This is a genomic window from Flammeovirga agarivorans (assembly GCF_012641475.1).
GTDB lineage: Bacteria > Bacteroidota > Bacteroidia > Cytophagales > Flammeovirgaceae > Flammeovirga > Flammeovirga agarivorans.
In genome coordinates, this window is record NZ_JABAIL010000003.1 from 173014 (window position 1) to 230684 (window position 57671).

33 protein-coding genes (2 of these 33 only partly in view) are annotated in these 57671 nt (G+C 35.2%); 9 read left to right on the forward strand and 24 right to left on the reverse strand.

From position 1 onward, the window contains the following. From HGP29_RS09950 to HGP29_RS09970, 5 genes are all read left to right on the forward strand, one after another. Window positions 1–1855 carry the 3' portion of a SusC/RagA family TonB-linked outer membrane protein gene (locus HGP29_RS09950; protein WP_168882248.1) on the forward strand. It extends 1277 nt beyond the left edge of the window, so 1855 of the gene's 3132 nt are visible here — the last part of the coding sequence; the start codon falls outside the window, past its left edge; the stop codon is at window positions 1853–1855. A 14-nt stretch (window positions 1856–1869) separates the two neighbouring features. Next, complete coding sequence (locus HGP29_RS09955; RefSeq protein ID WP_168882249.1) at window positions 1870–3729, forward strand: SusD/RagB family nutrient-binding outer membrane lipoprotein; 1860 nt, start codon at window positions 1870–1872, stop codon at window positions 3727–3729. A gap of 315 nt (window positions 3730–4044) precedes the next feature. Then, entirely contained in the window at window positions 4045–7353 is a 3309-nt protein-coding gene (locus tag HGP29_RS09960; protein ID WP_211093256.1) for an FG-GAP-like repeat-containing protein, read from the forward strand. Between the two features lie 105 nt (window positions 7354–7458). Further along, window positions 7459–8532, forward strand: a complete 1074-nt coding sequence (locus tag HGP29_RS09965; protein WP_168882251.1) for a helix-turn-helix transcriptional regulator — start codon at window positions 7459–7461, stop codon at window positions 8530–8532. A gap of 1 nt (window position 8533) precedes the next feature. Next, window positions 8534–9592, forward strand: coding sequence for a TIGR03032 family protein (locus tag HGP29_RS09970; protein ID WP_168882252.1), 1059 nt, complete (start codon window positions 8534–8536; stop codon window positions 9590–9592). Window positions 9593–9681: 89 nt separating this feature from the next. On the opposite strand, the gene HGP29_RS09975 is transcribed toward HGP29_RS09970, so the two are convergent. From HGP29_RS09975 to HGP29_RS10005, 7 genes are all read right to left on the reverse strand, one after another. Beyond that, the gene (locus tag HGP29_RS09975) at window positions 9682–14679 is read right to left on the reverse strand and encodes a pullulanase X25 domain-containing protein (RefSeq protein WP_168882253.1); all 4998 of its coding nucleotides are present in this window, start codon (window positions 14677–14679) and stop codon (window positions 9682–9684) included. 2 nt (window positions 14680–14681) lie between these two features. Further along, on the reverse strand, window positions 14682–16541 hold the full coding sequence (locus HGP29_RS09980) for a tail fiber domain-containing protein (RefSeq protein WP_168882254.1): 1860 nt from the start codon (window positions 16539–16541) through the stop codon (window positions 14682–14684). A 183-nt stretch (window positions 16542–16724) separates the two neighbouring features. Further along, window positions 16725–17234 carry a GNAT family N-acetyltransferase gene (locus tag HGP29_RS09985; RefSeq protein WP_168882255.1) on the reverse strand — a complete coding sequence of 170 codons (510 nt, stop codon included), beginning with the start codon at window positions 17232–17234 and terminating at the stop codon, window positions 16725–16727. Between the two features lie 4 nt (window positions 17235–17238). Further along, window positions 17239–18255, reverse strand: coding sequence for a macro domain-containing protein (locus HGP29_RS09990; protein WP_168882256.1), 1017 nt, complete (start codon window positions 18253–18255; stop codon window positions 17239–17241). Beyond that, window positions 18252–19583, reverse strand: a complete 1332-nt coding sequence (locus HGP29_RS09995) for a caspase family protein (RefSeq protein ID WP_211093257.1) — start codon at window positions 19581–19583, stop codon at window positions 18252–18254. Before HGP29_RS09995 ends, HGP29_RS09990 begins: the two co-directional genes overlap by 4 nt. 300 nt (window positions 19584–19883) lie before the next feature. Next, complete coding sequence (locus tag HGP29_RS10000) at window positions 19884–20867, reverse strand: helix-turn-helix domain-containing protein (RefSeq protein ID WP_168882258.1); 984 nt, start codon at window positions 20865–20867, stop codon at window positions 19884–19886. Then, window positions 20864–21841 carry a helix-turn-helix domain-containing protein gene (locus HGP29_RS10005; protein WP_168882259.1) on the reverse strand — a complete coding sequence of 326 codons (978 nt, stop codon included), beginning with the start codon at window positions 21839–21841 and terminating at the stop codon, window positions 20864–20866. Before HGP29_RS10005 ends, HGP29_RS10000 begins: the two co-directional genes overlap by 4 nt. Window positions 21842–22175: 334 nt before the next feature. On the opposite strand from HGP29_RS10005, the gene wecB reads away from it, so the two are divergent. From wecB to HGP29_RS10020, 3 genes are all read left to right on the forward strand, one after another. Continuing rightward, the gene (wecB, locus tag HGP29_RS10010) at window positions 22176–23258 is read left to right on the forward strand and encodes a non-hydrolyzing UDP-N-acetylglucosamine 2-epimerase (protein WP_168882260.1); all 1083 of its coding nucleotides are present in this window, start codon (window positions 22176–22178) and stop codon (window positions 23256–23258) included. 160 nt (window positions 23259–23418) lie between these two features. Beyond that, window positions 23419–24297, forward strand: coding sequence for a DUF302 domain-containing protein (locus HGP29_RS10015; RefSeq protein WP_168882261.1), 879 nt, complete (start codon window positions 23419–23421; stop codon window positions 24295–24297). 135 nt (window positions 24298–24432) lie between these two features. Next, window positions 24433–26475 (forward strand): M48 family metalloprotease, encoded by a 2043-nt coding sequence (locus tag HGP29_RS10020; protein WP_168882262.1) that lies wholly within the window; start codon window positions 24433–24435, stop codon window positions 26473–26475. 64 nt (window positions 26476–26539) lie between these two features. Here the strand turns inward: HGP29_RS10020 and HGP29_RS10025 are convergent, their stop codons facing one another. The 17 genes from HGP29_RS10025 to HGP29_RS10105 all read right to left on the reverse strand — a co-directional run bounded on the left by HGP29_RS10025 (window position 26540) and on the right by HGP29_RS10105 (window position 56625). Then, on the reverse strand, window positions 26540–27019 hold the full coding sequence (locus HGP29_RS10025) for a hypothetical protein (protein ID WP_168882263.1): 480 nt from the start codon (window positions 27017–27019) through the stop codon (window positions 26540–26542). Window positions 27020–27038: 19 nt separating this feature from the next. Then, complete coding sequence (locus HGP29_RS10030) at window positions 27039–27383, reverse strand: DUF2147 domain-containing protein (RefSeq protein ID WP_168882264.1); 345 nt, start codon at window positions 27381–27383, stop codon at window positions 27039–27041. Window positions 27384–27585: 202 nt separating this feature from the next. Further along, on the reverse strand, window positions 27586–28236 hold the full coding sequence (locus tag HGP29_RS10035; RefSeq protein ID WP_168882265.1) for a bifunctional 4-hydroxy-2-oxoglutarate aldolase/2-dehydro-3-deoxy-phosphogluconate aldolase: 651 nt from the start codon (window positions 28234–28236) through the stop codon (window positions 27586–27588). Next, entirely contained in the window at window positions 28226–29179 is a 954-nt protein-coding gene (locus tag HGP29_RS10040) for a 2-dehydro-3-deoxygalactonokinase (protein WP_168882266.1), read from the reverse strand. The genes HGP29_RS10035 and HGP29_RS10040 overlap by 11 nt, the downstream gene beginning before the upstream one ends. Before the next feature lie 4 nt (window positions 29180–29183). Continuing rightward, on the reverse strand, window positions 29184–30629 hold the full coding sequence (locus HGP29_RS10045) for an aldehyde dehydrogenase family protein (protein ID WP_168882267.1): 1446 nt from the start codon (window positions 30627–30629) through the stop codon (window positions 29184–29186). Further along, window positions 30601–31761: a mandelate racemase/muconate lactonizing enzyme family protein gene (locus HGP29_RS10050; RefSeq protein WP_168882268.1), complete on the reverse strand. Its 1161-nt coding sequence runs from the start codon at window positions 31759–31761 to the stop codon at window positions 30601–30603. Before HGP29_RS10050 ends, HGP29_RS10045 begins: the two co-directional genes overlap by 29 nt. A 37-nt stretch (window positions 31762–31798) precedes the next feature. Continuing rightward, the gene (locus HGP29_RS10055) at window positions 31799–32857 is read right to left on the reverse strand and encodes an L-rhamnose/proton symporter RhaT (RefSeq protein ID WP_168882269.1); all 1059 of its coding nucleotides are present in this window, start codon (window positions 32855–32857) and stop codon (window positions 31799–31801) included. A 76-nt stretch (window positions 32858–32933) separates the two neighbouring features. Further along, window positions 32934–34961 (reverse strand): glycoside hydrolase family 127 protein, encoded by a 2028-nt coding sequence (locus HGP29_RS10060; protein ID WP_168882270.1) that lies wholly within the window; start codon window positions 34959–34961, stop codon window positions 32934–32936. A gap of 182 nt (window positions 34962–35143) precedes the next feature. Further along, a complete protein-coding gene (locus HGP29_RS10065; protein ID WP_168882271.1) occupies window positions 35144–38134 on the reverse strand; it encodes an Ig-like domain-containing protein in 2991 nt (996 codons plus the stop codon). 241 nt (window positions 38135–38375) lie between these two features. After that, a complete protein-coding gene (locus HGP29_RS10070; protein ID WP_168882272.1) occupies window positions 38376–39989 on the reverse strand; it encodes a hypothetical protein in 1614 nt (537 codons plus the stop codon). A gap of 11 nt (window positions 39990–40000) precedes the next feature. Next, window positions 40001–41695, reverse strand: coding sequence for a RagB/SusD family nutrient uptake outer membrane protein (locus tag HGP29_RS10075; RefSeq protein WP_168882273.1), 1695 nt, complete (start codon window positions 41693–41695; stop codon window positions 40001–40003). Between the two features lie 19 nt (window positions 41696–41714). Then, entirely contained in the window at window positions 41715–44798 is a 3084-nt protein-coding gene (locus tag HGP29_RS10080) for a SusC/RagA family TonB-linked outer membrane protein (RefSeq protein ID WP_168882274.1), read from the reverse strand. A gap of 302 nt (window positions 44799–45100) precedes the next feature. Next, entirely contained in the window at window positions 45101–48328 is a 3228-nt protein-coding gene (locus HGP29_RS10085) for a glycoside hydrolase family 2 TIM barrel-domain containing protein (RefSeq protein ID WP_211093258.1), read from the reverse strand. A gap of 10 nt (window positions 48329–48338) precedes the next feature. Then, window positions 48339–49850, reverse strand: coding sequence for a family 16 glycosylhydrolase (locus HGP29_RS10090; protein WP_168882275.1), 1512 nt, complete (start codon window positions 49848–49850; stop codon window positions 48339–48341). 4 nt (window positions 49851–49854) lie between these two features. After that, window positions 49855–51237, reverse strand: coding sequence for a sulfatase (locus HGP29_RS10095; RefSeq protein WP_168882276.1), 1383 nt, complete (start codon window positions 51235–51237; stop codon window positions 49855–49857). 94 nt (window positions 51238–51331) lie between these two features. Next, window positions 51332–52171, reverse strand: coding sequence for an AraC family transcriptional regulator (locus tag HGP29_RS10100; RefSeq protein ID WP_168882277.1), 840 nt, complete (start codon window positions 52169–52171; stop codon window positions 51332–51334). 407 nt (window positions 52172–52578) lie between these two features. Further along, window positions 52579–56625, reverse strand: coding sequence for a hybrid sensor histidine kinase/response regulator transcription factor (locus HGP29_RS10105; RefSeq protein ID WP_168882278.1), 4047 nt, complete (start codon window positions 56623–56625; stop codon window positions 52579–52581). Between the two features lie 306 nt (window positions 56626–56931). On the opposite strand from HGP29_RS10105, the gene HGP29_RS10110 reads away from it, so the two are divergent. Continuing rightward, a protein-coding gene (locus tag HGP29_RS10110) for a family 16 glycosylhydrolase (protein ID WP_168882279.1) crosses the window boundary here: on the forward strand, window positions 56932–57671 show its 5' portion. Its footprint extends 136 nt past the window's final position; 740 of the gene's 876 nt are visible here — the first part of the coding sequence; the start codon lies at window positions 56932–56934; its stop codon lies off the right edge, out of view.

A 57671-nucleotide genomic window follows, 5' to 3' on the forward strand; every position in this document is an offset into this window, starting at 1 on the left:
TACAACAGTGGATCAAAACTGGTTAAAAGATTATACTTACCCAGAAGGTCACCCAAGAGCAGGTCAGCCTCACGGTTACAATGACAAAGAAACGAACCCTTACTGGAACATGAACAGAGTGGTTAACGAAGATGTTCTTAACCGTGTAATTGGTATGGCTTCAGTGACTTATGATATCACTGATGATTTAAAAATCTTAGGTAGAGCTGGTACTGACTACAATGCAATGCGTCAGGATGTTCTTCAACCATTATACACTCCTTGGTTCGAACAAGGTAGAGCTTACCAAAGAACAAATCTTGATTTCGAATCAAATGCTGACTTCCTATTAAGCTACCATAAACAAGTGGGTAACTTTGATATCAGTGCCAATGCAGGTGGTGCGTATATGCATCAATTACGTCAGATGACTGACGTTGGATCTTCAAGATTCTCTTCAGAAGACTTCCAAAACCCAGCTGCAGGTTCGGATATGTTCCAAAACTTCTCTACTTACGACAAATCAATTGCTTCTTTATATGCAACAGCTTCAGTAGGTTATAAAGGGTTTTTATTCTTAGATGCATCTATCCGTAATGACTGGTCTTCAACATTACCAGAAGACAATAATTCTTACTTCTATCCATCAGTTAGTGGTACTTGGGTATTCTCTGATATGGATTGGGATACTCCAGACTGGTTATCATTTGGTAAGTTAAGAGCATCATGGGCACAAGTAGGTTCTGATACTGACCCGTATTCTTTGGCTTTACAATATGAGTTAGACAACTGGGACCATAACGGAATGAACATTGGTGGTATCAGAGGTAATAGAATTCCAAACAAAGCGTTACTTCCTTCTATCCAGACATCTTATGAATTCGGTATCGACATTCGTTTCTTAAACGACAGATTTGGTTTAGATGTAGCTCGTTATTCTGCTATCGCAAACAATCAAATTCTTCCAGTAGATATTTCTAGAACTTCTGGTTATGAGAGTGCGATTATCAATGCGGGTGAGATTCTTAACGAAGGTTGGGAAATGAGCTTAAACTACCAACCAATTATGAACAAAGCATTTAATTGGTCTATCGACTTCAATGCAGCCTACAATTACAATGAAGTAATTTCATTAACAGAAGGTGTTGATTATTACAGCATCGGTGGAGTTGGTGGAGTAAATATCCAAGCGATTCCTGGTAGACCATACGGTGAAATTGTTGCAAAACAAGCATTACGTGATGATAATGGCAACTTTGTAGTAGACTCAGAAGGACGTATTCAAGTAGAAGATGAGCCTTCAACAATTGGTAATGGTGTTCAACCATGGATGGCTGGTATTAGAAATACATTTAGCTATAAAAACTTTACTTTATCGGTATTGATTGATGGTAAATTTGGTGGTGACATCTACTCTTCTACTGAAGCTTCTATGTATGCTTCTGGTAAACATGAAGGTACAGTTGGACCAAGAAACGAATTTATCGATGGTGGATTCTGGAACCCAGGAAACTTAGTAACCGCTCATAACGATGCTGATGGTAATGTTTCTTATGAGCCATTCACTCAATCTGTAGATCCTCAACAATACTTCGATAGATATGCTGGAATTCCTGAATTCCACTTATACGATGCATCATTTATCAAGTTAAGAGAAGTATCTGTTTCTTATATGTTCCCTAAAACAGTATTAGCCAATACACCAATTAAAAACATTGGTCTTACAGCTTCTGCTTTCAACGTAGGTTACTTATGGAGAAATACGGACAATATCGATCCAGAAGCGTCATTCACTTCTAGAAACGTTCAAGGTATTGAGTATTCCAACTTAGCTATTCCAAGAACATTTACTTTCAAGTTAAACGCTAACTTCTAATCTGAAACATCACAATGAAACTAAGAAATATATTAATTGGAGCTGCACTTTCAGCAACTGCATTAACAGGATGTAATTTTGGTGATCAAAATGTAGACCCATGGACATCCAATGATTTAGACTTAAAACATGTATTCACTTACACTCAAAGTAAGATGTTTACATCAGGACATGAAGGCTTTAGAGGAAACCTTATCATGGCTGGACCGATGGCACAAAATACTGCTTGTTTATATTCGACAGGTATTGGCTTTGGTACTAATGATGGTTATACTGAAGCAACTTGGTCAAATATCTATGGTAATGTTTTAAAGAACATCGAAGATGCCAAAGGTAAGTTAGTAAAACAGGGCGGACATGACTATATGATTGGTCAGTTTAACGTAGTGAAAGTGGTAAACATGCTTCGTTTAACTGAGCTTTATGGAGATATTCCTTACGCTCAAGCTGGTTTAGGTTACGAGAACTTAACTTTCTACCCTAAATATGATGCTCAGAAAGATGTCTTAAATATGATGGTAGACGATCTTCTAGATTCAAGAGCAAAAATCGAAGGGGCTAACGATACAGATATCAGTAATTACGATATGTATGATGCTGACATCTCTCGAAAAGCACAATACCAAAAGTTAATCAACTCTTTACTGATTAAGATTGGTGTAATGATGTCAGAGGCGGATCCATCTAGAGGTGCAGAAATCTTTAAAATGGGGTATAATAATACGCATGGTTATATCACTGATTGGTCTGAAACATCTTATGTAAGACACGTTGAAGCAGGTGGCCCATGGGGACAACATGTCAATGGTTCGGGTATTGCTGTTGAAGGTCAAGTTGGTGGTATGTCTTATGCATATATCTCTGAGGTAGCGTTGAAATTTATGCAAAATCATCATGATCCTCGTTTATTCAGAGTGGCTTCTCACTTCGACTATTCTGGAGGTGTAAATAAAGCTGTGATGAATACTGCCTTGTACCATGATTTTGACCCATTTGCTGTTGCAGGTGATGAAGGAGAATTCAAAAAAGTACACTACAGAGGTGTTCGTCTAGGTGACAACGGTGATGGTAACAGAGGTTTATTCTGGAGAAACTCGGGCGATGTAGCACAGCAAGCTGCTTATTGGATGGATCAAAATGCACAAGTGGGTGATGAATATGCTTTCGCTCAAGAAGGTCAGTTTATTACACTTACAGGTTTGAACCCTGCCACTTTCAACAGACTTACACCAAGTATTATTATCGGTGCTGATGAAGTTGCTTTCCTGATTGCCGAAGCTAGCTTAATTCCAACATATGGTGTTAACGATGCCCAAGCATTTAGAAGAGGTGTTGAATTAGCCTTAGCAAAATATGATGCGGTTAACTTCCCTGGTGCTGATTTTGAATCTTCATTTGTTGAATTATATAAGTCACAAAAAGATCCATCTTACTCTCAAGAGCAAAATAAAACGCAATATGTCAACGACGCAGTTTCAAGATATAATGCTGCAGCAGACAAAAGAGATGTTGTGATTACTGAACACTGGATTGCATTAATGGGTAACGGATATAAATCATTCGCATTGGTAACTAGAACTGGTGGTCCATCATTTATCCCAGAGGTAATTCCTACAAATGAACGTAACTACAACTTACCTTCATACGATATCGACCCTGTTATCGATAATGATGCTGCGAAGGTAGGCACACACCAAGTAGTTAAACATAGAGGTGGCGTTACTGATTTTGTTAGACCTAAACGTTTCCCTTATCCTAACAGAGAGCTTAATGTAAATGCTTCAAACGTTGAAGAAGCAATTACAAGACAAAGAGGAAATGTAGGTGCTGCAACTCACTTTATTGCCATTCCACAATGGTATAGTAAGAAATAGATTAGATTGATTGTAATACCAAAGGCCGCCTCATAATTATTTGAGATGGCCTTTTTCTTATCAAAATATACCTGAAAAATTACGCTCAGAATTATGCTTAATGCCACAAAAGAGAAAATTCAGTATTAGAAACCTCTCTGTAATAGGTTACATTTACAAAAACAGCCATAAAAGTATCAAAAACGACATTTCACAGTTATACATGTAATATAAATTGTTCTAAATAATAGTAAAATGTAAGATATTGTAATAACCAAACTACCTCTCTAAGCGCCCCTTTCAGAGTAATATTGAAGAAACAAAACGCATGTTATTATGTATCGCACAACTATTACTCCACGCTACTTGAATAAATTATTAAAGAAGTTTATTAGACTAAAAGCATCTATTCATCTAGACAAAATCCCTTCTTATCGTAAACATAATATTAACCGGAAATTAGAATTGATAAAGAAGAGGCTCCAACACCACAAATTTCAATTTGGTTTATCAGTATCTCTACTTCTATTTACCCACTCTACTAAATCCTTAGGACAAAATATATTTAATGCTTCAACCGATCTAAACCCTAACTCAGGCTACAATATCCAAGGAGTCTATTATTATGGTCGAATGGGTAGATCTATGGATGGTATTGGTGACTTTAACGGCGATGGTTACAATGATTTTGTGATGAGTGGATTGGTTGGAGATCCAGATATTAGAGATACAGCAGATGAATTAAGCTATTTTATTATCCTTGGATCACCAGAGAAAAGAGATCAAAATTTACAGCAAAATGAACTTCCAGACGATATGCTTTTCGAGATAAAAAGTCATATCAGCAGATTTTATGAGGTGTATGGTATTGGAGATATCAATGGAGATCATAAAGATGATATCATGGTACGTACAGGCAGAAGTACCTATAATGTCATTTATGGAAAATCCGTCGACGAAAATGATCAGCCATTGGAATTAGCTTCTTTCACTCCCGAAGATGGTTTTGTGGTAGAATCAAATACCGAAATTTCTGCGGCTGGTCAAGCGGGGTTATACAATAAAGATGAATTAAATGATATGGTATTTGCAACACCAAAACATGCTTACATATTAATGGGTAATAATTACTTCAGTGATACCCTTCACCTGAATGAACTCAACCTTGGAGTGGAAGCTACTCGAATTAATGTAAACTGGGGTACCTATGAATGGATTGATGGTGTAAATACTATCGGTGATATAAATCACGATGGCTTTGATGATATAGGCATTAATAAATTTACTGGTAGCTGGTCTTCTGCTGACACTTTATATGTTATTTATGGAAAGGAAAATATCAGTGAGAGTATTGCTTATAGTGATGTCAAAGATGAAAATGGTTTCAAAATTACTGCTTTAACAGATGGCTTTGGAAGCAAAGCACCATCAACAAGCAGTGTTTTCGAAAGTATAGGAGACATAAACGGAGATGGTTTCAATGATTTAGCTATTGGTCGTAGTTATTATTATGAATATAACGAACATGCACATATTATTTTTGGCAATGATTCTTCATTCAATGACCTATTATTTCTAGATAGTCTCGATGGTTCTGATGGATTTGATTTAGGAACTTTTGAGGGAGGATACTATAGCATGTTCATTGGAGGAAAAGGCGATGTAGATGGAGATGGTATCGACGATATTGCAGTAAGTATTGGAAATGATGAAACCTACATTCTTTTTGGAGAAGATAAAACATATACCGATCAAATTAACTTCGATGATTTAAAATCACATCAAAAACTAAAAATAGATACTGAAGGCAGACATAGAGATGATGATCATGATTGGATTGAATTGTTGGATGTAAATAACGATGGGATTGATGATATTATCATTGCTAAAACAGGTATCGCCTTTCAAAAGGATGATGTTGAAAATGGAGAAGTAAATATCATCTACGGCTCACCCGAACTAAGACCTCTTGAGAGTCAAAAAGAAAAAGTGGAACTCTCTGAGAAAATTGCTGATTCAGGTGATTTTAATGGAGACGGTCATGAAGATTTACTACTTTTTAATAGAAATACGGCTTATATCGTTTTTGGCGATGGAACTTCAATACCTTCTACCGAAATCTCAGAAGTAAACAATAAACTTACAATCAAGAATGATATTGGGTTTAGTATTCTAAAAGCAGTTGACCTGAATAATGATGGGATTGATGATATCATTGCCAAAGATTACCTAACACTTGAAGTCATGTGGGGAAAGCAGAACTTTGATACTGATACTATCAATTGGGGTGACTTCACTCAGGAGGATGGAATGAAAATCACTTCAGAAAGTGCGTACCATCTAGGGAATACTATTATGCCTATGGACGACTTTAATGGTGATGGTATCAATGATGTTGCTATTTTCGATTATTACAGAGAATATGACTCAAAACACTCTTCATATATTCTTTTTGGATCCGATGAAGCCTTCCCTCAAGAAATCGCCATTGACCACCTCGAAGCTGGAGATGGATTAGAATTTACTGCCAGCGGAAATTATTGGTCAGCAAAATTAATGACTGGTGATTTTAATGGTGATGGTATCTCCGATTTAGCAAGTGGACTTTACCCAGAAAATACTTTAGAAGTAGTTTATGGTAAAAAAGAAGGTTTCTCTGAACAGAAAATGCATTGGAACAATCTATTTGATGGCGTCAACGGATTCAAAATTGACAATACTGCTGAGGAAGGTTTTTCTATGACCGACTTTACCCTTTCCGGAGATATTAACCATGATGGCAAATCTGATATCATTATGGTCGGTGGTTTAGACTGGTATAGCGAAAGAGACCAGAAAACACAAGTCATTGTTTATTACGGCACAGACTCTACTGATGCTTTAGTAAAAACAGATTCTATTAATGGTCAAAATGGCTTTATCATTCCTATTGACAATGAGAATATTAACGTTTGTTCTGGAGTAGATTTTAATGGAGACGGAGTCGATGACTTTTTTATTGGAGCTACGGGAAATGGTAATCAACAAGGCAGTTATGTGATCTATGGTGATTGTGAACTACCGGAAAGTAACAGCATAAGTTTATCTGAATTAGTGGTCGGTAATCGTGGTGAGTATTTTCAGTCGAAGTATAATTTTGGAGACGTACTCTTTGATATAAATGCTGATAACTTAATTGACCTTCAATATAACAATGCTAGCTTTTTGATTTCATCTGCATCTGAGCTTCATGATTGTTTAGAAAGCCAAGAAGAAGAACATCAAGAAAGTAATGATGAGGAAGACGACAATACTACAACAGAAGAGGATAATTCAGAAGAAGAAAATAATAATGATGGTCAGAATGAAGAGGACAATGATAAGGAAGAAGACAATAATGATGAGGAAATTACAGACCCCGACGATGACCCTATTAGTGCCTCTTCTCTTGATCATCAGAATATTATTTTTTACCCCAACCCTACAACAAATCGCCTGTATTTTTCAGGAGTTTATAGAAAAGATACTATTCGTATTTTCGATGGTTTAGGTAAGCTTATTACAGTCCAATCAGGAGAAAGTCCTTTTATTGATACTTCCAATTGGAGAAAAGGCATATATCTTGTAGCGGTTAAAAACAAACGGTACAAGATTGTAAAGCAATAATGTATCGTTTTAGGTCCTGTTTCTACTCTTATAACAGGACCTAATACAACTCTTATTGTAACTTTTTAATCACGACATCACTTGAAACCGACATCTTTACTATACATGCAATTAACGAAAAGTAGTCATTGGAATGCTTTATCCGACGAAGAACAGTTAGAAAGTATTTATAACATTAGACAAGCATCTTTTGGGGTTATTTTATGTCCCATTGCTATTGCTGTGATGTTCCATATACAGCTTCCTATTTTTGGATACTCACTTTTTGCTGGTTTAGCCATCTGTATTTTCAATATATTCTTAGGGTTTAGAGGTAAAAATGATTTAGCAACAGCACTTGCTATTATTACTTTTACCTGTATTTATTCACTCTCAAAATGGTTTTATCCAAGTTTAGCTTTTGAGTTTTTAATGTTTCCATTTTGTGGAATTTCTGTGCTTGTTTTAAAAGATAAAACAAAAAAGATAGTTCTCCCTTTTGTAATACTCTCCTCTATTTTCGTTTTGATTGCGGAGTTCATCACTCCTTTAAAATTTGAACCCACTTTTTTACAAGAGAAACTTGTGTATTATAGTGGTATGCTTATCTCGATCATTATTCTGAGTAAGTTACTCTTTGAGTTCGGCAAACATCAATCTATTCTCAAAGAAAAATTAAAAACTAAAAATAGCTTACTGGTTGATCAGCAAGAAGAGATTAGATTACAGCACGATGCTATTTTGAAATACGAAAAAGAAAAATACAATAATGATCTAACAATTAAACAGAAAGATTTAGAATTCCTCCAGGAGATCAATAAGATGAAGGTGAAATTTAGGCTTCAAACAATTGAAAAGCTTAGAGCCATTATGAAGGGAGGGGAATATCAAAAGGATGTACGATCCTTGGTCTTTGATTTGGAACAGCAAAGTAGAGATGAACAAAGAAATGATCGCCTACAAGAAAATTTGGATGTTGTGAATTCCGATTTTTATATCAAGTTGGACCAAAACTTCCCTAGTTTATCTATGACAGAGAGAGAAATTTGCTCTTACATCAAGCTTGGGCTTTCTTCTAAAGAAATGGCCGTATTAAGAAATACTTCCGTCAATGCGATCAATGTTACAAAAACAAGAATTAAGAAAAAGGTCGGATTTGATGACACTACAGAATTTGCTAAATATTTAATGGCATTGTAAAATGAATACATTACAACACATCAAGTCAGATGGAAATTCTTTAGAAGTAATTGCTACCGAAGGTTTTGGCAACTTCTTGAAAGAACAACAACTAAGTATCGCCTTTACTACTTATCAGGTCGGTAAGATATTTATGATCGGATTAGATGATACTCAAAAAATCAGTATTTCTGAACGTACTTTCCCTAGGTGTATGGGATTGGCTCTAAAAGATAATTCTATTTGGATGAGTTCATTGTTCCAAGTGTGGCGCTTTGAAAATTCTGTTCCCAAAAATCAAAAATATAAAGGTTACGATAAAATATATATTCCCCAGATAGCTTATACTACAGGCGATATTGATATCCATGATATGATTATCACACCGAAAAACAGGACTGTATTTGTCAATACAAGATTTAATTGTCTTGCGACTATTTCTGATACACATAGTTTTAAGCCACTCTGGAAACCTCCATTTATTTCAAAACTAGTTGCAGAAGATCGCTGTCACCTCAATGGGTTAGCAGGTGAAAATGGGTTGCCTAAATATGTGAGTATGGTCTCACGAACAGACACTGAACAAGGCTGGAGAGATCACCGTAAAAATGGAGGAATAGTAATGGACGTTCAGACTAATGAAGTAGTCTGCAAAAACCTTTCTATGCCACATTCTCCCCGTCTTCATAACGGTAAATTGTATCTTCTAGATGCCGGTAGTGGATACTTTGGGTATGTTGATATTTCTCAGAAGAAATTTATTCCTATGACCTTTTGTAATGGTTTTATTCGAGGTATGAATTTCATTGGTGACTATGCAATTGTAGGTTTATCAAAGCATAGAGAAAACAAAGCCTTTGAAGGTTTACAATTAGAGGAAAACCTCAAAAAACACCAACAAGATGCTGAATGTGGTCTCAATATTATTTCCTTAAAAACAGGAGAAGTCGTTGAACAACTCAGATTAAATGGCATTGTAAGAGAACTTTATGATGTTATGAGCATGCCAAACATTCAGAAACCACTTGTAATTGGCACTATGAAAGACGATATCCAAAGAATGATTACTGTTGAAAATTAAGCAACATAAACATCATTTTTATAATAAAAAAAGAGCCATGAAACATCATGGCTCTTTAAGACTAATACTATGTAAACTAACTTTTAATGTTACTTTTTGATAATCTTTCTTGTGATATACTGATCGTTCACATGAAGTCTCATAATGTATAGTCCTGCTGGGTATTTACCCATATCCAATTTCATCGATCCTTTTATTTCAATCTGATCGATCTTCACACCTGCTGCATTAGAAATGATTAGGTCTGTGATTTCTACCGAATTTGGAACTTCAACTAAAGTAAATTGATTGACCAAGTTCGGGTAAACTTTCACTTGGTTCAATAAATCGTCTTCTAATGAATTTGGACCTTCTGGATCTTCAGTGTCAGTAATATCAGAGATAATTTCCTCTGTAGGCAGTGTTACTTCTACCGCTACAGATTTTCCCTCTTCGTCGTTGGCTAAGATGATAATATCTAAATCACTGATGGCATCTTGAACTCTTGTACCACTAGGTAATTTTGAAGGATCTATAGTGAATGTTAATGTTTCAGGGTCAAAGATCACCCAATCTGGAAGTGGGTCACCATTGGCTAACATCACCTGGTAAGTTACCTCACCTTCTAAATCTTCGAATGCTTCTACTGCTACTTCGATCACTACAGTACCAGAATCTGTCTCTACTGCTTCAATAGCATCATCAGCCACTTGTTGTACTTCTTCGAAGTTAAATATTACATCAATAACGGTATTCCCATCTTGTAAGTGGTGTGATCTGTTATCACTATTGTCTTGAGCAACAAAAGCCTCCGCAACACCATTAACGAATAACTGATAGTAGATGATACTTTCCGGAAGAGAAATAGATGTTGTAAATACATTCGATGTATCATTTTTCGATAATGTGATCTCCTCGTCCCAATTATCAAAACTACCTTTCATGGTTAATACATCATTGTTAGGATCGAAATCACCAAATGTAATGGCAGACTGCATATTCACTAACCATACTGCATCAAATCGTTGTTCTGGCAACTCATCATTGAACCACAATGAAATGGTTTGCTGACTTTCTTCTTTGACGAAAGAACGGTTAATATCTTCTGTAGTTACATCCCAACCATCACCATCAGGATATTGATAGATCAATTGGTAGCTGTATTCTTCATTATCTGTAAATTTCTGGAAGAAGAAGCTATACAATCCATTATCATCCTGGGTTAATGGGTATGATGAGAATAACTCACCGTCAAAAATTCTAACTCTTACTTCATTGCCTTCAACGGTAGGATCAAAGTTACCCAACTCTACTTGACGACTCATATTCACTTTGAATATTACTGCAGTATTATCCGCATTTTCATCGTCGAAGTAGAAAGCAGAGTTGATTGTTTCACCTGGAGAGGTAGTGACTGATCTTGTAATTCCACCTCCTGGGTATTCATGTAGTAGATCATCCCAAGATGCATTAATTCGTGTTTTGAAATTATATGTCGCCACCTCGTGGTTATCTATAGAAAGTTCATAAGTATAAACTCCATCGTTATTACTGTCTAACATTTCGTAAACAGCATCGCCTCCCCAGCCATTGAAATCTCCGGCTAGATCTACCTTATCAACATCTGGATTAAACCTTCCTTGATCAATTAAGGCATTCATATCTACTTCAAAAGTTAAACCGGTATAATAGTCTATATTATTGAAGCTGTGATAGATTTCAAACGGTGAACTCACAGTAACATTGGTCTTGGCCGTTTCCTCTACAATTGTTTGGGTTGGGTCAACATAGAATAATTTGAATGAAATATCCTCTCCTGCTGCATATACTTGTGATGGTGTACTGTATACAAAGCCATCGTCATGTGTCAGCGTGTAACTTTTTAAGACATCATTACCTTCAAATACTTGTAAGAATAGCATTGTTGTATCCGTAAATGTTCCTTCGATACGTTCCTTAGCCATATCAACATAGATCATAGTTTCAGGGTGGTCTACGTCTTCATAACCGTATACAACATCTATCGTATTTGCTCCCTTATTTAGTGTAATTGCTCTATTAACACCATCATGTTCTACAAAATCCCAAGAGTTATTTAACCTCAACTTATACTCAAAAGTTAATGACGGGATACTATCTACAAAAAGTGTATAAATAGAATCTGCCTCTGGATCACTTAATAATTGGTCATCGTAGTCAATACCCCAATTGGCCAATTCGCTCACAAAACCTAGATCATCTGTTGATGGATCAAATTGGTCATTTCGTAACATCCAACGCATATCTACATTAATCGCCAATGAAGTAACCAATGTTTCATTATTGAAGCTGAATGAGAATACATTTGCAGTATCTGACACATTGAATACATGCAATACGTCTTCACTAATAACAATCTCATCATTTTCTTTTTCTGCAACTACTGCTTGAACATAATATGTCTCATTTACAGCCTTTAATTTAGAAGTCGCTGTAAATGTCACTTCATCATCTTTCGGATCCAGAAGATATACATGCTGTAGTTCTTGATTGCCATTATAAACCATTAAACCAAGATGCTGCGTAGAAAAGTCTATACTATCCTGATGAATAAGTTTTTCAAAGTCCACTTCAAAAGTAGCTAATGGATGTTCGATTAACTCATCATTGTATGTAAATTCAATCACATTGTTTTTACCTGGGGTAACCATCGCCTCTCTAGTGTTATCATCTCCCATTTTCTCAAAGTCACCAGACGCCCAAGACTCATTCTTTCTGGCCTTAAATTCTAGATCTTTACCACCTCTGAAATATAACATACCAGTATAGATACCGTCTGCATCATCATCTGATAAGACTAAGCTACCTTCATCTCCCCATAAGTTGAAATCACCAACGATATCCACCTCATCAATTGATGCATTAAATCGGTTCTGTTCAATTTCAGAATTCATATCTACTGCAAATGTTACAGTCGTTTCAAATGCTGAATCATTAAATAGATCATTGATTACATTGGCTTGACTTGATACTGTATCCATTCTATAGTCCAACTCTTCAAATACCATACGGCTACTATCGCCAATCTCAGTGATGCGGTATTTGTAAAGGAACTGTTCGTTTAACTCTTTGAAATAATAACTTCCTGTAAAGATATTGTCATCACTTTCTGCTAATCTAAACTGATGCGTTAACATTACCTCTCCGCTATCTGAAGGGTTATAAATCATTACGTCCACATTTCGAGGAGAGAACATATTCCCATCTTCTACTTGCTTTGTTAGATCTACATTAAACGTTGTAAGAGGATTCGTTATCACTTCGTCGTTATAAGCAAAACGAATTGTAGCTGTATCATTTTGTATGGAAATTTTACGGTTAGGACCTTCTCCTAACTCATGTTCTCCTTGCTCCCATGACTGATTAATTCTAGCTTTAAATTCATGTTCTCCAAATGGGAAACCAGCAGCAGTATATACATAGATAGAATCATCTTCATAATCTAAAAGTGTCCACACTGAATCTACACCCCAATTATTAAAAGTACCTGCAATATCAACTTCATCTTCATTAGGATTAAATTCACCTTTCATCATAGGTGCTCTCATGTCCACATAAAAAGTAAATGTATTGATATCATAGTTAAACCAACGGCGTTCGAAGTTATCTTCAGCAGTAACGATGTGATATGAGTTAAAGCCTTCAATAAAACGTTCATGTGACGTATCAATATTTTTGATGTAATTGAAGCGATGCATATATTCCTCTCCTTCATCAAAAACTTGAGATTGTGCCATATACACGCCTTCTTCTTCGGTTGGGTGCATGATGTACTCATTCAGAATTAAATCATTTCTAAAGATTTGAAGTGTAGGTACATCAGCTTCAGGATCAAAGTTTCCATCCTGAATTTGTTTTCTCATATCACTGTAGAAATATGTGATAGGATACGCTCCATTTTCATCATTATAGGCAATACTTATCGCTAATGAATCTTCTTCGCCCATTGTGTAGAACCTACTAGTATCACCTCTAAACTCATGTGATCCCAGCTCCCAACTTCCATTGATTCTAGCTTTCATAAAGAAAGTACTATCACCAAAGAATGACTTTTCTAAAGTGTAGATACCATCCATATCATCGTCTGACAATTCATCTCCTTGCCAGTCGTTGAAATCCCCAGCGATATCTACAAAATCTTCGTCAGGGTTAAATCGTCCATTCTCAATCTCAACATTCATATCAAGACTTAAGAAAAGCGTTTTTAAGGATAATTCAGTGAAATCGAAAGTATCATCAAACTGATTGGCTTGAGGGAAAGCTCTTTCTCTAAGGTAAAATTCTTGAGTGCTTCCCGCTTTATAGTAATACCAAACATCATCATCCGCTGTGAGTTGATACGAAGTCGCAGTGTATTGACTATCTCCTAGATCAGTCATATGATATTGTACCCTCCCTTCCATCGTTTCTAAGATTACTAAAGGAGTAGCACCATCTTCCAATAAACCTAACTCAACAAGTAAAGTTCCGTCTAGATTGAACGTTAATGCCGGATTGGTTAAATCTTCGTTATCATAATAAATATAGACTGCATTGTCTCCTTCTTCCAAGCTAACAAAACGGTTGTTTCTCTGGCCTAACTCTGAGGTATCCCAAGATTGATTAATTCTAATTTTGTATTCATAATACGTATCAGGTAGTCCCATAAATGCTACAGTGTAAGTACTGTCACCATTATCGGAAAGTAGATCTCCGCCGGCCCATTCATTCATGGAACCTGCAATATCTAACGTGTCTGAACTTGGGTCAAAAATACCTTGAGCAATTGCCCAACGCATATCAATAGTCACTTCTAAATTAATAGGTTGAGGTAGGTTCGTAGTATCTCCAGATGTAGCCATTACATCCATAAATACATCACCATTTGTATAACCATTACCTTGTGTTGCCAGATTATTTCCGCCAACAGAAGAGGTATTCTGATAATCACCATTAATACTTGTCTGACCACCCATTAAATTACCTGAAGGGGTGTAATTTGTGTACTGAGCGGAAAGTAGAAAAGGGATAAATAGTATGGAAAGAGAAAGAATCCACCTCTTCCATCTAATTGAATAAGTATGTTCCATGATTATTTAGATGAAGAAGTGATGATTTTTGATAATACCTCTAATTGAAGTTTCATTGCTTTTAAATCTGCTTCATTTTGGTTTGCCTTTTCAACAGATGCTTTTAGTGATTGGTTTTCTGCTTCCAAAGTTTCCACCTTCTGATTAAGCTCCTTTAATGCTTCAATAAGAACAGCCACTGTTTGTGCATAATGCACAGATTTGTAGCCTTTATCATCCGTTTCTACTAACTCAGGGAATACTTGCTCTACCTCCTGAGCAATCAAACCGATTTGAACATCTTTATCAAATCCTTTTTTAGGGAATTCGTCTGCTTTATATAAATAAGAAACTCCTTGCAATTTCATTACATTCTCCAACGAAGAAGTAAGAGGAGTAATATTTGATTTGTATCTTCTATCTGATGAAACTAAAGAGAAATCAGTATATACATCTAAAGCCAATTCAGCACCATTGGTATGTCTCAACACTAATTGTCCATAGCTGTTTGTACTATCATTGACTGTGCCCAACCAAGCTATATCACCGTAAGATTCCTTACCAATAATAAAATCGTTGTAACCAATCCCTGTAAAATATCCATTTTGGTGGTTGTTGATGGATAACGACCTATGGTTAAAAGTTGAAGAATAATTCGAATCAACATCTCTAATATGAAGATTACCTGCTTGTCTGTTTTCATCATCCATAACCACCTCAGCCATAAAGACATTCGGTTCGTCATGCTCAGGAGTCGCTTCTAATTGTAAGATAGGTAAGTTGTTATCCCAATCCTTCAAGTACATTCCAACGCCATTTCCATGTTCCGAACGATGCCAAATACCATGAGAATCGATATATGTGTGTCTATCATTACTGGTATTATTTACATGAATCATCCCTTGGTCTAAGTCCATGTAATCATCATAAACAGCTTCCATGGTTACTAAGCTTCTATACCAGCCATTGCCATCACCTGTCTCTCCATAAACTTGCAATAGACCATAGTTTGAGTTTTCCCAAGTCTTACCCATCATTTGGATATTTGGAGTGTTTTGTCCCCATAAGAACATTTCTCCCGTTGCTCTGTCTGTTCCATCAGCAATGATATTCATCGACAAACCAGCATCAGAACCTTCAAAAGAAGAAGATAAACGAAGAGATCCACCTTCACCGATTACACCACCTGTATTATCCTGTACATCAGTAATTTCCAAGTTTACAATTGGGTGATGTGGAATTTGATAACCCTCTAAGTGAAAGAATGGAAGATTTGTTGGTTCCCAAACTTTAAAGCCTGTACCAACCCAAGCACCACTTTCTGTTCCATACATGGATAATAAACCTCCAGTATTTACTGAATCTGTTCCATAAGCATATAACCATGCTTTGTTTCTACCTTGATGGTCATAAACAGCGAGTCCACCATTCCCATTGCTATCAATTTCTAATTGAGCCTTTTTTGATCCGTCATCAGAATCCAATTGGATCTTGTTGGGCATAATACTTACTGCCATCACACCATTTTCATGATTAACGTTGCCAGATCCTTCTCCTAAATCTCCTACAATTGGAGCATATAAAGTAATAGGATCCAGTGAATTACCATCAACACTTAGGTAAAGCATTGCTTCTCCTTCTTGATTGTAGATGTTGTTAGGAATAGGCTCCATACTACCTAAAACCACTGAATAGAACCCGTCAGTGACCATTACACCTGTGTGTTCTTCAGACCAGTCGGTTCCATCTAAAGAGAAGTTTAAAGTGACAGTAGTGTTTACTAGCGTGTCTGCTGCCGATAATTTACCCTGAAAAGGAATTTTTTGGGCAAAAAGACATGACGTAGCAAAAAGTAACATTAAGAGTGTAGTTAATGTTTTCATAGCGTTTACTATAATTAATGAAGTTTAAAAATTGTCAGAGGAGAAACACTTTTAGTTGATAAAGAAATCAGTTGGGCAGAATCCTCCTCTATATCATCGTAATAATTTGCTAGTAAAACTATGAAATTACATTAATCTAGAATATCCCCCTTTTGGGGTATTTTTTTGTTAATAATTGAAAATCTATCGAATAATTTTTTGGTAATCGACTACATCCAAGATTTTACCAAATTTCTCACCCACCTGTTTTAAATGTGCACATTTTTCGTATCCTAACTTTTCAAATAAGCGAATACTAGCTAAGTTATCTCCTGTTATTACTGCCATCAATACACAGATCATATCTCCTTCCAGTGCATCCATTTCAAGTTTTTTAATCACTTTAGAAGCGATTCCTCTTCCTGAGGCTTTATGGTCCAAGTAAATAGTTACTTCTGCTGTACGATTATAGGCTTCTCTACTTTTAAACGGGCCCAAATAGGCATAACCCACTACAGTAGTACCTTCTTTTACTAAATATGAGGGGTATTTTTTGCTTCCAATTGGGATAAAGGCTTCCAATTCTTCTATCAATACTTCATCCATGTGGAAAGTTGCTGTAGAATTTTTCACATAGTAATCATAGATGATTTTCACTTCTTCCAAGTGGTCTCTTGTTAAAGGTTCGTATGTTAAATTAGTTGTTGTATTCATTGTTTTAAGCTTGTAAAAAATTATTTAATTCATCATTTATTGAAGTGATCTTATTCAACGTTTCTTCCCTTCCTTTCTTGGCATCCTCAATATTTGTGATGAGTTGAAAAGGAACCATCTCTCCTCCATATTTTGCTTTTTCGATTTCATAGTGTCTTAATGCCGAGTTATAGTAATTTAATGCTTGTTCAGATACTTTCTTATCTTCTTTTAATTGCTCAATGGTATGTTTATGATTATTGATATTATGGTACAAGTCCTCTAAAAATTGTAGATCTTCCAATAGGTGTGGAATAGTAGCGACAGCAATAGTATTGTCTTGTCCCATTTCAATCTCATCGATATGTTTGAGCCCTACTTCTAATCTACTGATCAATTCTTTATCAACACTTCCTCTTTCTTTTAAAGTACTATTTACTCCTGTCAATAAATCTCTTATTTCTTTGTTTTGTTTAGTGATAGAGGCAAATTCAACAGCTCCTTCAAAAAGAGCATTCATATCTTCATTGTTAGCAACGCCCGGTAATAAGCATAAATTGATCTCGTCGATACATGTATTTTGATACAAAAATTCAGAAATCGTTTCAGTCGTTGTTTTTACCGCTTGCTCCAATTCAAACCCTGCCGTACCAGTCCCTATAGCAGGTAACGTAATAGATCTAATACGAAGAGATTTACCCAATTCTAATATACGCGCTAGGATTTCTTCCAATACATCAACATTGACAATATCACCGGTATTAAAATCTATAGTAATCGCATGGAAAATATATTTTGAGGATAACCTTCCTGCTGTCGTAACGAGAACATCTCCCAATTTTAAGTCAGTATGTTTCTGAGCATCAAATTGAATTTCTATTCCTCCTTCGTTTAAAATTCTTCGAGATACACCACCACCCATACTAACAAAATTATCGTCGGAGCTAACGGTTACATCAGATTTCACTTCAATGATATCCCCATAAATTACATTAAACTTGGAGCCTCCTATGTAGTATTCTTTATTTTGTGATTCGATCATGATAACAATGCTAATAGATTATTTTTTACTTCCCTCATTCCTTTTTTAGCATCTTCCATTCTGTGTAATACTATTGGAGGAATGTTTTCACCATGTTTCGCAGCAGCTATTTCAGCATGTTGAAGGTTCTTTCTGTAGATTTCATACAAGCTCAATTGATGTTTGATATGCTCCAATTGTTGATCATTAAAGGACGTAAAATCTTTCTGCGTGATATATTTTACTTTTTCCTCCTCCGATAGCACATCATAATTTACTATTGGTTGCTCAATGATTTTCTCTTCTTTTACCTCAGTTACTGTTTCTACTGGTTGAGGTTGTACTGCAGCAACCTTCCTTCTGTTGGATAAGTATAGTTTCAAAATCACAAACACTAATAGTAGGATAATTATGACCCCAATAGTGTATAAGTTGATATCTTTCTCTTCCTTGACTCCTCTTGTTGCGATCTCCTCATTAATGTCACTAGAAATTGAAGTTTGAGAATTGTTCATTTCTGATAAACTGACCTTACTGCCTTTACTAAAAATAAATTCACTACCAGGATCATCACTACCAAATGAACCATATAAACTCTCTGTCTGGGTTCTTTTTGTGCTGTGATGTAAATCTGATAAAGTAAATAATTCTAGGTCCTCTTGGTACAAAGCATTTAAAATTGCATTACAAAATGGAGAGTGTCCATTTACTCCATTATCTGGCACTTCTTCCAAGGCTCCTGAAGTCAAATACACTCTTGTTGTTTTATGCATTTTCTTGTTGAGAAATTTCATGGTATTTCTATCCATTTCTGCTCCTCGACTTCTACTCTTATCTCTTAAATTCTCATTAAAGCTACCTCCAAAGCAAACATCTAATACAATTGCAACATGTTTTGCTTTCAATGCTTCTAACATCCCACTTAATTTTTTGTACTGTAGGTATGTATTTCTTGTCGGATCCTTCTTTACTGTTTTAGTATCCTTAAACACTAAAAATCCATCATCAAAACTTGAAGCATCATAATCTCCATGTCCTGCGATATATATTAAAAATCGGTCTTGTTCAGATAATATGTTATTGTACCTCAATATTGCTTTCTCAACATCTTCTCTTGTTGGAGAAAGTAGCAATTTAGTTTTAAAGAAATAATCTTTTTTGAGTACTTCTTCAATACTTTTCGCATCGTTTTCTGCATTCTCTAAGTTTTGCCAATCCGGTTTTCCTTGGTAATCGTTAGTTCCAATGACCAATGCATATTGTTGGCTATTGACCAATTCTTGATGCTCCGTTTGTGCGATCGATATAAACGGTAAAAAAAAGGAAAGTATTAAAAATTTAGTTGTCAAGTTCATCGAGTTTGTGTTATGAATCTAAAGATAATAAAATTCAGTTTTTTAGTATCAACATTTCTCCTTCACTCTTGAATATGTACACATTAATCGCATTCCTATTGAATATTATCTTGTCACCTTGAATTTAGTTTGATTTTTAACATTATTTCATTGTTTAACATGAAACATAATTAAAATTAGACCCGTTAGTATAATTAGAAGTTAGATGAATGCGCTTAGTAGATAAGTGAAAAAAAATTGAGAGAGTTAAGTTCATGAGACACCTCGTTGATATTGTCAGCGAGGTGTTTTTTATTAGATAAATTGTGCTGTATATTTTTCTTGAAACTCTTTAGGTGTAAGCTTAAATTTTTTCTTGAAAGATGTCGTATAATGGCTCGCACTATTGAACCCAAAATCTAATGCAATAGCTGAAATAGGCACTTTTAATGATTTCAATATTTCTTTTGATTGATGTAACCGAACATCTTGATGATAACTCATGATCGAAACCCCAAAAACCTGTTTAAAAAGATAACGTAATCGACTCTCACTTAAACCCACTTCCTTTGATACTTCATTGATAGTAACCACTCTATCTGAGTTTTCGTAAAGGTAATTTTGTGTCTGCAACACTGCATCCATATTAAACGGGTATTTATTGGATGCTTCAATAACTTCTCTACTATTCACACAAATAAAGAAGTGTGTAAGCAATCCAAAGGTGGTCGTTTTTATCCTTTCTAAGTAATAATAATCCTTCTCTGTAGTACTAAAAACAGTGTCAAACATCCACCTTCCTTTAGGGTCCAATTCCTCAAATACTACAAAGTAATCGTCTTGTGGCATTAGATTTTGTAATTTCTTAGACTGGGAAGTAAAAGACCTAAAAAGATCCTTTGAAATTCTGAGTTCTAGAATACGTAATTGAGGTCTTTTCTTAAAATCCACTTTAAAGCTTCTCGAAGAATTGGTGACATATACTCCATACCCACTTTCACTATATTCGTACAATTCTGTTGGATCTTGTACATCTTTTTTCTGTTCAACAATTTTTTCTTCCAAAGGCATTAAGAAAGACATTCTTATATAAGGTAAGTGTCCCAAATTTGGGTGACGAAAAGGGAGATCTTGCTTTAGGTATAACTCTAACTTTAAGACATCAAGTTCTTCGAAAGCAATCGCTTCTATATATCCTTTTGCTTTATTATTATCTACAACTACTTTATTTTCTTTTTTAGTCACCTCTAAATGAGAAGCCCAACGATCTAAAGTAGTCTCTATGGCTTTATCATTCATCTTATTATTCTTTTTCGGTATTCGTTTGGTGTTTCTTTAAAACACTTTTTAAATGCAACAGAATAATGACTAGCACTTGAGAAGCCTAAATCCATAGCTATTTGTAAATTGGTCTTATGATTTTGCTTTAATAATTCTTTGGATTTTTCTAGTCTTAATTTCTGATGATAGTTACTGACAGAAGCTCCAAAAGCTTGCTTAAAAAGATACCTCAACCGACTTTCACTTAAACCTACCTCTCTTGTGATCTCCTCAATAGGGATTACCCGATCTAAGGTCTTTTTAAGAATTTCATAGGTTTCGAGTACGGGTCTAGATAATTTATTTAGTTCATCTTTCGTATTTGGTAATTCTCTAGAAGCAATACTCATGAAGAACCTATTAATAAGACCTGAACTAATAGCTTGTAAGCGTTCTTTGTGAAATAACTCCGTTTCATCACACCTAAATATTTCATCAACATACCAAGTCATTAATAAATTTAGATCCTCAAAAACGAAAAACGATTTACTGAGATCTAACAATGCTCTGGTTGTTTCGTATTGCTGACTAAATTCTAAAAACCTCGTTTTCTTGATGCGAATGATGATAATCTTATTATCAACTCCTTTATTGTATGACCACTCCATCTGACCAGAGAAGTTCGTACATATAACCCCAAAAGAGCCATTGCTAATGTCCGAGTATTCATCATTCTGAAGGTAAGTACTAACCATTTTGGTAACTCCCGGATAGGTGAATTTTATCCCAACATATTGATTTTCAAAATCGATTTCTCGATAAAAACTTAGATCTTCTTTTAGATTAAAATCAAAGATTAGGATTTCATAGCCCTCTTTTTCAAAGACAAATTTTTTAATACTACCTTTTCCCTTTGCATTATCAAAGACAAGGCAATTATCCTTCACCTTACCTTGAAATCCTTCATTCCATAATTCTAATACATTTTTATGATGGTTACTTGTATAGCTCATAGGTTATAAAATTCACTATAAATAATTTACAAAATTCTATTCTAGTCACCTTCATATCATTTCGAGAAACACTTAATAATCATATTTCCTCCAAAATATTTGCAGTCGGATTATGAAATTGAAAAGTAACATTATGCAAGGATTCGTCATTAGGGTACCGTTAAACAGATATATCAAAGAAGAAAAACAGGTGGTTATCTCAATGATAGTCAATTCAATATATTATAATTTAACTCCATCCAATTTCATTTAACTTCAAAAACATAAAAGCCAACCTATTTCATGCGTTGGCTTTTTATTTTCTGAAAAATGGAATTCGAAATGCTTTTTATCTATGAAAAAGATTTTTTTATTGATTGGTACTCGACCGAATTTTATTAAAGTCACTCGCTTTAAAACACTAGCAAAAACCTATAATATGGATGTCAAAATAATCCATACAGGACAACATTATGATGTCAATATGTCCAAAGTATTTTTCGATCAATTTAACTTAGAGATCGATTATTACCTTGGGATAGGTCAACTCACTCCTGCCGCACAAGTCGCACAAATTATATTAAAATTAGAGGAGCTTTTTGAAAGGAAAGGTCAGCCAGATATTCTTATTGTACCTGGTGATGTTAACTCAACAATGGCTGGAGCAATTGCAGCGAAGAAATTAGGTATCAAGTTAGGTCACTTGGAGAGTGGTTTAAGATCAGACGATCATAATATGCCCGAGGAACACAATAGAATTATCACAGATAATATTTCTGATATCTGCTTTGTCACAGAAGATTCCGGTATCAGAAACCTTAAAAAAGATGGAGTAGATGCGGCATTACACTATGTTGGTAATACGATGATCGATACCCTTGTTCATTATGAAAAAGACATCGATGCTTCTACTATTCTAAGTGAGCTTGGAGTAAAGAAAGATGAGTTTTACTTGTGTACTTTCCACAGACCGTCTAACGTAGATTTTGGCAGAAATATCAATAAGCTCTACCAGCTTCTAAATATGCTCACTGAAAAACGAAAAGTTGTTCTTCCTTTACACCCACGTACTATGAACAACCTTAAAAAATCTGGATTATTGGATAAGTTTAAAGCTATTCCTCACCTGATTATCACTCATCCTCTAGGTTACTTCGAGTTCCAATCGCTAATAAAAAATGCAAAAGCAGTATTAACTGACAGTGGTGGAGTACAAGAAGAAACAACCTTTAGAAAGGTTCCATGTTTAACGGTAAGAGAAAATACAGAAAGACCTGTAACGATTACAGAAGGGACAAATACATTAGTCAATTTCGATATGGAAGAGATTTCAGGTTACCTGAAACAGATCGAGGAAGGTACTTATAAAAGTGGTCAGATTCCAAAGTTATGGGATGGCAAAGCCACCGAAAGAATTCTAGAAATATTAGCACAATAATAAATCATATCAAAGCCCTTAGGAATTAGTTCTAAGGGCTTTTTTATTGATAATGGGAAATAATGTTTTTTGAAGTACTCTTATTATTCTGTAAATTAACTACATGATAGATTGACATTTATCTAAAAAATAACCCAGAATTTAGCTAAGAAAAATTATAATGAGACTTAAAGATTCAATCAATATATTTCTTATTCTTTTCCTGATTTCTTGTTCTTCTGATTCTCCTATCCATAACCATATGGCCGCTCAGGTTCAGGATAAATTAGACCAGCACCTTAAAGTTTTAAATACACTGATACCGGATAAAAATAAACTTATCGAACTGGATCATTCTCGTATGGCTATCGATGAAAATGTATATACGCCACCATCTATCGTAACCATTTTTTCCCGACCAAAAGTCAATGCGAGAATCTTACAAAAAAGCCAAGTTGCAGGAATAGATTTACCCTTTAAAATTCTATTGTATTCAGAACCTGATACCCAAAAAGTAAGTTTAGCTTATACGTCTGCAGAGTTTATTCAGCAACGACATCAACTAACTAGTGAAGATGTAAAAGGGTATAAATTAGTGATGGATAAAATCGTGAGTAAATTTCCTCCTAACATGGTGAAAACAGTAGACCTGTCTAAAGTTGACAAAGGGTTTGGGTTAAGAATCATAAAATCTGAGAAAGATTTCCTTACTTCAATTAAAGACCTTAAAGCAGCTATTGGAAAAGAAGGTGACACTCGTTTTTTTGCTGATATTAATTATCAAGCCGAATCAAAGAAAGTAGGAATAGAAATTCCTCCGACTTATCTGATTCTTTTTGGAGGTCCCGCACCTGGAGGAAAGGCAATGCATACAACTCCTCGTCTTGGTCTCGATGCTTTTTGCCAGAAATTATTGGTTTATGAAACCAAAGAAGGAGAGGTATTTATAGCTTTTAATGACATCGTAGACTTCTCAGAATTGTATTATGATACATGGACCATTCCTCAAAGGTTCATTAATTTTCGACTTGGTAAAACACTTGGAGGGGCTGTGGAATAAGTTGTTATTCCCATCACAAGGAAAATTTGCAGCAGAAAGGAAAGTCACTTAGTTTATTTTTTTTAAATTAGTTGATGAATTTTTTAAACATCCATACATGTTTATACTACTTTTTAAAGCAACTATTTAAGAACAATGACTAAAGATCAAATTGAACTCTCGCCTTCTTTTAAAAACAAAACAAGAAAGGCCATCTTCTCTATTATCATTTTTGTATTGATTTATGGAGTCCTTCTTTCATTGGCTACCCTACTCACAGCGTTTTGTATTTACATTGGTGGCATGATCATCATCAATGCTCCAAGATTAATCACTATTGGACTTGGTATTGGACTAATAAGTATGGGGATTCTAATCATGATTTTCCTGCTGAAATTTATCTTCCAATCCACTAAAGAAGATAAATCCAATTTTATTGAGGTCTATCAAAAAGATGAACCTGAACTATTTTCAATGCTACAAGAAATTGTAGAGGAAGTAGATACTCATTTCCCAAAACATGTCTACCTCACCGATGAGGTGAATGCTTTCGTTTTTTATAACTCAAGTTTCTGGAGTATGTTTTTACCTATTCGTAAAAACTTAGTTATCGGTTTGGGTCTAATTAATAGTGTGAGTAAGTCTGAATTGAAAGCAATTCTGGCTCATGAGTTTGGTCATTTCTCGCAGAGAACCATGAAAGTGGGGAGCTATGTTTATAATGTAAATCAAGTAATATATAATATCCTTTACAATAATGAAGGGTATACCAATATGGCCAGTAATTGGGCAAGTATCTCTGGTTATTTCTCTGTTTTTGTGGTTATAGCCTTTAAAATCAATATGGGTGTTCAGTGGATTCTCCAACAATGTTTCGAATGGGTAAATAAGAGCTATATGGGACTTTCGAGAGAAATGGAATTTCATGCCGATGAAATCAGTGCTCATGTAGCAGGAAGTACACCTTTAAAAACTTCGCTTCTGCGTATCGAATTTGCCAGTAAATCACTTAATAATGTGATTCGATTCTATCAGGAAAAATCACAAGAGAAGATCTATGGTCAGAACCTTTACAATGAGCATCGTTTTGTGATGAATTTCACTGCACAAGAGACGGAAATCTCATCACAACATGGATTACCTCAATTATCACTTCAAGAAGAAGAGAATAATATTTCTACAAAACTAAATATTAATGAACAATGGTCTTCTCATCCGAGTACTAAAGATCGTATTGACCGTTTAGATGAATTAGGTATTCACCTAGAGAATATTGATCATTCACCAGCGAATTCCATTCTTTCAAAATTGGAGGAATATCAGAAGAAAATGACGTTAACTATATATGAAGGTAATATAGAAGTTGAAGGATGTCAGCCCATTTCAATGGCTGAATTTGAGATTTCTTATAAGGAAGATTATCAAAGAAATAATTTTTCTAAGTTATACAACGGCTATTATAATCTACACAACCCTGTTGAAATCGACCTTGAGAATAAATCATCCGTTCCCACTTTATTTGGTGACCTTTTTAATGATGAAGTGGTTACCCTCACAAAAGAACAAACCGTATTAGAGTCTGATATTCATGTATTAACAGAAATAGCCTATAACAATACTGGCATAAAAAAGTTTGAGTATGATGGGGAGCAATTCACCAAAAAGAAAGCGGGGAGTTTAATTCATTCTTTAAAAGAAAAGCTAGAGAAATTAAATGAGAAGTTGAGTGCTCATGATCAAATCATCTATCAGTATTTTATTAATAAAACAGATGATGCACAACTTGAAAATCTATACGATGAACTAATTAATTTTGACAACTTTACCAATGAGCAAAATAAACTCTGGAGTACTTTTAATAGCGAACTTGAGTTTATTCAGACCGTAAACACCATTGATGATGCAAAACTTGGTTTCTTAAATATCAAGTCAGAGAAGGCATTTAAAGAGTGTATTAAAGAACTTATTGATATTGAAGAATTGGTGGCTACAATACCTCTAGATATGAAAGAAAACTTTGAGATGTATGTGAAAGAAGACCTCGTTTATTTAGGGGTTGAAACCTACAATGAAAAGGATCTGAATATCTTACTGTATGCGGTAAACTCTTTCCAATACTTATTAAATAAGTTATATATGATTAAGAAGAAACAACTTCTTCAATATCAAATCGGTTTAGAAACTGGTGTAACTGTATAACTGTTGGGCATAAAAAAAGAAGGCTTCATTACCTTCTTTTTTTATGTCTATACTAAATTATAGACTATGATTTTTTTTCACCAAAATTCCACTTTGCTGTGTCTCTTTCTAATAAAGAGAAAAATAATAACATCAATAGCAAAGGTAATTGGATAAATATACCCAATTGTGCTCCACTGATAATGGGTGCCGGATTTAGCATTAAGATAAGAATGGCCATCAGCACATAACATAGCATTACTAAATATATGGCAGGAATCCACTCTCTGTACCTAAATACTGCAACAATTTTTACCACTGTAAAAATCACAAAGTGAGAACTAAACAGACCATACATATTTGTAAAGGATAAACTCGCATCTAGAGAATATTCATCCATAGGTAAACCCGTTATACTCTCCATTCCTCCGTCAAACTTAAAAACCATAATAATGGTTCTTGCTAAATCTCTGAGAAGAAATAAGAAGAAGAAGTATAATGCTATTTTATTCCCTTTATAATTATTTTGTTTTGGCGGTATTAAAGATTCAATGTTTAACTTCATAAATGATCAGATTCGGAAGTTACTTTTTCTTCCATTCGACTGTTTTTGATAAGAAACCTACAGAGACCTTAACTTCTAAATGGTCGTCCACTACTTTTACATCAGCATTGTACCATTCGTCTTTCTTGATAGAATAGATTTCTCCTTCATAATGGTCACCTTTCTTTTTCAGATCCCTTAAGATGACAGTTCCTACCTTCCCTTTTGGATTATGCGTTGAAGAAATTTTACCCTCTAAAACGTCATCTCCTTTAATTTCTACAATAGTGTCTTCTTTTCCAGTATTCCACTTTCCTTTAATATCTTGTCCAAAAGATATAAAGCTAATCATTGAGAAAATTAAGAGTGCGATAAATTTTTTCATTTTGTCTTTATTTTAAGGTTGTCAGTGACTTGAATAGATTTCAAATATAACTACATTAACGAAACATTGTTACATATTTTATAATACGTTAAGAAAATTAAAACATTTCATTGAATTAAATAACATTTTATACTACGAATTATTCTCAGAAGATTGAAATCAGACATAAAAAAAGCCTGATTATAAAATCAGGCCGTTTTCTTTAAACTTTTATCGTATGATATATTTGGTTTTTTATAAGAGATAAATGATTTCTTAATGCTTTTTCGTCTTTTTCTTTAATCATCTCTTTAGGGAAAAGGGAGCTACCCATCCCTACTCCTGTAGCACCAGCTGCAAAGAAGTCAGAGATATTTTCCTTTGTTACACCACCCGTAGGTAATACTTTTATTGTATTTAATGGTGCCAATACGTCTTTAATGTACTGAAAACCAAACTGTGAACAAGGAAATATTTTTACAGCAGAAGCACCTGCTTCCCAAGCTGTATATATTTCTGTAGGTGTCAATGCTCCAGAAAAGACAGGGACTTCTAATGATTTACATTTTGCAATCACCTCTACATTAACGATAGGAGTAACTATAAACTGTACTCCTGCCATCAATGCCTTCTCTAGATCATCCATTGAACAAACAGTTCCGGCACCAACATTTAATGAAGGATAATCATCTCTTAATTGAGCGATCAATTGTGTTGCACCTTCAGTATTCATCGTTATTTCCAAAGAAGAATATCCTGAAGAAATATAAATAGGAACTATAAAATCTACTTCTTCTTGAGATACATTTCTTAAAATTCCTACCACAGGAGTTTCCTCAAAAGCCTCCCATGAAAATGCTTTATTATTTTGCATATCTTTCTAATATTCTTTTCTGACCGATCAGTAATGCCTTCTCTATTATTTCTTCGTCAAAGACTAAAAGTTCTTGTCTTTTTTGAGCCACTTCAGCTAAAGCCAATTGGTATAGATTATTGATCTTTCCTGAAGCAGCCATACAGATAATTCCTGTATGATCTTTTAGGTAACCTAACTCATCTCCGATCAACAAACCACTCAAATAGTAATAAGACAACTTCTTATCTACTTTTGAGATCAAATCGTTTGCTCTAATCTTAAATAAGTATTTACTATAACCTTCAGTTGCTCCTAAACGAACGCCTTGAATAAAATGTGCTTTCGCTTCATCATTCATTTCGCCCGGTTCGACAGAACTACCAATGATACTTTCTTTGCAAAAAAGCTCGAACATTTCACCTGTCATAAAAGTATTCAGATCGGTATACTTTGAATCTTTAAATGAAAGGTGTTTGCTGTGCGTTCCCGGTAAAATGAGTACCCCTTCTTTTTGAATAGGAAGAAAAGAAGCCATACCAATAGCCTGTACTTCTTCTCCTCTCATCACATCATCACCAGATTTTGCTCCGGAAACCATGAGTACCGAAAGTTTACTTGAAAGCGATAACTTCTTGCTGAAAAGGTTATCTCCTCCTTCATTAAAAGGCATTTCAGAATATCCTAATTCCTGCATACCCATTGAAGACGTGATCATACCTGATGCTACAATAACGTTATCATCATCCAAGCTAGTTACCTGTGCCAGTTGCTCTATAAGATATCGAGAAAAGAAGTTTCCTCGATCAAACTTTCGCTGTGCACAATACTCATTGTACATTTTTTTGACGCCTTGATTGGTTTGTAACTCTTCTAAAACATCTAATGTTTCTGTATCAATTAGTCTCAAGCGAAAATTAGAAGTACCCCAATCACAACTGATAAATTTCTTTGGTATACTCATCTTATTATAATTTTTTGCTGACTCTTTTCTGAACTAAGTAATCATCCAAAGCAAACTTTGAACAGTCCATACTTAAACCACTATTTTTCACTCCTAAGTGAGGTAGATAAATGTCGTATTTCACTCCGTTTTGTTGCACCTCTCCAAATTCCAATGCCATGGTTACCTCTGCCATTGTTTCTTCACTCTCTGTAAAGACATAAGAAGCTAAACCTGCAGTAACATCGTTTGATTTCTGGATCACCTCTTCCGTTGTTTTGAACTTCAGAATTACCGCTACTGGTCCAAATACTTCATGTTGTAGTACGGCAGCCTTCGGATCATCCATCACAATCACTGTTGGCTTATAGTAGAAACCTTTTCCTTCTACCTTTTCACCACCAGTTAGTAACGTTCCTCCTTGAGCTAAGCAATCTTGTACAAACTGGTGTACACCATCTCTTGCTTTTTCACTTACTAGAGGTCCCATATCTGGGTTGTTTTCTCTACCAAAACCTAATTTTTTAGATTCTGCGATCTCTACAAAACGCTTTACATATTCATCGAAGATACCCTCCTGAACAAAGAAACGGTTAGGAGCTACACAAATCTGACCCGTATTGCCATATTTCACTCCCGTACCTACTGCTAAGGCATCGTCAATATTTGCATCATCAAATACAATAAACGGTGCATTACCACCACACTCCATCGAGTATCTTTTGATAGAGGTTTTGATACTTTGCTCAATTAATTTTTGAGCTGTATACGTGGCACCAATCATCGTAATTAATCGAGGAATAGTACTCTCACATAATGGAATACCCACGTTCTGTCTGTTTCCACATAACACCGTGATTACACCCTTAGGGAAACCAACCTCATGGGCATATTCCGCTATCATTAATGCTGATAGTGGTGAAATTTCTGAAGGTTTAATAATGATAGAACAACCTGCAGCTAAAGCTGGACCTAGTTTAAATCCAAGGTTTAGTAATGGGAAATTATACGCCAAGAAAGCGACAACTACACCTAATGGTTGATGTACCATTGTATGTTGGTGAGTTCCTTCTCTATCTGGAATTTCGAAATCTTCTTTTGCCAAGATTTCTTTCCCATAAAACTCAAGTGAATTAGTGATACTCACTACATCTTCGTCTGCTCCATCAAAAGTTTTTCCCATTTCATGAGAAACTACTTCTTTCAACAAGTCTTTATTTTCTAACAGCTTTGCTCTTAAAGCCATCATTTTGTCTACTCTCTCCTGAACTGGAGTTTTTGACCATACTTTAAAGCCCTCTTCAGCTGCTCTTAAAGCACATTCTGTATCTTCTTTCTCTGCCCAAGCGATGGTTGCAACAACCTCTTCATTAGCAGGACATTTTACATCAAAAGTATTTTTCGATGAAGACTCAACAAAAGCTCCATCAATGTATAGGCCTTTATGACCATAGTGGTTCAGTACTTGCATCTTTTTCTATTGAATATTTTTCTAAAAATTCTTGATTTACATCTACGCCTAACCCTGGTTGAGTTGGTATTCTGATTTCACCATTCTCTACCTTAATGTGATGTGTGGTTACATCATCTCTAAGTGGATTTTCTGTACGGTCCAATTCAATCATTGGAGCATCTCTAAACATTCTACCTGGGTTTTGGTCTAGGTTAGACACAAAGTGAACTGCTGCACTAATTGCAATCCAAGTTCCCCACGAATGTGGCACAATGTCTTTGTGATAAGTAGAGGCTAAAGTGGCGATACGTTTTGCTTCCGTTAGTCCACCTGTAGCACAAATATCTGGCTGTGCGATATCTACACATTCATTCTCAAATAATCGCTTGAAGCCATGTCTTAAATACTCACACTCACCTCCTGCAATAGGAATCGTCGTATTTTCTCTAAGCTTTTTATATCCTTGATAGTCTTCTGGGTGTACTGGTTCTTCAAACCAGCCTATATTTAAATGCTCTAATCGCTTACTAAGCTCTAAGGCTTCTCTATAATTGTAGGCATGGTTAGAGTCGATCATTAGTTTTACATCATCTCCTAGATGTTGATTTAGAAGATTGACATAATAGACATCCTTTTCTAAGCCTAAACCTACTTTCATCTTAGCAGCTTTAAAACCTAACTCTCTGTAAAGTTTGGCTTCTTTGGCTAAATCTTCCTCTAATGTTGGAGAATCTGTGAAGTAAAATCCTGTAGCATAAGGGTGAATTACTGGGTTTTTAACACCACCCAACAACACACTAACTGGTTGATTAAGTAACTTCCCTTTTGCATCCCACATACCAACATCAATAGCACTAATGGCAGCGTTAAAAATACCACTACGACCAAAGTCCAGTGATCTTAAATACATGATCTGCCATAACTTTTCATTTTCAAGTACATTTTCACCAAGAATAAAAGGCTTAAAAAACTCAATACCTGTTTTGATCATATCAGCTGGTCCATATCCTTCACCCCAACCGTATGTTCCATCTTCTAGGATAATCTTAACCAAGCATATTTTTCTAGAAGCATAATGCCATTGTGAGAAATAGAAAGGATTTTCTAATTCCTGTGAAAGTACATATGGCTGAATATCTATTATCTTCATGATCACTAATTCTTTTATTGAAATATTAAGCGGTGTATTACAAATTAGAGTACCCTAGAATACAGATAGCAAAAATTAAAACACCTAAACCTCCAAGTAAAATCTTAAATGGCTGATCAGCGTTTTTCCATTCTCCTTCTCTATACCCCCAGAAATTGCTAATGATTAGGGATAATCCTAACATCATCGGCCAGCCAATTACAGGCCCTAATGTACCCATCAATGCCGCTCCTTGTCCGTAAACACCCAGTGCAGCAAACCAGAAAAGACCAGCGATTACTGCCCATGTATATGCTTTTGTACTGTTAGGTGTAGAGAAGTCTCCCCATGAATTATTGGTCACTAACTTGTAGACAGCGAACAATAAATTCATTGCAAATGCACCAATCAATACTACAACCCAAGCCACTAAACTTGCATCTTTAGGATCTACGTTATATTTAGTTACTGCTAATTCTGCAACGGGTGCAGTATTGGAAAACCCAATATTTAAGAAAGCTGACAGAACACCACATGCTACTGCAATAGCTACTCCTGTCTGAATTGATTTCTTTGGTTTAGTTTCTACTTTTGGTGAAGCAACTAAAACATCACCATCTTCTTCTAACTCTTCTGATTCGATTGTTGCCTGTTGTTGTACTTTATCTCTTTTAACACCAGCAACAGCCGTAATTCCTACCCCTACTAATAACAATCCTACACCTACTAAAACAAGATTAAAGTTTTCAGGTAATGATTCCATCTGAAACATTGGAATTAACGATCCCATTGAAGCGGCTAATCCCATTACAATACCATATGTAATCGAGACTCCTGTGTATTCTACACTCACTCCAAAAAGTATACCTCCAATACCCCATAAGAAACCAAAAAGCATAGCCATTAGTAACACATTACTATCTGCTTCTCCTATAATGGTAAATGTCTCTGGAACTGCAATTAAAGCCCATGTAACTGGGAATAAAACCATAGCAACAAGTGCATGTACCACCCACCAATTTTCCCATTTCAAGGGAGAGATATGCTTCATACCTAATCCAAAAGTACCTTGGAAAAAGCTGGATAACAGGATCAATGTAATTGCTAGTATGTTCATTTATTTAGGTAGATTAATTTTGAAAAAATGAAAAAACAAAGAGTGACATTATCATATCACCCTTTGCACTGTGTTATTACAAATTATTCCAAATAACAGGCATAAAGACTGTCATTTCAGATTGTCCGCGATTGTTCCAGGTAAAGTATGGAACCATCTTTATTTTTGTTTCCTCAAATTCTGGTCTGTCAACTGTTGAGTACATGTCCTTTTTATCCTGATCCTTACGGATTAAGATTGGTGTTTCAATTGTTGCTACACCACCAAGAAAATCTTTATCGTAATTCACTTTTAATGGAGCTGCACCTTTGATATAAACATCAAGAATATTTACATCTTTTGGCAAGTCTGGAGTCTCTACACAATAAACTACAGGACCACGTTTTACAGCCACTTGGTTTCTTGCTTCTTCAACAAGTGGGTTTGCCTCTACCAACTTCACTTCCATTGGCATATCAATAGTGACAATATCACCTTTCTTCCACTTTCTGTTTACTATTGCAAACTCACCTTCAGTTACTTTGATATCCAACTCTTTATTATTGACCTTGATTGTTGTTCCTTCAGCCCATTTAGGAATACGCAACATCATATCGAAAGCCTCTTTTTTCGCCTTTTCTACGGTGATATTTACTTCTCCATCCCAAGGGTAATTAGATACTTGATTAAGAATCAAGTCCGAACCATCCTCTAATTGTGTCTTCAATCTGTTTCCACCGTATAAGTTAACAGCTACACCATTTTGTGATAAACTGTAGGCCCAATTCGATGATTTTGCAATAGTTCTTACAATGTTAGGAGGACAACAGAAACACTCAAGGTATGGCTCTCTTGTAGGTGTCTCTGTATTATGTTTTGTATAATCTCTAGATCCAGCCACCATTCTTAGTGGATTAGAATAGAAATAATCTTTGCCCTCTAATGAAATACCAGATAATCCACTGTTATATAACACTAGTTCCATGATGTCCGCATATTTCGACTCACCATGAATCCCCAACATTCTGTATGAGAACATTGAATTACACACATTTGCACAAGTTTCGTTATATGCCGTCATGTTCGGCATCATGTAGGCATCAATAAAGCCTTCTTCAATTTTATCTCTATGTGTAGACGCACCATAATGTGCTTGACCAACTGCACCTGTTACATACATTTTCTTTTCTGTAACATTACCCCACAATCTATCTAATGCATCTACTAATTCTTTTTCTCCAGTTTCTGATGCAACATCTGCAGCTCCTGCATAATAGTATAAAGCTAAAACGGCATGACCAACCGCCTCATCTGCTTCTCTAATCGCAACTCTTTCTTGCACCATATCACCAATAGGGTAGCCTTTAGTTTCATTCGTTTCAACTACAGGATATTTACCTCTATTATTGATGAATTGCTCTGCTAATTTTAGGTAGTTTTCATTTGAAGTTGTTCTATACATCTCAACTAGACCCATAATCTGAGTTTGATTGAAACCAAATCTTGCTAAACGCTCTTCGTTACTACCAAATGTTGCATATAAATAATCTGCATGTTTCTTTGCTACGTTCAAGAAGTTATCCTGACCAGTAACTCTATAGTGAATACAAGCAGAAGTTAGTAAGTGCCCTGAGTTATACATCTCATGGAACTTTCTATTTTCGTATCTATCTACGTTAGACCTTAATTGCACTTGAGTTTGAAGATATCCGTCATCCTCCTGTGCTTTTGCGATAATGTCTATGTAGCCATCAATTTCTTTTAACAGGTCTTTGTCTCCATTTTGGGCATATACATACATAGAAGCTTCTATCCACTTATAGAAATCTCCATCATGCCAGTGCATACCTTTATGCTTTCCTTCTTTTAAACCTGCTGCTATTTTGAAGTTGTTAAGTGCATGTCCCACATCACCAGTCAACACCTCTCCCATATAAGGGACCATAGAATTTTCAGCCACATCAAATTTGTCAGCCCAGAACCCTTCTGTCCATTTACAGTCTCCTATGTTGATACTCTTAAGATGAACATGAGGTGTTTTTTGCTGACCTAAAATTCCTTTTTCTTGTGCTGCAGAAATATTTGTTACTAATGCAGCGCAAGCCATAACGATCAATTTTTTCATAATAATAGATTGATTATTGCTTTATTATTATATCTAGTGCTATAAGCTTTGTTGTATATTACTACTAGTTTACAGTGTAAAATTACTAGCTGCTGCAGAGAATTTATTCTCAAAAATTATCCAATCACGGTAAAAAATTAGCATAAAAAAACTGACCCAAAATGGGCCAGTTTTACTCCTTCTTATTCTATAAGAACTTTCGAATTGAATAGATAATTAGTAGTTGTAACATGTAAAAGGTAAACACCCTTTAAATGCATAGTATGAAATGATTCTATTTTAACTTGAGATTTATTACTAAATGATTTTTCTAAAACAAGTTGTCCATGTAAGTCATATAACTGAACCATACCTTCTTCACTACTTGGTAAGGCAACATTTAAATCTTCTCCACGAACAGGGTTAGGATATACTTTAATCGATGAGCTTTCATCTATAACTGATGTCACTCTATTTGATGAAGAAGTATCATCCCAATTGAATTTTGTCGCATTCTGACTATTGCTTGTCGATGCAAACAATGGATTATTATTTAATGATTCATCCACCACTAAATACTTTCCATTTACTTTTCCTTTGATTAGTAGATAGTTATCAGAGACTTCGAATGTAAACTTTTGTCTATCAAAAATACCTGTGGCTCCACATTTAATTGGATCATTAGTTCCTGAAGCTACTGTAACATACTTTCCAGTACCAATAGACTGTAAAGCAAAGTACCCATCTGCATCTACTACTAAGTACTCTTCATTTGATGAAACAGATGACTTAGTCGCCTGCAATGCAGTTCCTGAACCTGCATTCACCGTAATATAAGTACCATCAACTGTACTTAACCAAATTGTACTTCCTGCAGTAGGTACATCAGTAACTCCACCGTTATTATCCTCAGTAACAGTTACTGAACAAGATGCAGTATAGCTACCATCATTAGTAGTTACACGAACTGTAGTTGATCCAGCTGCAACTGCTGTAACAACACCATTATTTACTGTAGCAATTGAGTTATTATCACAAGACCATGAAACTGACTTGTTTGTTGCGTTAGAAGGTAAAACATTTGCAGTAAGCGTAACGTTTTCCCCCGCATTTAAATTAAGATTATTAGTATTAAGTGATACAGAAGTTACAGGTGTAGTCGTATTACTACCTTCTTCTGTTAATTTAAGGTCATCAATATAATATTGTCCTCCTTGGTTATTCCAGAACCAAATACGGTAATCATTTACTGATGATGAAGTTGTAAAAGTAATGCTAAGTTGATTATATGATATTGAAGTGAATAATGCATTTTCAATAAAAGTATTAGTGGTAGCATTCGTTACACCAAGGTAAACACTTTGTCCTTGGCTTTGAACTTTACCCCAAGCTGTTAAAGTGTAGGTAGTATTAGCAGCTAAAGATACCACCTGATTGATCGAACCGTTACCGTTAATATAGCCTGCTTTCGATCCATTTCTACTGTTGTTATTCACAATAGCTCCTCCACCTTCTAAGTTCCAATCTGATTCATCTGAAAGTTCGAATCCAGGATTATCAAGCAAGTTATCATTGATAAGAACAGTAACTGTAGCTTGATCTTCAAAACTACCATCAACGGTTGTCACCTTAATGGTTGTTGTACCTTCATTCACTGCTGTAATAACACCGTTGGAAACCGTTGCTACATTGTTGTTTGATGAAGACCAAGTAACCCCTTTATTTGTTGCATTAGAAGGAACTACATTCGCAGTAATTGATTGTGTTTCCCCTTTGTTTAAGCTTACTTGATTAGTAGAAAGGTTTACTCCTGTTACTCCAACATCTGGAGTTTCTTCTCCCTCTCCTTCAACAATTTCAAAATTATCACAAACTGCATCGTTTGCAGACCAGAACCATAATCTGTAAGTAGCTTCTGTTGCTCCTGTGTTTACAGTAATACTTCCATTTGTGTAGTTCGTCGAATTGAATTCATAATTCTTAACTAATGTATTCGAAACGGCTTCGTTTAAACCAAAATAAGCTTTACCACCTTGGCTTAATACTTTTCCATCTACAGAAATAGTATAAGTTGTATTTGCCTTTAATGTAATTATTTGAGCAACATTTCCGTTCGTTACTTGAGCAGCATAATTACCATTAGATACATTACTTTGAACAATAGAACTTAAACCAGAACCTGCATTCCAATAGTTCAATGAACCTTCTTCAAAACCTGGGTTACCAATATCACCAACACCTAATACAGGGTTGTTATTTGTACCTGATTTCTCCCAAACTCTTACATAGTCTACATACATTGTTGTAGGCATTCCTGGTAATTGAGCTTTAGCATCTGCATCCGTTTCAGGGTTTACCGCATTGTTTCTGTTGTTGTAGAACTCTACAAATGGCTTTCTTAAACCCAAAGATAAAGTAACGTTCATTGGACGGTACCAATAAGTATTTGGCTTTCTTCCAACTTCAATACCATCAACATACCAAATGATTTCCGTCTCATTTACTTCACAACCATAAATATGGTAGTCTTCCGTCGGATCCCATGGTGCGCGGTACTTATTTAATTGCTCATCTGGATAAGCTTTTGGTCTTCTCCAAACGCCTTCATTACCTACTTTTACTACAGCATGAAGGTTATGGTCCATATCTCTGATATCATCCTGATGACCTTCGTACCAGTCAAACTGTTGTAATTCTACTACATCAATTTCACTATAAACTGTTTTTCCATTCCCTACTGAGTAATCAAAGTTTGAATACAACCAGAAAGATGGACAAACACCTTCACCGATGTCAGCACCTTTAATTTTTGCTTCGTAGTATCCGTATGTAAAAGTCTGATACGATTTTAAAATACCAGATTTAAAATAGGTACCACCATCAGAAGCATTGTTAGGGTTCTGACGCATTGTTAACTCAGCTGCACCATTGTTGATTTGCACATTCTGAGCATTGTCCCACTTCCATGCCGTGGTATTTGGAAGGTTTCCTGTTCTGATCCACTTCGACCAGTCGGGTGTTGCTCCGTTGAATTCATCTGAAGCACTCCATTTAATTTCCCACTCATCGTTGGGATTTGACGTTTTGATTGGTTTTTGTGCATACGCACTTGAAGAGAGCACCAAACATAAAATGATTGATACCAGTTTTGCCCAGGCCTTGGGCAAATTTTCATTTAGTTGGTCTTTGATCATAATTTAGACGTCTTGATTATACAAGGCTATTCAGCTGGTTTACAAATAGCTACATGCACAATCGTGGTGAATAATTCATTTCAATGACAATTTATGGCTACATAGAAATTTTAAATAACTGATAATTACCCTCTTATAATCAATTCTTAACCTTTAGTTTTCACCATAAATAGAAAGCAAAAAAAGCAAGGTCATTACCAAAAAGTAACGACCTTGCTGTGCTTCATCAGTTCAATTATAACTATGGTCTCGGGTAGAAACGCATCAATTGAATATTATCAAGATAAATTACGTATGTTTCCTCACCTGTATGAGCAACTTTAATGATTAAGTTGAATGCATCCAATGGGTTGTTAACTGAGATTACATTCTCAAATGTATACCATTGATCTTCATCTAATGATCCAAATGGATGAGCGGCTTCTTGCCAATCTCCACCTTTGTTACTTAAGTGAATTCTAACGTTTGTTTCGAACCCACCTGAACCAGCTGCAGGAGATCCACCATTTGCTTCAACAAATACATCATACTTCATCAACAATTTGTTGTTTTCATTTTCAGTAAAGTTGAACGTATGAGGTGCACCAGCTACATAAGTTGAAATTGCAGAAGCATTTGCTCCTGAACCACTAAATGGTCCTCTTGAGATTTTCAAACTTGAGCTTCCGTCTGTTGCTTGAGCAGTAGAAGTTTCCAAAATATCTGGAACAAAACCACCTAACCAAGCTGGGTCTCCACCTACATATGAAGTAGCAGAGCTTTCAAAGCTATAGTTGTAATCCGATGCTTTTAATAGATCGTCTTCAACATGCACTAACTCTTCATCTTCGAATTGTGGTGCGATTGCTGCATCTTGTGACTCTAATTCAGTACCTGAATAAGTAACTAATACATCATCATCAGTATAAATCAATTCGCCATCAATTTCTAATAATACTGCACTTTCGTTTTGTGGATTAACAGCTGCAGCAGTTACTTCAGGAGTTAATATAGCACCAGCAGCAGTAGTAATTTTCACTGTGAAATCTTCTTTGTTTACTGAATTAGCATTCAGACCTCTAGAGAAGATTACATTTACTTTTCTGTCTTCATCGTTGACAACCTTATCCAATGTAAGTGGTACTGACGAACGAACACACTTCACAAAGTTCGCTACATATAAAGTATCTGAACTGTTTGGTTGAGGTCTTGTAAAGACTGGGGCAAAATCATAAGTTGCATCTAATGTTACATACTTTACATCGAAAGTACCATCTAAAGCACTTTGTTCTAATAACTCAGCGCCAAAGAATTCACCTGCTACTACAGTTGGATTACCTTCTGCAGTATATGTAAAACGTAATACACTACCAAATGGAATCTCTGTTGGTGTTTCAGGAGTCATGCTTACTTCATCTCCTAAAGTACCATCAAGATTAACAATGTTGGCTTTGATTGTCTGTAACTGCACTGCAGGCATTACCGTAACAATAATTGTAGTATCAAGAACATTTGTCTCTCTTGCAGTAGTTTCAGTACCTACATAAGCATTGTTTTCGAATTCTTGATGTAAAGTCACCTCCCATTCTCCAACCTGAGGGAAAACACCTCTTACTTGTGCATCTTCAGGGTTACCTTCCAATATTGTACCTTCCTCAGGGAAGATCCATTCTCTTGAAACTACACCTTGAGAAACATCTGCAAAATCAATATGCTGATTCATATTAATGATGTTCTCGTTGGCAGCTTGCGATATTTTTAGAACACTGTGGCTTGGAACTTTAACCACAGGTTTGTTTTCATCTTCTCCACATGCACTTAACAGAAGTGCTATCAAAGCGAAAAGACTAAATCTTAAATCTTTAATTGTACTCATTATTGTGATGTTTAGAGTGCTTCGTTCGATTGAATTTCAGCAGATGGAATAGGGAAATAATCGTGTCTTTCTGAGTCGTAGAAGTTGTAGTTGTTTACAAAATCTGGACGAACTCTACCTTCGATATAAAGAGGTCCTTGAGTAGGGTTTTCTCCTGCTTCTAATCTGATTACTTCATCGTTGTGATGACTAGTAAATACCTCTTTTACAATACCCCATCTAATAAGGTCTCTCCAACGAGTATTCTCATAAGCTAACTCTAATGGTCTTTCTACCATTCTTAAGTGAGTTCTTACATTTTCAACACTTGCAGGAACTACTTTATAATTACCATGCAACTCTCTACTGACATGTAATTGAGGAATACCTCCATCGTTAGCAATGTAATCTGAAAGCGTTACAACACCTGCTCTCTCTCTCACTTTGTCGATATATTCGATAGCTACTGTTAAGTTACCTTCACCTTCAAGCATTGCTTCAGCATACATTAAGTATACATCCGATAATCTCATGTGCTTGTAATGAATTGATGATCTCCATTCCGGATCTTCAATATCTAAGTGGTACCAGTTAGCGTATTTCTTCACATAAGAAGACTCACCAAAGTTCCATCTCCTTGGAACATCTGCTTTTAATTTCTCTGCAGTTTGGTTGTAGTATAAACCTTCAGCATCTCTACCTGCTAATGTCGCAGTATATCTTGGAGAGTGTGCTGTAGAACCTGACACTGAGTCTGCTGCAAATAACTCATGAGCCCAATAAGTACCCATTAATACTTGCCATCCACCTAAAGAGTAAGGACCGTACCATCTTGCTAAAGCGTTAGATTCAGCTCCTGAAGAATCATCGGTATCATCAACATAACTTGTGTTAGCTGCACCTTCGTTTACTGAACCGTCAAATGGAACTTCCATAATAGACTCTGAAGTATAGATATAGTCATGTCTAAAGTTATCACCATAGTTTGGTAGTAAGCTATAAAGACCTGAATCCATTACTTCCTTGAATTCTTCAGCTGCTTTCGCCCAATCCTTGTTGTATAAATATACTTTACCTAATAATGTATTGGCCATACCCCAAGTAGCTTTACCTAAAGAAGCTTCTTCTCTTGTAAGTGGTAAATTTTCAATAGCATACTCCAAATCAGGAATAATTACTTGGTTGTTTACCTCTTCCATTGGAGACAATGGAATATTGTGATTCTGTGTTGTTGAAGAAGTTCTAATTACAGCCTGACCGTAAGTATTTACTAATTCAAAGTAGAAAAATGCTCTTAGGAATCTTGCTTCTGATAAAAGTTCAGTTTTTCTCTCATCAGTAAGTGCTTCCATTGTAGGGATGTTATCAATTACTTGATTACATCTAAAGATACCATTGTAACATTCTGCCCACTTGTTGAATACAGGAGTATCGTTATCAGAAATTGAGAACTCTGTATAAGGGAAGTGTCTTACCCAGTCGTTCGTACCACCCATATCACTACGAATCATTTCGTAAGTGAGGTTACCACCACTAATCGATTGGAATTGTAATGCTCCGTATGCTGCTGTTATTGCGCCTTCCGCGTCTGCTTCTGTTTGCCAGAAGATCTCGTCAGTAATTGCATTTGGGTTCCTCTTGTTTAAAAAATCGTCATGGTTGCAAGAAGAAAATAGCAAAGACAATGCAACTACTTTGAGCTTGAGTATATTTTTTAAAGTATTCATCTGTATTATACTTTTTAAATTAGAAACTTAGTTGTGCACCAATTAAGAATTGTCTTGATACAGGGTAGTTACCTCTATCTACACCTCTCATTAATAAACCATCACCACCAACTTCTGGATCATAACCAGTATATTTTGTGAAAGTGAAAGGGTTTACTGCTGATACATAAATTCTTGCTTTAGAAATACCTGCTGCGTTGTTGATTACTCTACTTAAATCATAACCTAAAGTCATTGTTCTAATTCTAAAGTAAGAACCATCCTCAATCCATCTGTCAGAAAATGCTCTTACATTTTCATCTTGTCTGTTTAATGATAAAGGAATATCTGAGTCAGGGTTTTGAGGACTCCACATACCTACCAAGTCAGCGTGTCTTGCTTCTGCGTAAGCATAAAGTTTTGCACCGTTAATGATTTCTGCTCCATGAGAATAGTAACCTTGAATGAAGAAATCGAAACCTTTATAACCTAATGTTGCTACAATACCTGATTCGAAATCTGGCATACCTGAACCAGCATACACTCTATCGTTATCATCAATATTACCATCACCATTTTGGTCCACATATCTAATATCACCTAAACGAGCATTAGGGTTGATCGCTTCTTGGTAAGCTACTAATTCCTCTTCAGTCTTGATTACACCGTCAGTTTGTACTAGGAAGAATGATGCTGCTTCGTATCCTTCTGCCATAAATGTAGTGTAGTCCATCCAACCGTGTGTAAGTGATGGTCTACCACCTGGATAACCTCTCTCAACACCATTTAAACTAGTAATAATGTTCGTGTTTTTAGTGAAAGTCATACCAAGGCTATAGTTTAAACCATACTCCGTTTGGTTCTTGTAGCTTAATGATAATTCAATACCTTCGTTGGTCATATCACCAGCATTCAATGTCATTGTTCTGTAAGTCTGAATCTCTGAATCAGGTCTTGTTAAGTTAACACCTGCTGATAAAGGAAGTTGTTGACCTAAGATCATGTCTTTCTTATCGTTTTGATAAACGTCTGCAGTAAACTGTAAACGATCGTTGAACATGTTCATGTCGATACCAATGTTTTTCGCTACACTAGTCTCCCAAGAGATATCAGGATTCGAGAATCTTCTTTGCGTTAAACCAGGAGTTAATACTTTACCTGAACCGTAGATATAGTTAACACCTTGCTCGATTACTGTTGATGCGATATAAGGGTTGTTACCTACTCTGTTGTTACCTAGCTCAGCATAACTTGCTCTTACTTTCAATCCACTGATCCAATCTACATTGAAGAAGTTTTCTCTATCAATATTCCAACCTAATGATACACCTGGGAATACATCAAATCTGTTCTCAGGGTTAAACTGTGAAGTACCGTCTCTTCTTAATGATACTGAGAATAAGTACTTACTGTCATAGCTATATTGGAATCTACCCATCATACCTACTAATGCTGTTTCATTTAATCCACCTGTAGGGTTTGAAACTGAAACTGCTGCACCTGGAACTTGAACATCGTTATTACCGTTTTCAGCAAATGTCATGTTAAGACCTGTAGTTCTGTTAGTATACTGCTCAAATGAGTAAGTACCAGTGAAGTTTAAGTTGTGCTTACCAAATGATTTGCTATACGTTAAGATATTTTCTAATGTGTATCTTTGGTTCCATACATAATCATCGTTTAATCTTGCCTGAGGTCTAGAAGCTGTAGGGTTGTAGTTTCCGTTATAATCCAAAACAATATATTTTGGTTGGAATTGTGATCTTGTAGAATTAAAGATGTTACTACCCGCTCTAACTTGGTATGTTAATCCTTTTACAAACTCATAAGATGCATTGAAAGCAATGTTTAATCTCTTGATGTTTTCTAAGTCAGTGTTTGATAAGATACCTGATAAGTAACTATAAGTAATCTCATTTTGATCTGGAACTTGAATCACATCACCATTTGTAGGAATATCTTCAATAGGAGTATTCCAAGGTCTTTGTCTTAAGGCTTGCTCATATAGACCCCATGGCTCTCTTTGTCTGTTTTCGTTTTGGAAACCAATCGAAGTAAATAACTTGAATTTATCCTTATTGATTGATCCTGTTAATCTAGTCGCTAATCTTTCGAAACCAGAGTTAATCAAAATACCTTCTTGGTTAAAGTAGTTGACGTTAGCGTTAACTAATAAATCACCTTTTCCTGATGATACGTTTAACTCATAGTTTTGAATTGAAGCGTTATCATTCTGGATAGTGCTGATAAAATCTGTATTATTTTCTAATGCTCTTGGGTTTACTGCTAAAACTGAAGATTCAATACCTGTTGCTTGAGCTCTTAACTCATCGTAGTAGAATTGTTGGTGAGTATCCATTAATTCTGTACCTGAAGTAATGTTTTGAACACCACCCCATGCTGTAAAATCTACTTTTACTTTTCCTGGATCACCTGTTTTTGTTGTGATTAAGATTACACCGTTTGATGCTCTAACACCATAAACTGCTGCAGATGCACCATCTTTTAAGATATCAATTGACTTGATTTGAGAAGGAGCAATATTTGGATTTCCTTGGTAAGGAATACCATCTACAACATATAATGGCTCTCTTGATCCTGCTAATGAACCTACACCTCTAATTTGGATGTTTGCTGCTTCACCTGGAGCACCACTAGCAGCCTGAACATTTACACCTGCTACTTGTCCTTGTAATGCTGATCCTAAATCTGGAGTCGGAACTTTTTCTAAAGCTTCAGATCCTACATTATTTACAGCACCTGTTACTTCTTTACGCTTTTGAGTACCATAACCTACTACAACTACTTCTTCTAGTAATTCACGGTCCTCTTCTAATTCGATATCAAATGTAACACTCGATCCAACCTCTTTTTCTTGAGTCAGATAACCAATATAACTGAACACTAGTATATCTTCTTTTTGCACAGTGATACTAAAGTGTCCATCAAAATTTGTTACTGTACCGTTTGTAGTTCCTTTAACAACAACATTTACACCTGGTAAAGATTGTCCAGCACTAACAACAGTACCACTTACTATTACTTCTTGAGCAAAAGCTGAAGTAAATACCGCAAATAATAGTAGTACTGACAGGCAATACTTTGGTATTATTGGTGGCTTCATATTTAGTTTACTTGAGAATAACATAACTTGAAACTTTAATGAATAGAATAGAAAAGAGCTTCCTAGGTCAAACTCTTTAAAAAAATAGAGTTGAAGAATTTGTTTCTTACATTACAATATTAGCCAAGTATTGACTCTGCTTATGTGTAAGAATTACCCTTTAGTTGCACTTATTTAACCTGTGTGATTCTGAGTGGTAAATTTTATTCATAATTGATACTTATGATCCATAAAACGACAAAAAAAGTACCCATAAACTCAAGGCTTAATGGGTACTCCAATTCAATTAAACTTAATTTATTCTACTGATTCACACCATTTAGAGACAAAATCCCCCAGGTGAAGCTAAGACGATAATGTTGTTTAGACATTTTATATTTATCTTGTGTAACGGATAGTGTTCCTCCTATCCCTGCCTGCTGGCAATGAATATTTAATGTATAGAAATTATCTTCTTCTAGCTCATACTGGTGTCGAGCTGTTTTAATTTTATCTTTTGAATAAGGCCATACAGAAAATTCAAAGCTATCCTCTGATGCGATTTTCACTCCACCTTTACTCTTCGATGAAGTTAATTTAAGCCACTTCGTCTGTGTACGATTACCATTCTCTTGAGGCTTCACATAAGGATAAAAAGCATCTGCTGTGTTAAAGCGATACACGCCCATATTCACTGCTCTTTTTCTATCTGAATAGGATTCAAATGGACCATTTCCGTAGTATTGCAAAGCATCCATTTCTTTGGATACTCCTGCAGTCATACCAATAAGAATAGCATCAGGAACGCCTTCCTTCTTTTCAAGCTCTAGGTTAACACTAAGCTGATCATTAACCAAAGCATAAGAAATGTTGATCTCTACCTGATCTTCCAGCTTTTTAGTCACAATCACTTTACCATTTTCCTTTTGCACCTTCTCAGAAGTCCATTGGTCTTCAATGGATCCCCAATACTCTCCCGATTTTTTCATCGGCCTAAAACTAATACCTCTAACATCATTATCAATTGGAGGTCTAGTAAAGTTAAGTTGTAACGGTTGGTACAGCTGTTCAATACCTTTATACTGGTAAGAGATGACCTGACCATTTTCTTTACTTACCTTAATCAGTACGTCATTACCTTGAATACTGAAAAATGTATCTTCTTCTTGAATTGTTCCTGTTGCCTTTTTCTTCTTCTTTTGCTTCGCTGCTTCTTGAATTTTCAGTTGTTCTTGAGCCAACTGATGTCCTTTTGCACACCATAATTGATCTTTGCTCTCAAACATTCCAAAATTCAACCAATAATCCTTATTCCCTTTTCGATCTATACTGTAAAGAGGAATTGTAAAGATCAAGGAATCTCCTGCAGGAATATTTAAAGTAACTTCAGAAGCTCTAACCACTCTTCCTTCCTCTTGAATTTCATAAGAGAAAGTATATTCGGAAAGGTTTGTAAAAGCATATCGGTTATAAATCACCACTTCTCCTTTAGCAACATCCGACCATCTCACCTCAATAGGTTGAAATGTATACTTCATCTCCAATGCATGAGGATGTGGATTTAAATAACTATCAAAAACACCATTAATACAGAAGTTTTCATCATTAGGAACATCTCCAAAGTCACCTCCATAAGCTAAAAAGTCTTTGCCATTTTCTGTTTGGTTGATCAAACCTTGATCTCTCATATCCCAGATAAAACCACCTACAAGATTTGGTGTCTTTCGGATATAATCCCAATAGTCTCCCAATCCGCCCATAGAATTACCCATAGCATGCATGTATTCACATAGAATAATAGGCCTCTGGATATTTTTATTTGTAGACAAATGTACTATTTGTGCATAGTTTGGATACATTCTACTCACAACATCTACAAAAGAAGGGTCTGTTGGATTCGCCATAGAAGGCCAGTTTTGAGAAGTATACCCTACATTATCTCCTTCTTTATATTCAGGATGTGTTGGGTCTCCTTGTGCTCCTTCATAATGAACAAATCTACTCGGATCAAAATCCTTAATCCAACCTGCTGCTGCTGCAAATGCAGGACCAGTCCCCGACTCGTTACCTAATGACCAAGAAATAACACATGGTTGATTTTTATCTCTTTCTACCATTCTTGTGATTCTACTCATCATTGATGGTACCCAAGAAGGTTGATATGGAATGTAACTACCTAAATGATGACATTCTATATTTGCTTCGTCCATCACATACAATCCATACTTATTACATAATTCTAAAAAATAGGGATCATTTGGATAATGAGACGTTCTTACTGCATTTACATTAAAGCGTTTTAATAACTGAACTTCTTCTTCAAGATCCGCTCTGCTAATTGCTTTTCCTTTTGTTGGATGATGATCATGACGATTCACACCCATAATTTTCACAGGTTGATTATTCACCAACAGTGCATTTTCTGCATTGAAAGTAATCTCTCTAAAGCCAATCTTATGACTTCTTGACTCTATGACCTTACCTGATTTATCCTTTAATGAAAGAACTAAAGTATATAAATAAGGTGTTTCTGCAGTCCATAAATGAGGTTGAACTACTGTCGATTCTAACAAAGCAAATTTAGGCAAGTCCCTTGGAGGCCATCTTTGCTCATAAATTTTCTTTGCTCCAACAGACAGTTCGTTATCCAACACCATTTTATTTTCCTCATCAAATAACTTGGCTGTTACCTTGTAATTCTCTAATTGCGATGGAGAATCTTCTACCCATAATTCAGGTCTAATCTTCAGTTTCGCTTTTGTAAAATCATTATTGAAATCAGTTTTTACATAGAAATCATTGATAGATATTTTAGGTTGAGCAAGTAACATCACATCTCTGTGTATACCACTTAAACGCCACATGTCCTGATCTTCTAAGTAACTTCCATCACTATAACGGTAAACCTGAACGGCTACCTTATTTTTTCCTTCTTTTAAGAAGTTTGTGATATCAAATTCTGCTGCCAAGCAACTTCCTTGAGAATAACCTACTTTTTGTCCATTCACCCATACATAGAAAGCAGAAGTCACTCCACCAAAATGAAGAATAATCGATTGATCTTCCCATTCTTTAGGCACTTTAAATTCTCTGAAATAAGACCCTACTGGGTTCTCTCTATATATTTTAGGAGGTAATGGAGGTGTCGGCCCTTTCCAGTCATATACCAATGTAGTATCTAAGATATTTGGTGTGAAAGGATAGGTGATATTCGTATAAATCGGTTGACCGTACCCTTTCATTTCCCAATTAGAAGGCACCTCTATGTCATCCCATTTCTTCCCATCGAAATCAACATTCATAAAGTGTTCAGGCTTTTCCTCCACTTTAGGAACAAACTTAAATTTCCATGTTCCATTTAGAGAAAGCATTCTTGATACCTCTCTATTACCTTCAAGAGCATCTGATTCATTTTCAAAAGAATATGAAGCCACTCTTGCTGGTAATTTATTGATTTCAAAAACATGTTCATTTTCCCAATCTACCTGTGCATGACAGACAAAAGCAGAAAATAAACTCACAGAAAGAAGAAAGATTGCTTTTTTCATCATCAGTTAAACCTTATAACTTCAATAATCTTTTCGTATATACTTTCCCTCCGATGTTTACTTTTACGATATAAACACCATTTGTTAACGATCGTACGTCTACTTCAGTATTAGGAGTAATACTACTTTCCAACACCACATTGCCTGTTGGGTTTAAAATAGAAATATCTACCGGTCCTTGAATTCCTTTTAGTCTAAAAGAAGAAGACGTTGGATTCGGGTATAATTCAATATTTTGTCCTAAATCGATATCACTAGACGTAATTTGATCTACAATCTGAAGGTCTTTGATTGATGTCGTTAAAGTAATTGTTTCTTCTTCATTTTCTGTAGAAGTGAAAGACGCTGTTATTTCATAATAATGTCCGTCATCCAATTCCGAAGTATTTTTCACATTTTGGATATTGATTAGAGAAGCAGTTTCCCCTGCAGCCTTACCAACTATTAGTGCTTGTGATTTCCCTACTACCTCAACAGACTCTCCATTTTCATCCATCTCATGTAATTCAACTTCAAGGTTTGAAGCCGCAACAGAACCACTTCCCGCATCAAAATATGAAATAAAATTAATGCCATCAGCTTTCGCAAATTCAACATTCGAATACTGATCTTTATCTGCATAAATTTGAGATTTTGCTTTCCAAACTCTCACATACTGACAAGCCATTTCTGTAGGAAACCCAACAGTAGTTGTAGAATCTGGAACGGGACGTCTTGAACCGTCTTCAATATATTCCACAAATGGAGCTCTAAGACCCATTGAAACGGTAATATGCATTGGTAAATGCCAGTACAAGTTTTCTTTACGGCCTCTTTCAACACCATCCACATACCAGAAGATAGAATCTACTCTACTTAATACACCATAAGTGTGATAATCTTCTCTAGGATCAAAATCTGCAATCCACTTATTTTGAGCAATTTCCGGCGTTTTATGAGGTCTGATTTGAATCAACTCACCATTTTCTCTAGCAACAGCGTGAAGGTTCATATCGATGGCTTCAGGTCCTTCCCAATCGTTGTTTTCAAAATCCCACTCTTTTTGTGTTAACTCTACAACATCGATTTCTGAATATTTGGCTTGTCCATCTTCAGTTGGATCGGGTTGGTTGATACTGTATAACCAGAATGCTGGAGATACACCAGGAAACCTATCTGCTCCTTTTATCTTTGCTTCAAAATAACCGTAAGTAATCGTTCTATTATTTCTAATAATTCCCGATTTATAATATAATTCTTGATTCGAACCATAGTTTGTATCTCTTCTATGAGTCTCTTGAATCATTTTTATTTTCAGCTCATTATCTTCTACATAAGCTAATGAAGGCTCCCAAGACCATACTCCCCAATCGTTCGGATCATTTTCCCACTTTTGAGTATCTAACGATTCAAATTCATCAGATTGGTTGTCATCTAACTCCCATTCTAAATGTCCATGAGAAACAGGAGTTTGTGCAGAAATATGGTTTATGAATGCTGCTATCATTAAAAATAACAGCAGCATTTTTGTTCGTTTGTTTTTCATTATTCTAGTTTAGTTTGTAATTGTCCATTCTATCGATATCATATTTTTCGAATTGTCTTTTTAGCTGCCACAATGGACGCTCTAAAGTCAATTCCCACTCGTACAGTAGTTTAAAAAGTTCTCTCACTTTTTCTTTTTCGACGTAAGCAAGGTTGTTTTTCTCAGAGATGTCTTCTTTGATATTATACAACTCGGCTGGTCTATCTGAGTATCTTATTAATTTCCAGTCACCACTTCTAACAGCTGCTCTCGTTTCTTTTTTCCAGAATAGATTTTCATGCGGTGCTGCAGTATTTTTACCATTGATATATGGCATTAAGTTCACACCGTCTACGTTCACTAGATCTTTTACATCTCCACCACCTGCAGCATAGAAAGTTGGAAGTAAATCGAAAGTACTTACAGGAAAATCAAACGATGAGTTCTTTTTGATTTGCCCTTTCCATGACATCAAGAATGGTACTCTGATTCCTCCTTCTAAATGATTTGATTTTGTTCCTGATAATGGGAAGTTAATTGATCCATTCTTATCTGATGGACCACCATTGTCGTTAGTATAGACTACAATTGTATTTTCAGTTAATCCTAATTCTTCTAGTTTATCTAATAATTTACCAGATGCTCTATCCATAGCCCAAGTCATAGCTGCTAATTCTTTTCGCTTACCATGTAAATTGGGAAATCTTTTTAGATCCTCTTCAGTAGACTCCAATGGGGTGTGCACAGCGTTATAAGACAAGAAGATAAAGAAAGGCTCGTCTTGATTTTTCTCTACAAACTGAATCGCCTCATCAGCAAAAATATCTGTTGCATAACCATCTGGCTCTTCGTAGTTCCCAAAGTTTCTTTCCATCTTTTTATCTGGATGTGGAAACTTATCATAAGCAAAGTAGCTTCTGTCACCACCTCTGAAACCATAAAACTCGTCAAACCCTCTTTTATTTGGATGGTATTTATCAGCATCACCTAAGTGCCACTTTCCATAGAAAGCCGTTTTGTAACCTAATTTCTTCATGTAGTCACCCATCGTCTTTTCATCCAACGGTAAGCCCATGTCCACATCTAATAATTTTGACGACTCACTCATGTAGCCCGGTACGTTATTTTCCTCGTATCCGAACTTTTGTTGGTACTGACCAGTAATTAAACCTGCTCTTGAAGGTCCACATACCGATGCAGTCACATACCCTTGTGAGAATATTAAACCGCTTTCTGCAAGTTTATCCAAGTTAGGCGTTTTGATTTCTTTACTTCCATGAAAACCAAAGTCTGCATATCCACCATCATCAGAGAAAATCAGAATGATATTAGGCTGTTTTTTATCCTGTGCATACAGCTGGTCGATAGATAACAGAATAAAAAGAGTGAAGATCCAATATAATTTCATATGTAATACTTTTTATTTTTCAGATGAAAAAATTTATAATAATTGTAATATTCTTTCGATATATAGCTGATTTAAAGAAGAGTAATAGTGATGATTACATAGCCATTCTGTATTCCCTTGGTGTTTTACCAATGATCATTTTGAATTGCTTATTGAAGTTCGTGATTGAATTAAACCCTACTTCATAACATACATCAGAGATCTGATAATTTTTCTGTACTAATAATCTGCTAGCATTTCTAATTCTAACTTCATTCAGGTATTGTTTGAATGATTTATTAGTTACTTTCTTAAAGAATCGACAAAACGAGTTGGATGTAAGGCATGCAATGTCTGCAATCTCTTGTAAGTCGATATCCTTCTCATAATTATCAGAAATATATTTTAATACTCTGTCTAATCTCTCTTTATTAGAATCACCTTGTTGTCTCATATCTGATGTTGACAACTGATGAATACATTTTGAGTTGGCTAGTTTTAATAATAAGCTCAATAAGAAAATATTCTTTTCAGCTGAACTTAATTGTTGACAGTTCATCAATTCCTTCTCCAAAGATTTTCCAAACTCTTTAGAAAAAGAGATTCCGTATTTTGAATCACTTAACATCTCATTGATACAAGCAAACACTGGATTATCAAAAGTGTTTGGTCCCATAAAAGACTTATCAAATTTGATCACAAGGTTGCACATCTTTGTACAGTCATCATTGTTCTTCCAAAGGTGTGGAAGATTAGGACTGATCAAAACCAATTGACCACTTTCAAAACTTGAAACATGATCCCCTACAAATCTCACCCCGCTGCCTTCCTTTATATATATAAGTTCATACTGTTGGTGGTAGTGCCAAATTGTTTCGTGACAAGGTTCGTTTTTCTGAGCAATAGTGATAGCGTTGTTTACTTGTTTTTCAGTGTCTTTAAATACTAATCTCATAACTTCGAAAATTTAATTCTCTTATTAGAGAAGGTGTGTGATAATTCATTTCAAATAGTCAAATAAAAAGCGGCTAGTGTTTTATGCTTTTCATTTCAAAAAATCATTGTTGACATTGTAAAACTCACACTTAAAACTGAGGAAGTATTTAAATTACGTATCAAAAATGTTGTTTTCGGTGTCATTTTGCGTCCAAAAACACTATTTAAAGCATATGAGACTAATATTTACATTTGTGATACTAATGAAGACATTATTAGCATCATTTCTTCCTGGATTTTTATTCTGATCAGATATTGTCCAAAAAAAAACCTTATCGCTACCAAATAGCGACAAGGTTTTTATAGTATAATGTTCCTCTCTGAGACGAAAAACATCAGTAATATTCTTATATTTTAAGTGATTCTTTATCCTTTGTTCATGGTATCTACACTAGCTGAATACTTACCTGGTGTAACACCATACTGTTCTTTGAATAATTTACTGAAGTGTGTCCTATTCTTGAAGCCTGTTAATATCACAACATCGTTTACAGTATTCTTCTTATCTAATAGAAACTCCGCAGCTTTCTTAAGTTTGAAGGAACGTATAATATCCTGTGGAGTAGAATCGGTAAGGGCTTTTATTTTCCTAAAGAACTGACTGCGACTCATCATCAACTCTCTCGAGAATTCCTCTAAATCAATATTCTCATTTGACAGATTATCTTGTAATAGTTTAGACAAACCATCTAAGAATTGCTGATCGCTGTCTGATATTTTCTGTTTAGAGATTGGTAATGGCACCTCAGATTTTAAGCGTTCCTGTATCTTACTTCTATTATTTAAGATGTTTTGTATCGTAGCAACAAGCTGTTTCATCTCAAATGGTTTTGTAAGATAAGCATCTGCTCCAACCGACATCCCTTCTATCTTTTCATCACTTGAAGATTTTGAAGTAAGTAACACCACAGGTAAATGACTGGTCTGTAGATCGTCTTTTATTTGTCTACACATTTCAAGGCCATTCATCTCTGGCATCAATATATCACTGATAATAAGACTTGGCCACTCTTCTTCCAAAGCTTTAATACACTCTGCTCCGTTATTAAATGTCTTTACTCTGTAATGTTGAGAAAGAACATTAGAGACAAAGCTTCTCAGATCAACATTATCTTCAGCATAATAGATCAAACTATCTTTATTACGACCATCTTTAGTAATAAAAGATAAGTCCATGTTTTCATTCACAATTCGTTGCTTCTGATCATGGTCTTCCTCTTGTAATACCTCTTCTAATCTTAATTGACTTGGAGCATTTTCCTCAACTACACCCACTGGCAATGTAATTTCAAATTTGGTTCCTTTTCCTATTTCACTACTTACTTGAATTTTACCCTTATGAAGGTCAATAATCATCTTAGATAATTCTAGACCGATACCCGAACCCACAGAATAAACTTCTTTCTCATCAGATTGGTAGAACCTTTTGAAGACATGCTTCTGATCTTCTTTAGATATTCCGAAACCTGTATCCTCAATACTAAAACATAGATCCTCTCCCGAGAAAGAGTATGATATTGTAATTTCGTCACTTTCTTTTGTAAACTTAAAGGCGTTATTCAATAAGTTATTGATAACCATCTCAAGTTTACCCTTGTCAGCGCGTATGGTTAGTTGATTTGTTTCTCCTACCAGATTTAACTTCTTATTAGAATTAATTGCCAGTTGTTCAAAATCCTTTTTTACGTCAGTAATCAAATGTGTAAAGTCAAAAGCAGCTATTTTCAGTTTTAATAAATTTTGATCTGCCTTTCTCACTTCATGCACTTGATTTACTAATTGAAGCATCTTCTTCGACTGACGTTGAATCAAATCAATATGTTCATAGGCATCTTTGTTGTTCTCGAACATGTTCCTCAAAACATTAATAGGTCCATTAATTAATGTAAGAGGAGTTCTGAACTCATGAGAGATATTCATAAACAATTTCAACCTAGCCGCATCCAATTCTTTTAAACGAGAACTTTCTAAATGCTCTAATTTAAGCTTATAACGAAGTGACTTGAAACGTAATAAAATACCTATACCAATGCTTAATACCAATAAGAAAACAAACACATAAAAGATCTTAGCAAAAGTGGTATTCCACCATGGTTCTCGTATTTGTATTTTTAGGCTTTTTACGGCAGACCATTCGTTGTTTGCGTTCGATGCCTGAGCTTCAAAAGTATATTCACCAGCAGGAAGAAGGTTATAAGTGGCTATCTTATCTTTTGAAGAAGTGACTCTCCAAGTCGTTTCCTTTGGTAGCAACCTATAACGTAAGTTATGAGTATTGGCATTTCTAAAATGAAGAGAGATCAATTCAATACCTAATGAGTTTTGATCGTGATTTAGCTTAATTTTAGCCGTTTCATTCAACCTCTTTTTTAAAACTCCTTCTTCATCGTTAGCAGTAATATTCACTTTTGCGTTATGCACTCTTAAATCCCCAAACAATAACTGAGGTTGTTCAGAGTGATATTTAACAGCATATGGATCAAAATAACATAAGCCATTATTTCCACCAAAGACCATCCTATCATTTGAAAGTTTTGTGGAGGTAACTTCGAATGATGCCGGAACAATCCCTTCGTTAGTGGTGAAATTGATAATTTTCTTTGTGCGCGGATCTACTTGGTTAATGCCTCTATTTGTGGCTACCCAAAGACGATTTCCTTTATCAAATTCTATTGACATCACATCATTATCATCCAACCCATCCTTTTCTGTGATCTGATCAAAAGAAAATAAACCGTTTGATTCATTGATTTTAATCAATCCTTTCTCTAATACACCAATCCATAATTCATCATTCAAAGTACGACGAATACATGTAACGGAGTTTTCGTAGATGGAAATTTTATTATCCTTATCACGAATTTCTGTGACTTCGCCACCATCAGATAAGCTCTGATCATTTCTATATTTAAATCGAATCAGCCCTTTGCCATTAGTACAAATCCATAATACATCGTCTTTTGGGTCTGCATAAAGCATATTCACCAATAAATTGATATCATAACTGATATCTCCTAAATCTTCAACAAAATCTATATTTTTAATTTCCCCTTGGGTATCTAGTTGAATTCTATAAAGTCGGTCCAACCCTGCCAACCAAATATTTCCATGTCTATCGGTAGTAAATGCTCTTGCCCCTTCATCGATAATTTCCGGAATGTTTTTCACCTGCTTCCAATCAGAAGACAAGTTTTTCATTCGGAAAATCCCTTTTCTTCTACTTCCTCCCCAAATTGCTCCAAACTGATCTCTTGTAACTCTAGAAATTCTCTGATTATTGACTTTTGGATGTTCAAGATTAATGATCTGCTGTGTTCTTAAATCAACAACCTTATTTTCATTGGCATTTAAGGTGATGTAAACTTTATCAGGACCAAAAGGTAAAATATTAAGTACCTGTGACGATCGATTTTCACTATACTTCTCTTTTAAAGCCGAATATTTAAAAGTAGGTTGTTCATTAAAAAACTGAAAAAATCCCTGATTAAAGCTACCAATCCACCCACCCTTGTTTGTGAGAGCAATACTACTTAAACGCGTAAAATCATCCCTAAAGGTATGGAAAACAATACTTTGCCCGATATTTTTAACGTAAGATGGAGAAGGTATTAAAGCAACTTTATTATTATTTTTCATGAGCCAAAGCTCCCCCTCATCACTCAGCTTTAATTTAGAAAACTTCTGATTATCAAGAACTTTAGAGACAAATGAGATGGATTTACCCTCTTTATTATAGTTAAATACATATAGATCGAAATAACTAAGTGCATAGATCTGCTTGTTACCATCGAACGTCACATCAACACAATATTCTAATTGCCCACCTAATATATATATCTTCCGTCCTGTGAATGGATCAAATTGAATTAAGCCCCTGTTTGTTGCTAATAATATTTGGTCATCGACAAAATGAGAGATCTTAAATGTCTTATAATTTTTATTCTCAATTTTAAGAGGGTGTACCTTTTTTTCTAAAGCATAAGTGGTCTTATTAAACATCAATAAGTCACCAAGAATAGTATTACAAATGATGTAATTCTCTGTTTCCTCTATATCATTTATTGGAGTATTCTTTGTCTCTTCTAGTTCGTATAAACTTTCAAAACGATCTTCTTCGTATCTGTATAGTGTTATGCCTTTCTCTGTTCCAATAATGATGTTGTTCTTTGAGTCTTTGAACAGAGTTGTAATTCTATTACTCCCTAAGGCAGGAAAGTCCTCCTTAAAAAATGTTTTGAACTCATAACCATCATATAGATTAAGTCCTTTAAAAGTCCCTATCCACACAAAACCTTGATGATCTACCTCTAAAGACGTTACACCAAAGTGAGAAAGTCCTTCATTATAAGTAAGATGATTTGAGATATTTATACTTCTATCATTACCAAAAGCAGCAAGAGAAGTAATCATCATTATAACACAGGTAATTACAAATATGACGTATTTAATCATTGATTTCGACAGTGAAAAAATCATATTATATCTGAAGAATAAAGCAAACGCTCGTCTAGAATAAAAAATATATCAACCCTCTAAAACAGTAGAGTTTGACCCCAAATATGAATATAAAACATATTTCTCTTAAAAATAGGTTGAGGTACACATTCGGTAATTTTTAATCATAATTTGGATAAGAATAAGGAAGAAAAATTCGTGAGTTTAAAAGTACTTTGTAATTAAGGATTATTGTTATTATCAAATTTTAAGCTTTCTATAAATATGTATAGACTGACAATCGTCATGCTTGTCATTATTCACCTGATGGGTTGTAAACAGAACCATCAACAACAAATAACGAAGAGTGTGATACAAAAAGAACTACTTCCGTTTATATTACAATCAAGTACCCTCCCTCAGTACTGGCAACTCAACCATAAGTTAAGTGATGAGTTTAATAGCACTGCTATTGATACGGCCAAGTGGAACGTTCAAGGTATAAATAACTATAGTAATAATTGGAAAGGTAATGCCCCCTCACAGTTTAAACATAGTAATATATATCTAGATAGTGGAATTTTAGTGATTCAATCCGCTTGGGATCCCAACTATAAATTTTCTGAGGCGAAGTATAATGGCATCGCTTATGAAAATGTTACAACAGGCAAGATCTTAAGTAAGCATGATATCACTCATGGGTTTATTGAAATAAAGGCTAAAATCCCACCTTCTAAAATTTCTAATATCTTTGGTGTTAAAGGACAATTCAATGAGTTTCAAATCTTTGAACAATATGAAAGTAACTTCTCCTCACCACAACAATCCTTAACTTTAAATTCTATACAGTTAACTCAACAACCCATTTTTAATAAGGTAAATATCTTTAATTTACCTTTGGAAGTAGCACTTAGTAATGATTTCCATATTTATGGCTGTGAGTGGAATGCCCATGAAGTAAAGCTATATTTTGATGGGAAACTAATATATAAGACTCAGAAAGATCAACTGTTATGGTCTAAGCT

Bases quoted from the DNA above. Each gene is read 5' to 3' on its own strand.
- HGP29_RS09955 (WP_168882249.1), top strand. From the start codon at position 1,870: ATGAAACTAAGAAATATATTAATTGGAGCTGCACTTTCAGCAACTGCA.
- HGP29_RS09975 (WP_168882253.1), bottom strand. From the start codon at position 14,679: ATGGAACATACTTATTCAATTAGATGGAAGAGGTGGATTCTTTCTCTT.
- HGP29_RS09985 (WP_168882255.1), bottom strand. From the start codon at position 17,234: ATGAATACAACAACTAATTTAACATACGAACCTTTAACAAGAGACCAC.
- HGP29_RS10060 (WP_168882270.1), bottom strand. From the start codon at position 34,961: ATGAAAAAATTGATCGTTATGGCTTGCGCTGCATTAGTAACAAATATT.
- HGP29_RS10095 (WP_168882276.1), bottom strand. From the start codon at position 51,237: ATGAAATTATATTGGATCTTCACTCTTTTTATTCTGTTATCTATCGAC.
- HGP29_RS10080 (WP_168882274.1), bottom strand. From the start codon at position 44,798: ATGAAGCCACCAATAATACCAAAGTATTGCCTGTCAGTACTACTATTA.
- HGP29_RS10070 (WP_168882272.1), bottom strand. From the start codon at position 39,989: ATGAGTACAATTAAAGATTTAAGATTTAGTCTTTTCGCTTTGATAGCA.
- HGP29_RS09980 (WP_168882254.1), bottom strand. From the start codon at position 16,541: ATGAAAACATTAACTACACTCTTAATGTTACTTTTTGCTACGTCATGT.
- HGP29_RS10105 (WP_168882278.1), bottom strand. From the start codon at position 56,625: ATGATGATTACTTCTCTTGCTGCTTTTGGTAATGATAGAAGTATAAAT.
- HGP29_RS10005 (WP_168882259.1), bottom strand. From the start codon at position 21,841: ATGAGCTATACAAGTAACCATCATAAAAATGTATTAGAATTATGGAAT.
- HGP29_RS09965 (WP_168882251.1), top strand. From the start codon at position 7,459: ATGCAATTAACGAAAAGTAGTCATTGGAATGCTTTATCCGACGAAGAA.
- HGP29_RS10000 (WP_168882258.1), bottom strand. From the start codon at position 20,867: ATGAATGATAAAGCCATAGAGACTACTTTAGATCGTTGGGCTTCTCAT.
- HGP29_RS10030 (WP_168882264.1), bottom strand. From the start codon at position 27,383: ATGAAAAAATTTATCGCACTCTTAATTTTCTCAATGATTAGCTTTATA.
- HGP29_RS10050 (WP_168882268.1), bottom strand. From the start codon at position 31,761: ATGAAGATAATAGATATTCAGCCATATGTACTTTCACAGGAATTAGAA.
- HGP29_RS10085 (WP_211093258.1), bottom strand. From the start codon at position 48,328: ATGATGAAAAAAGCAATCTTTCTTCTTTCTGTGAGTTTATTTTCTGCT.
- HGP29_RS10015 (WP_168882261.1), top strand. From the start codon at position 23,419: ATGAGACTTAAAGATTCAATCAATATATTTCTTATTCTTTTCCTGATT.
- HGP29_RS09960 (WP_211093256.1), top strand. From the start codon at position 4,045: ATGTATCGCACAACTATTACTCCACGCTACTTGAATAAATTATTAAAG.
- HGP29_RS10100 (WP_168882277.1), bottom strand. From the start codon at position 52,171: ATGAGATTAGTATTTAAAGACACTGAAAAACAAGTAAACAACGCTATC.
- wecB (WP_168882260.1), top strand. From the start codon at position 22,176: ATGAAAAAGATTTTTTTATTGATTGGTACTCGACCGAATTTTATTAAA.
- HGP29_RS10025 (WP_168882263.1), bottom strand. From the start codon at position 27,019: ATGAAGTTAAACATTGAATCTTTAATACCGCCAAAACAAAATAATTAT.
- HGP29_RS10040 (WP_168882266.1), bottom strand. From the start codon at position 29,179: ATGAGTATACCAAAGAAATTTATCAGTTGTGATTGGGGTACTTCTAAT.
- HGP29_RS10065 (WP_168882271.1), bottom strand. From the start codon at position 38,134: ATGATCAAAGACCAACTAAATGAAAATTTGCCCAAGGCCTGGGCAAAA.
- HGP29_RS09970 (WP_168882252.1), top strand. From the start codon at position 8,534: ATGAATACATTACAACACATCAAGTCAGATGGAAATTCTTTAGAAGTA.
- HGP29_RS10090 (WP_168882275.1), bottom strand. From the start codon at position 49,850: ATGAAAAACAAACGAACAAAAATGCTGCTGTTATTTTTAATGATAGCA.
- HGP29_RS10055 (WP_168882269.1), bottom strand. From the start codon at position 32,857: ATGAACATACTAGCAATTACATTGATCCTGTTATCCAGCTTTTTCCAA.
- HGP29_RS10075 (WP_168882273.1), bottom strand. From the start codon at position 41,695: ATGAATACTTTAAAAAATATACTCAAGCTCAAAGTAGTTGCATTGTCT.
- HGP29_RS10045 (WP_168882267.1), bottom strand. From the start codon at position 30,629: ATGCAAGTACTGAACCACTATGGTCATAAAGGCCTATACATTGATGGA.
- HGP29_RS10035 (WP_168882265.1), bottom strand. From the start codon at position 28,236: ATGCAAAATAATAAAGCATTTTCATGGGAGGCTTTTGAGGAAACTCCT.
- HGP29_RS10020 (WP_168882262.1), top strand. From the start codon at position 24,433: ATGACTAAAGATCAAATTGAACTCTCGCCTTCTTTTAAAAACAAAACA.
- HGP29_RS09990 (WP_168882256.1), bottom strand. From the start codon at position 18,255: ATGATCGAATCACAAAATAAAGAATACTACATAGGAGGCTCCAAGTTT.